Origin of the sequence: Paenibacillus soyae (assembly GCF_024623455.1) — a bacterium.
GTDB classification, from domain to species: domain Bacteria; phylum Bacillota; class Bacilli; order Paenibacillales; family Paenibacillaceae; genus Pristimantibacillus; species Pristimantibacillus soyae.
The window spans coordinates 55,931-111,032 of the sequence record NZ_JANIPJ010000002.1 but is presented as its reverse complement, the minus strand read 5'-3'; the positions used below and the strand labels follow the sequence as shown (position 1 = coordinate 111,032).

General features: G+C 53.3%; 68 protein-coding genes and 2 riboswitches (2 of these 70 cut by a window edge). Of the genes, 58 read left to right on the top strand and 10 right to left on the bottom strand.

Annotated features, from left to right (window positions below; genetic code table 11):
- Positions 1-68, top strand: the end of a protein-coding gene (locus NQZ67_RS02990; protein WP_257442633.1) for a cold-inducible protein YdjO-related protein. Its footprint begins 151 nt before the window's first position; 68 of the gene's 219 nt are visible here — the last part of the coding sequence; the start codon falls outside the window, past its left edge; the stop codon is at positions 66-68.
- Positions 69-144: 76 nt separating this feature from the next.
- Here NQZ67_RS02990 and NQZ67_RS02985 read toward each other — a convergent pair whose 3' ends face one another.
- Together NQZ67_RS02985 and NQZ67_RS02980 are read right to left on the bottom strand one after the other, a co-directional pair.
- Positions 145-459, bottom strand: coding sequence for a DMT family transporter (locus NQZ67_RS02985; protein WP_257442631.1), 315 nt, complete (start codon positions 457-459; stop codon positions 145-147).
- A complete protein-coding gene (locus tag NQZ67_RS02980; protein WP_257442628.1) occupies positions 456-830 on the bottom strand; it encodes a DMT family transporter in 375 nt (124 codons plus the stop codon). The genes NQZ67_RS02985 and NQZ67_RS02980 overlap by 4 nt, the downstream gene beginning before the upstream one ends.
- Before the next feature lie 70 nt (positions 831-900).
- Positions 901-1,001: riboswitch (guanidine-I (ykkC/yxkD leader) on the bottom strand.
- Positions 1,002-1,117: 116 nt separating this feature from the next.
- Between NQZ67_RS02980 and NQZ67_RS02975 the strand changes: the two genes are divergently transcribed.
- Both NQZ67_RS02975 and NQZ67_RS02970 read left to right on the top strand, forming a co-directional pair.
- A complete protein-coding gene (locus NQZ67_RS02975) occupies positions 1,118-1,558 on the top strand; it encodes a thiol-disulfide oxidoreductase DCC family protein (RefSeq protein ID WP_257442626.1) in 441 nt (146 codons plus the stop codon).
- A gap of 26 nt (positions 1,559-1,584) precedes the next feature.
- Positions 1,585-2,463 carry a radical SAM/SPASM domain-containing protein gene (locus NQZ67_RS02970; protein WP_257442623.1) on the top strand — a complete coding sequence of 293 codons (879 nt, stop codon included), beginning with the start codon at positions 1,585-1,587 and terminating at the stop codon, positions 2,461-2,463.
- Here NQZ67_RS02970 and NQZ67_RS02965 read toward each other — a convergent pair.
- The 3 genes from NQZ67_RS02965 to NQZ67_RS02955 all read right to left on the bottom strand — a co-directional run bounded on the left by NQZ67_RS02965 (position 2,445) and on the right by NQZ67_RS02955 (position 5,565).
- Positions 2,445-3,647 carry a chloride channel protein gene (locus NQZ67_RS02965; protein ID WP_257442621.1) on the bottom strand — a complete coding sequence of 401 codons (1,203 nt, stop codon included), beginning with the start codon at positions 3,645-3,647 and terminating at the stop codon, positions 2,445-2,447. The two genes, NQZ67_RS02970 and NQZ67_RS02965, sit on opposite strands and share 19 nt — an antisense overlap.
- Positions 3,647-4,447 (bottom strand): (2Fe-2S)-binding protein, encoded by an 801-nt coding sequence (locus NQZ67_RS02960; RefSeq protein ID WP_257442619.1) that lies wholly within the window; start codon positions 4,445-4,447, stop codon positions 3,647-3,649. Before NQZ67_RS02960 ends, NQZ67_RS02965 begins: the two co-directional genes overlap by 1 nt.
- 158 nt (positions 4,448-4,605) lie before the next feature.
- Complete coding sequence (locus NQZ67_RS02955; RefSeq protein WP_257443352.1) at positions 4,606-5,565, bottom strand: cation diffusion facilitator family transporter; 960 nt, start codon at positions 5,563-5,565, stop codon at positions 4,606-4,608.
- A 169-nt stretch (positions 5,566-5,734) separates the two neighbouring features.
- On the opposite strand from NQZ67_RS02955, the gene NQZ67_RS02950 reads away from it, so the two are divergent.
- The 4 genes from NQZ67_RS02950 to NQZ67_RS02935 are packed head-to-tail and all read left to right on the top strand — an operon-like array spanning position 5,735 to position 10,505.
- Positions 5,735-6,169, top strand: coding sequence for a GNAT family N-acetyltransferase (locus NQZ67_RS02950; RefSeq protein WP_257442617.1), 435 nt, complete (start codon positions 5,735-5,737; stop codon positions 6,167-6,169).
- A 46-nt stretch (positions 6,170-6,215) separates the two neighbouring features.
- Positions 6,216-7,646: an MBOAT family O-acyltransferase gene (locus NQZ67_RS02945; RefSeq protein ID WP_257442615.1), complete on the top strand. Its 1,431-nt coding sequence runs from the start codon at positions 6,216-6,218 to the stop codon at positions 7,644-7,646.
- A 9-nt stretch (positions 7,647-7,655) separates the two neighbouring features.
- Positions 7,656-9,494, top strand: a complete 1,839-nt coding sequence (locus tag NQZ67_RS02940; RefSeq protein WP_257442612.1) for a polysaccharide deacetylase family protein — start codon at positions 7,656-7,658, stop codon at positions 9,492-9,494.
- 21 nt (positions 9,495-9,515) lie between these two features.
- The gene (locus NQZ67_RS02935) at positions 9,516-10,505 is read left to right on the top strand and encodes a zinc-binding dehydrogenase (protein WP_257442611.1); all 990 of its coding nucleotides are present in this window, start codon (positions 9,516-9,518) and stop codon (positions 10,503-10,505) included.
- 63 nt (positions 10,506-10,568) lie between these two features.
- Here NQZ67_RS02935 and NQZ67_RS02930 read toward each other — a convergent pair whose 3' ends face one another.
- On the bottom strand, positions 10,569-10,715 hold the full coding sequence (locus tag NQZ67_RS02930) for a hypothetical protein (protein ID WP_257442610.1): 147 nt from the start codon (positions 10,713-10,715) through the stop codon (positions 10,569-10,571).
- Positions 10,716-10,892: 177 nt separating this feature from the next.
- Between NQZ67_RS02930 and NQZ67_RS02925 the strand changes: the two genes are divergently transcribed.
- Together NQZ67_RS02925 and NQZ67_RS02920 are read left to right on the top strand one after the other, a co-directional pair.
- Positions 10,893-11,171 (top strand): hypothetical protein, encoded by a 279-nt coding sequence (locus NQZ67_RS02925; protein ID WP_257442609.1) that lies wholly within the window; start codon positions 10,893-10,895, stop codon positions 11,169-11,171.
- A 107-nt stretch (positions 11,172-11,278) separates the two neighbouring features.
- A complete protein-coding gene (locus NQZ67_RS02920; protein WP_257442608.1) occupies positions 11,279-12,256 on the top strand; it encodes a 2-hydroxyacid dehydrogenase in 978 nt (325 codons plus the stop codon).
- Positions 12,257-12,325: 69 nt separating this feature from the next.
- Here the strand turns inward: NQZ67_RS02920 and NQZ67_RS02915 are convergent, their stop codons facing one another.
- Both NQZ67_RS02915 and NQZ67_RS02910 read right to left on the bottom strand, forming a co-directional pair.
- Positions 12,326-14,383: a molybdopterin-containing oxidoreductase family protein gene (locus tag NQZ67_RS02915; protein ID WP_257442606.1), complete on the bottom strand. Its 2,058-nt coding sequence runs from the start codon at positions 14,381-14,383 to the stop codon at positions 12,326-12,328.
- Between the two features lie 34 nt (positions 14,384-14,417).
- A complete protein-coding gene (locus NQZ67_RS02910; RefSeq protein WP_257442604.1) occupies positions 14,418-15,212 on the bottom strand; it encodes a helix-turn-helix domain-containing protein in 795 nt (264 codons plus the stop codon).
- 113 nt (positions 15,213-15,325) lie between these two features.
- Between NQZ67_RS02910 and pyk the strand changes: the two genes are divergently transcribed.
- From pyk to NQZ67_RS02895, 3 genes are all read left to right on the top strand, one after another.
- Entirely contained in the window at positions 15,326-16,744 is a 1,419-nt protein-coding gene (gene pyk, locus NQZ67_RS02905; protein ID WP_257442602.1) for a pyruvate kinase, read from the top strand.
- A gap of 77 nt (positions 16,745-16,821) precedes the next feature.
- Positions 16,822-16,931, top strand: a riboswitch (purine riboswitch).
- A gap of 83 nt (positions 16,932-17,014) precedes the next feature.
- Positions 17,015-17,962, top strand: a complete 948-nt coding sequence (locus tag NQZ67_RS02900) for an EamA family transporter (protein ID WP_257442600.1) — start codon at positions 17,015-17,017, stop codon at positions 17,960-17,962.
- A gap of 428 nt (positions 17,963-18,390) precedes the next feature.
- Positions 18,391-18,657: a CD3324 family protein gene (locus NQZ67_RS02895; RefSeq protein ID WP_257442590.1), complete on the top strand. Its 267-nt coding sequence runs from the start codon at positions 18,391-18,393 to the stop codon at positions 18,655-18,657.
- Between the two features lie 109 nt (positions 18,658-18,766).
- Here NQZ67_RS02895 and NQZ67_RS02890 read toward each other — a convergent pair whose 3' ends face one another.
- Together NQZ67_RS02890 and NQZ67_RS02885 are read right to left on the bottom strand one after the other, a co-directional pair.
- Positions 18,767-19,057 carry a hypothetical protein gene (locus NQZ67_RS02890; RefSeq protein ID WP_257442589.1) on the bottom strand — a complete coding sequence of 97 codons (291 nt, stop codon included), beginning with the start codon at positions 19,055-19,057 and terminating at the stop codon, positions 18,767-18,769.
- A gap of 98 nt (positions 19,058-19,155) precedes the next feature.
- A complete protein-coding gene (locus tag NQZ67_RS02885; RefSeq protein WP_257442586.1) occupies positions 19,156-20,070 on the bottom strand; it encodes an NAD(P)/FAD-dependent oxidoreductase in 915 nt (304 codons plus the stop codon).
- Positions 20,071-20,201: 131 nt separating this feature from the next.
- On the opposite strand from NQZ67_RS02885, the gene NQZ67_RS02880 reads away from it, so the two are divergent.
- The 46 genes from NQZ67_RS02880 to NQZ67_RS02660 all read left to right on the top strand — a co-directional run.
- Positions 20,202-24,701 (top strand): DEAD/DEAH box helicase, encoded by a 4,500-nt coding sequence (locus tag NQZ67_RS02880; protein ID WP_257442584.1) that lies wholly within the window; start codon positions 20,202-20,204, stop codon positions 24,699-24,701.
- Between the two features lie 381 nt (positions 24,702-25,082).
- Positions 25,083-25,985: an ectoine/hydroxyectoine ABC transporter substrate-binding protein EhuB gene (gene ehuB, locus NQZ67_RS02875; protein WP_257442582.1), complete on the top strand. Its 903-nt coding sequence runs from the start codon at positions 25,083-25,085 to the stop codon at positions 25,983-25,985.
- Between the two features lies 1 nt (position 25,986).
- On the top strand, positions 25,987-26,637 hold the full coding sequence (gene ehuC / locus NQZ67_RS02870) for an ectoine/hydroxyectoine ABC transporter permease subunit EhuC (protein WP_257442581.1): 651 nt from the start codon (positions 25,987-25,989) through the stop codon (positions 26,635-26,637).
- A gap of 7 nt (positions 26,638-26,644) precedes the next feature.
- Complete coding sequence (ehuD, locus tag NQZ67_RS02865; protein WP_257442579.1) at positions 26,645-27,307, top strand: ectoine/hydroxyectoine ABC transporter permease subunit EhuD; 663 nt, start codon at positions 26,645-26,647, stop codon at positions 27,305-27,307.
- 24 nt (positions 27,308-27,331) lie between these two features.
- Entirely contained in the window at positions 27,332-28,150 is an 819-nt protein-coding gene (gene ehuA, locus NQZ67_RS02860) for an ectoine/hydroxyectoine ABC transporter ATP-binding protein EhuA (RefSeq protein ID WP_257443349.1), read from the top strand.
- Between the two features lie 25 nt (positions 28,151-28,175).
- A complete protein-coding gene (gene ectA, locus NQZ67_RS02855; RefSeq protein WP_257442577.1) occupies positions 28,176-28,703 on the top strand; it encodes a diaminobutyrate acetyltransferase in 528 nt (175 codons plus the stop codon).
- Between the two features lie 71 nt (positions 28,704-28,774).
- A complete protein-coding gene (gene ectB, locus NQZ67_RS02850) occupies positions 28,775-30,097 on the top strand; it encodes a diaminobutyrate--2-oxoglutarate transaminase (protein WP_257442574.1) in 1,323 nt (440 codons plus the stop codon).
- A 37-nt stretch (positions 30,098-30,134) separates the two neighbouring features.
- Positions 30,135-30,527: an ectoine synthase gene (locus NQZ67_RS02845; protein WP_257442572.1), complete on the top strand. Its 393-nt coding sequence runs from the start codon at positions 30,135-30,137 to the stop codon at positions 30,525-30,527.
- 96 nt (positions 30,528-30,623) lie between these two features.
- Positions 30,624-31,517, top strand: coding sequence for an ectoine hydroxylase (gene thpD / locus NQZ67_RS02840; protein WP_257442570.1), 894 nt, complete (start codon positions 30,624-30,626; stop codon positions 31,515-31,517).
- On the top strand, positions 31,517-32,041 hold the full coding sequence (locus NQZ67_RS02835) for a DUF2179 domain-containing protein (protein WP_257442568.1): 525 nt from the start codon (positions 31,517-31,519) through the stop codon (positions 32,039-32,041). Before thpD ends, NQZ67_RS02835 begins: the two co-directional genes overlap by 1 nt.
- 220 nt (positions 32,042-32,261) lie before the next feature.
- A complete protein-coding gene (locus NQZ67_RS02830; protein WP_257442566.1) occupies positions 32,262-32,693 on the top strand; it encodes a MarR family winged helix-turn-helix transcriptional regulator in 432 nt (143 codons plus the stop codon).
- Between the two features lie 65 nt (positions 32,694-32,758).
- Positions 32,759-34,372, top strand: coding sequence for a DHA2 family efflux MFS transporter permease subunit (locus NQZ67_RS02825; RefSeq protein WP_257442555.1), 1,614 nt, complete (start codon positions 32,759-32,761; stop codon positions 34,370-34,372).
- A gap of 178 nt (positions 34,373-34,550) precedes the next feature.
- Positions 34,551-35,354: a helix-turn-helix transcriptional regulator gene (locus NQZ67_RS02820; protein ID WP_257443348.1), complete on the top strand. Its 804-nt coding sequence runs from the start codon at positions 34,551-34,553 to the stop codon at positions 35,352-35,354.
- Between the two features lie 76 nt (positions 35,355-35,430).
- The gene (locus NQZ67_RS02815) at positions 35,431-36,987 is read left to right on the top strand and encodes an ABC-F family ATP-binding cassette domain-containing protein (protein WP_257442553.1); all 1,557 of its coding nucleotides are present in this window, start codon (positions 35,431-35,433) and stop codon (positions 36,985-36,987) included.
- A gap of 99 nt (positions 36,988-37,086) precedes the next feature.
- Positions 37,087-37,350: a hypothetical protein gene (locus NQZ67_RS02810; RefSeq protein WP_257442543.1), complete on the top strand. Its 264-nt coding sequence runs from the start codon at positions 37,087-37,089 to the stop codon at positions 37,348-37,350.
- Between the two features lie 24 nt (positions 37,351-37,374).
- Positions 37,375-37,845, top strand: a complete 471-nt coding sequence (locus tag NQZ67_RS02805) for a hypothetical protein (RefSeq protein ID WP_257442541.1) — start codon at positions 37,375-37,377, stop codon at positions 37,843-37,845.
- 26 nt (positions 37,846-37,871) lie between these two features.
- Positions 37,872-38,270: a hypothetical protein gene (locus NQZ67_RS02800; protein ID WP_257442538.1), complete on the top strand. Its 399-nt coding sequence runs from the start codon at positions 37,872-37,874 to the stop codon at positions 38,268-38,270.
- 4 nt (positions 38,271-38,274) lie between these two features.
- On the top strand, positions 38,275-38,883 hold the full coding sequence (locus tag NQZ67_RS02795) for a transglutaminase-like domain-containing protein (RefSeq protein WP_257442537.1): 609 nt from the start codon (positions 38,275-38,277) through the stop codon (positions 38,881-38,883).
- Positions 38,884-38,918: 35 nt separating this feature from the next.
- Positions 38,919-39,368 carry a RidA family protein gene (locus tag NQZ67_RS02790; protein ID WP_257442536.1) on the top strand — a complete coding sequence of 150 codons (450 nt, stop codon included), beginning with the start codon at positions 38,919-38,921 and terminating at the stop codon, positions 39,366-39,368.
- Positions 39,369-39,428: 60 nt separating this feature from the next.
- Positions 39,429-39,956 (top strand): DinB family protein, encoded by a 528-nt coding sequence (locus NQZ67_RS02785; protein ID WP_257443346.1) that lies wholly within the window; start codon positions 39,429-39,431, stop codon positions 39,954-39,956.
- Positions 39,953-40,360 carry a cupin domain-containing protein gene (locus NQZ67_RS02780; protein WP_257442535.1) on the top strand — a complete coding sequence of 136 codons (408 nt, stop codon included), beginning with the start codon at positions 39,953-39,955 and terminating at the stop codon, positions 40,358-40,360. Before NQZ67_RS02785 ends, NQZ67_RS02780 begins: the two co-directional genes overlap by 4 nt.
- Before the next feature lie 11 nt (positions 40,361-40,371).
- Positions 40,372-41,016, top strand: coding sequence for a pyridoxamine 5'-phosphate oxidase family protein (locus tag NQZ67_RS02775; protein ID WP_257442534.1), 645 nt, complete (start codon positions 40,372-40,374; stop codon positions 41,014-41,016).
- Between the two features lie 725 nt (positions 41,017-41,741).
- Positions 41,742-42,446, top strand: coding sequence for a metallophosphoesterase family protein (locus NQZ67_RS02770; protein ID WP_257442532.1), 705 nt, complete (start codon positions 41,742-41,744; stop codon positions 42,444-42,446).
- Positions 42,439-42,729 (top strand): YjcN family protein, encoded by a 291-nt coding sequence (locus NQZ67_RS30905; RefSeq protein ID WP_503636295.1) that lies wholly within the window; start codon positions 42,439-42,441, stop codon positions 42,727-42,729. The genes NQZ67_RS02770 and NQZ67_RS30905 overlap by 8 nt, the downstream gene beginning before the upstream one ends.
- 73 nt (positions 42,730-42,802) lie before the next feature.
- Entirely contained in the window at positions 42,803-43,351 is a 549-nt protein-coding gene (locus NQZ67_RS02765) for a P-loop nucleotide/nucleoside kinase family protein (protein ID WP_257442529.1), read from the top strand.
- Complete coding sequence (locus NQZ67_RS02760) at positions 43,317-44,003, top strand: DJ-1/PfpI family protein (protein WP_306812676.1); 687 nt, start codon at positions 43,317-43,319, stop codon at positions 44,001-44,003. The genes NQZ67_RS02765 and NQZ67_RS02760 overlap by 35 nt, the downstream gene beginning before the upstream one ends.
- 18 nt (positions 44,004-44,021) lie before the next feature.
- Complete coding sequence (locus tag NQZ67_RS02755) at positions 44,022-44,588, top strand: pyridoxamine 5'-phosphate oxidase family protein (protein WP_257442525.1); 567 nt, start codon at positions 44,022-44,024, stop codon at positions 44,586-44,588.
- Positions 44,589-44,741: 153 nt separating this feature from the next.
- The gene (locus NQZ67_RS30575; protein ID WP_371825258.1) at positions 44,742-45,038 is read left to right on the top strand and encodes a hypothetical protein; all 297 of its coding nucleotides are present in this window, start codon (positions 44,742-44,744) and stop codon (positions 45,036-45,038) included.
- Positions 45,039-45,056: 18 nt separating this feature from the next.
- Positions 45,057-45,869 carry a class I SAM-dependent methyltransferase gene (locus NQZ67_RS02745; protein WP_257442523.1) on the top strand — a complete coding sequence of 271 codons (813 nt, stop codon included), beginning with the start codon at positions 45,057-45,059 and terminating at the stop codon, positions 45,867-45,869.
- Between the two features lie 6 nt (positions 45,870-45,875).
- Complete coding sequence (locus tag NQZ67_RS02740) at positions 45,876-46,538, top strand: HAD family hydrolase (RefSeq protein WP_371825257.1); 663 nt, start codon at positions 45,876-45,878, stop codon at positions 46,536-46,538.
- Positions 46,535-47,080, top strand: coding sequence for a hypothetical protein (locus NQZ67_RS02735; RefSeq protein WP_257442519.1), 546 nt, complete (start codon positions 46,535-46,537; stop codon positions 47,078-47,080). The genes NQZ67_RS02740 and NQZ67_RS02735 overlap by 4 nt, the downstream gene beginning before the upstream one ends.
- Positions 47,081-47,082: 2 nt before the next feature.
- Positions 47,083-47,946 (top strand): serine/threonine-protein kinase, encoded by an 864-nt coding sequence (locus tag NQZ67_RS02730; RefSeq protein ID WP_257442517.1) that lies wholly within the window; start codon positions 47,083-47,085, stop codon positions 47,944-47,946.
- Positions 47,943-48,371, top strand: coding sequence for a GNAT family N-acetyltransferase (locus NQZ67_RS02725; protein WP_257442516.1), 429 nt, complete (start codon positions 47,943-47,945; stop codon positions 48,369-48,371). Before NQZ67_RS02730 ends, NQZ67_RS02725 begins: the two co-directional genes overlap by 4 nt.
- A gap of 4 nt (positions 48,372-48,375) precedes the next feature.
- Positions 48,376-48,786: a GNAT family N-acetyltransferase gene (locus tag NQZ67_RS02720; RefSeq protein ID WP_371825256.1), complete on the top strand. Its 411-nt coding sequence runs from the start codon at positions 48,376-48,378 to the stop codon at positions 48,784-48,786.
- Positions 48,787-48,804: 18 nt separating this feature from the next.
- Positions 48,805-49,068, top strand: a complete 264-nt coding sequence (locus tag NQZ67_RS02715) for a DUF2164 domain-containing protein (protein ID WP_257442513.1) — start codon at positions 48,805-48,807, stop codon at positions 49,066-49,068.
- Positions 49,069-49,073: 5 nt separating this feature from the next.
- Complete coding sequence (locus NQZ67_RS02710; RefSeq protein ID WP_257442511.1) at positions 49,074-49,505, top strand: GNAT family N-acetyltransferase; 432 nt, start codon at positions 49,074-49,076, stop codon at positions 49,503-49,505.
- Between the two features lie 38 nt (positions 49,506-49,543).
- On the top strand, positions 49,544-50,092 hold the full coding sequence (locus tag NQZ67_RS02705; protein WP_257442509.1) for a GNAT family N-acetyltransferase: 549 nt from the start codon (positions 49,544-49,546) through the stop codon (positions 50,090-50,092).
- Positions 50,093-50,148: 56 nt separating this feature from the next.
- Positions 50,149-51,087, top strand: a complete 939-nt coding sequence (locus NQZ67_RS02700) for an ADP-ribosylglycohydrolase family protein (protein WP_257442507.1) — start codon at positions 50,149-50,151, stop codon at positions 51,085-51,087.
- 165 nt (positions 51,088-51,252) lie between these two features.
- On the top strand, positions 51,253-51,765 hold the full coding sequence (locus tag NQZ67_RS02695; RefSeq protein WP_257442505.1) for an NUDIX domain-containing protein: 513 nt from the start codon (positions 51,253-51,255) through the stop codon (positions 51,763-51,765).
- Positions 51,766-51,782: 17 nt separating this feature from the next.
- Entirely contained in the window at positions 51,783-52,352 is a 570-nt protein-coding gene (locus NQZ67_RS02690) for a histidine phosphatase family protein (RefSeq protein WP_257442504.1), read from the top strand.
- A gap of 12 nt (positions 52,353-52,364) precedes the next feature.
- Positions 52,365-52,739: a DUF2500 family protein gene (locus tag NQZ67_RS02685; RefSeq protein WP_257442503.1), complete on the top strand. Its 375-nt coding sequence runs from the start codon at positions 52,365-52,367 to the stop codon at positions 52,737-52,739.
- The gene (locus NQZ67_RS02680) at positions 52,729-53,439 is read left to right on the top strand and encodes an alpha/beta fold hydrolase (protein ID WP_257442502.1); all 711 of its coding nucleotides are present in this window, start codon (positions 52,729-52,731) and stop codon (positions 53,437-53,439) included. The genes NQZ67_RS02685 and NQZ67_RS02680 overlap by 11 nt, the downstream gene beginning before the upstream one ends.
- A gap of 15 nt (positions 53,440-53,454) precedes the next feature.
- On the top strand, positions 53,455-53,580 hold the full coding sequence (locus NQZ67_RS02675; protein WP_306812675.1) for a cupin domain-containing protein: 126 nt from the start codon (positions 53,455-53,457) through the stop codon (positions 53,578-53,580).
- A 32-nt stretch (positions 53,581-53,612) separates the two neighbouring features.
- On the top strand, positions 53,613-54,149 hold the full coding sequence (locus NQZ67_RS02670; protein ID WP_257442501.1) for a YfiT family bacillithiol transferase: 537 nt from the start codon (positions 53,613-53,615) through the stop codon (positions 54,147-54,149).
- Positions 54,150-54,173: 24 nt separating this feature from the next.
- Positions 54,174-54,323 (top strand): hypothetical protein, encoded by a 150-nt coding sequence (locus NQZ67_RS02665; protein WP_257442499.1) that lies wholly within the window; start codon positions 54,174-54,176, stop codon positions 54,321-54,323.
- A 57-nt stretch (positions 54,324-54,380) separates the two neighbouring features.
- Positions 54,381-55,102 carry the 5' portion of a VanW family protein gene (locus NQZ67_RS02660; RefSeq protein WP_257442495.1) on the top strand. The gene runs 112 nt beyond the window's last position, so the window shows 722 of its 834 coding nt (coding positions 1-722); it begins with the start codon at positions 54,381-54,383; the stop codon falls past the right edge of the window.

Here is a 55,102-nt window from a genome sequence, read left to right as displayed (position 1 = left end):
TGAGACATTTGCCGCCCGTTCAAAAGAAAGCGAAGTCTCAGCCGCGCAAGCCCAAATCGTTATTCTAATTCAACGCCAAAAGGCTGCTAACCGTAACGCGATTCGCGACGGTAAGCAGCCTTTTTCATGTCCCGAAGGACGGTTCTATTTAACTAGCTTAAGTCCGATCACGGCTCCGAGCACGAGCACGATAAAAAATAAACGGAGGAAGCTCTTCGACTCCTTGAAAAACACGATGCCGATAATCGCGCTGCCTACCGTGCCGATGCCGGTCCATACCGCGTATGCCGTTCCCATCGCCAGGTGCTCCATGCTCAGAGATAGGAGAATGAAGCTGGTGAGAAATCCGCCGCCCAGCATAAGAAAGTTAAGAAATGAGGCCTTCTCGTTAAAACGGGCCATCCCCGCGACGCCTACGACTTCGAATAAACCGGCCAAAACGACAAAAAACCAGCTCATTGCTTCTCACCGCCTTGTTGTTGTAAGTCCCTTTTCGACTCCGATTCTGACGTCACAAGCTTCAACCCTAGAATGCCGATCAACAGTATGGCGATCAGCAGCACTTTGGTCCAGCTGAAAGGCTCGCGGAATACGGTCATCTCCACAATGACGGTGCCTGCTGTACCCAGACCGACAAAGACGGCATACGCCGTGCTTGTCGGCAGCTTCTTGGCCGAATACAACAGCAACGCGAAGCTTATGATAATCGCCGCAATCGTAACCGACCAGAAGATGGGATTATCCGCATGCTTCAATCCGGAGACCCAGGTCACCTCGAAAGCGGCTGCCGCTAGGATCAGCAGCCAATATTTGTTCTGGCTGGATGTCAAATCTATACTCTCCTTCTCTGCACGGTTTGGAAGGACGCAAATAAAAAAGCCCTGGAAGCATCTGATGATGATCTCCCGGGCTTTTGTCCCTCCGTGTGTCCGCGGCTTCATGCCGCGTGCCTTCCCTCGGACCAGACCGGCAATCGCCGCGGAACCCTAGAAGACCGTTCTTATTCAATTCGTTTGATTATAGTACACATTCGAGATCAGGGTCAAGTGCAATGCGGGCCCGACTATGGTAGGATAGGATGGTAGAACATTGGAGGTATGAAAGGCTGGCGAGCGGAATGGTTAGGAATGAAGCGGAGAAACGAGAATCGATCCTTCTCATTGACGGCGTCTGTCATCTATGCCAGAATATCACCCGTTACGTTGTGAAGCATGACCAGAAACGGCGCTTCTCCTTCGCGGCCCTGCAGTCTGCCGCAGGCAAGAGGCTGTTATCCCAGGGCGGATTTAGCGAAGCCGACTGGGATTCGTTCATTCTTATAGAGAACGGCCGGTATTACACGAAGTCAGGGGCCGCCCTGCGCGTCATGAAAGGGCTTGGAGGCTGGAGAAGCGCCTTGTACGGCTTAATCGTCATCCCATCGCCAATCCGGGATGCGGCTTATCGCTTCATCGCGAAAAACCGATACCGGTGGTTCGGACGTTCCGACGTCTGCCTGATGCCCACCCCGGATATCATGTCCCGATTCCTGAAGGACGGGATGGGCAGTCATCCATGAATTCATCCTATTTGGAGCGTTGACCAATGAAAAGGTTTAAAAAGTTTTATATCGAAACCACGAGCATATGCAATTTATCCTGTTATTTTTGCCCTCCGACCCAGCGGGCCAAAGGTTTCGTGTCGATAGACGATTTCACCAAAACGCTGGATCAGATCAAGCCGTTCACCGACTATATCTATTTCCACGTCAAAGGCGAACCGCTGCTTCATCCGAAGATCGACCAGCTGCTCGATATCGCTCACGAGAAGGGCTTTAAGGTCAACATTACGACGAACGGAACCTTAATTACGAAAAACAGACGGAAGCTGCTCGGCAAGCCGGCGCTCCGGCAGATCAATTTCTCGCTGCACAGCTTTGACGGGCATCCCGGTTCGCAGGATAAGGCGGGATACTTGGCCGAAATTCTCGACTTCGTGAAGGAAGCGACGGCAAGCAGCGACGTGATCATTTCTTATCGTCTATGGAATCTGGAGATGGATAACGACGTCAATCAGAAGAAAGAAAAAAACCGCGAGTTGCTCGCGATGATCGAAGCGGCCTACGGCTTGGATTACAAGATCGAAGAGAAGTTCAAGCCGGGGACCGGCGTGAAAATCGCGGAGCGAATTTACTTGAATCAAGATCCGGAGTTTAAGTGGCCCGACCTGAAGGAGCCCGAGGATGACGGAAGAGGCTTCTGTCACGCGCTTCGCAATCAGGCGGGCGTTCTTATCGACGGCACGGTTATTCCTTGCTGTCTTGATGGGGAAGGGGTGCTGAACCTCGGTAATATCCACGAGAAGCCGTTCGCCGAAATCGTCGACGGAGAACGGGCGACCCGCATCTACGACGGCTTCTCCCGAAGGGAAGCCGTCGAGGAGCTTTGCCGCAAGTGCGGTTATCGTCAGCGCTTCGGCACATAGAGGCGGACATGGGATTCATAGATGCCCGAACGTCCCGATACGAGGCAGCTGATCAGACAAGCCGCCGCCAAATAAAGGAAGCCGTCGATGCCGAACAGCTCGAGACCGAGCGCCGCGCAGGCAATCGGCGTTTTGGAGGCGGCGCCAAAGACCGCGGCTAGCCCCAGAGCCGCAAGGAATGGCGCGGGCATGGACAGGAAGCCGGATAACGCGCTTCCGAGCGTCGAGCCGATGACGAATAGAGGCGTAACTTCCCCGCCGAGAAATCCGGATCCCAGCGTGACGGCAGTGAACAAAGTCTTGAGCAGGAATACGGACGGCGCCAGCGGCTCCTGGAAAGCTTGTTCGATCAATGGAAGGCTTAGTCCCAAATAATCGCGGCTTCCCGTGACCCATACGAGACCGATCACGATAAGTCCGCCCACAAAGCTGCGCAGAGCAGGGTGCTTCACTCTCTCGGCGAACAGCTTTTTGAGCATGCTTGTCGAACGAACGAACAGCATGGCGGCCAGACCGAACGCGACGGACGCGGCGCACACCTTCAAGAGTACAATCGCATCGAAGCCGGGAACGGGACCTATATCATAATGCGAATGCCGGGCCCCCCATGCCAGTGTGACGTAATGGCCGGCGTATCCGGCGACGAGACAGGGAAGCAAGGCCTCAAGGCGCGACTTGCGGTTGGCCCCGGCCTCGATAGCGAACAGCGCACCCGCCAGCGGGGTGCCGAAGACGGAGCCGAAGCCGGCGCTAATGCCGCAGAGCGCGAGGAAGCGGCGGTTGTCGGGAGCTGGCTTGAACAGAGTGCCGAGTCCGGAAGCTAAACTCCCGCCCATCTGGACCGCCGTCCCTTCGCGACCGGCCGAGCCGCCGAACAAATGGGTGACCAGCGTACCGAACAGGACGAGCGGAGCCATGCGAAGCGGGATCCTGCCGTCGCCGCTATGCGCTTGTTCCAGTACGAGGTTATTGCCGCGCGACGTTTCTTTCCCGTATTTGGCGTAAACTGCGCTCACAAGAGCGCCCCCGAAAGGAAGAAGCCATAATAGCCATAAATGCGAGGTCTGCAAGCGGGTTACATAGGCTAGGCTTATAAGAAAAAACGCCGATGCCGAGCCAGCGGCCGCGCCTGCTAGCAGCGCGGCCGCCGAACGGATCAGCATCAGCTTTATCTTCTCCCGCATTAGGATTGGCCTGCCAATATTTGCTGGCGGCGCGCATCGCGTTCCTCCGGCAGCATTTGCGGACAGTTATAGCATTTCTCGCCGTTCTCTCTGCGGTCATACATGCAGCAGGAGGATCGCAGGATGTAGGTACCGTTCGGCGGAGACCAAGGATTATCGATATAACGGGGTTTGTGGACGTATGGATTGCGTCTGCGGCCGAACAACTCGGCGGGAAGCGCTTCGATATATCGGAAATCGGCCTCTACTTGATCGGGTAATCCCGGGATATCGAGGTCTTGCCTGATATAGCCGAATACCGAATGAATCTGAGCCCCGAATTGGTTCCATATAAGATCCGGCTTGACCCCGCCGGCTTCGGCGATCGCCTCGATGCCGGGAATGGCGGTCTCTTGGATAAATTCCGTCCACAGCTCCTTAAGAGCCGCTTCCCGCAGCGCGGGCTGTTCGGGAACCGGGACCGCGTCCAGCTCGGCAATACGGTAGCCGATATGCACATGATCATGATGCCATTCGAGCTGCAGGGTCAGCTTGTCAAGCGGAAGGCGGAGAAAGACGTTGTTCTGCGCGGTGAACAGCATGTTCATCAGGCCGAGGTTAAAGAAGGTGACGCCGGTGAACGAAGAAGGCAATTCCATGCTAGTCGCTTTCCAGAGCCTGCCAACTTCCTTGAGCGTTTCGACCGCTTTGGGACGTTCGAGCAGCCGGGTTGCAGGCAGCTCGTATAAGGGTTCGTCCGCGCCTTCCGGAGAAATGTGGTAATACGTTTTGATCAACGTGAAATCAAGCTCCTGTGACATAGGAAGCCTCCTCCGATTATGTGAAAATGATTATCAATGAATGGCTAGAGTCATTATAGAGCCGGAGGGAGATTATTGTCAATTTGCAAAAACCCGCAGCTCTTGCCCAAGCGGCAGAAGCTGCGGGTGGTTATCCACCGCGAACCGTAGTGTTTATGTTATGCGCGCTGCCACGTGACCTCGCCGTTATCGTCCAGAATGCCTAAAGTGACGTCCGAAACATCGTAATCTTTGAGAAGCGCTTCGGTAATCCGGTCTTTAATTGCGGTCGCTTCGGCCAAGGTAAGGTTCTTCTTCAGCTCGATGTAGGCTTCGACATGATAACGGCGTCCTTCCTGAACGATCCGCATCTTCTGGATATCCGTCACTTCCGGGATGCCGAAAATGATTTGCCCGATCCTGTCCTCTACGTCCTTTGGAGCGGCAACGCCGATTAGTCCGACCATATTGTCGTAACCGACCTTATAAGCAACGCCGATCATTAGAAACGAGATGAGAATCGTGGCGATACCGTCCATTAGCTTGAAGCTTGTGAACTCGGCCAGAATAACGGCGACAAGCGCGAACACTTGACCGAGAGTCGCGACCACGTCCTCGTAGAACACGAGTCTCGTCGGAGGGGCTGCCCTTCCCGCATTTCGTATAGCCGAAGAGATGATGCCGATGCCCTTGGCGTCCGATCGCGTCTCCTTCACAATCTCCTTCATCGCTTTGATCAAGATGGATCCATCGATTACGATCGCGACGAGGAGAACGCCAAAGTTGAGCCAAAAGTTGCTGGCGTCCTCGGGATGCTTGAGAAGCTTGATTCCTTTATGGAACGTCTCGTATGCCATGATCGTGACGACGATAACCGCGATCATGCAGAAGAGATTGACGACTCGCCCGAAGCCGGTAGGGAACCGTTTCGTCGGCTGTCGCTCCGCTAGCACGCTTCCGACAAAGACGAACCCTTGATTAACGGCGTCCGCAACGGAATGCATGGCGGACGCGAACATGGTGCCGCTTCCGCTGACCGAAGCGGCGATCGCCTTAATGACGGCAAGGCCGGTATTGCCCAGAGCCGCGGTTGCCGAAGAGGTATTGCCTTTCTTGACTAGCGCCCAGAAGTTGCTCATCGCTTCTTCCATTCCTCCCTTGTAAAACCCTTTGTGTCATTATATTCCTCTAATTGGAGGACTTTCATGCAAAAAAGGTTAGGACGCCGGCGCCTCGAATGCCGCCGACTTTTGGCATTTTACGGCGAAGCCTTTATAATGAAAGAGGAATTCAAGAAGGGAGTGGCAGATGGCCATGCTAACTAGAGGAAGAGTGCAGAACAGAGAACAGCGGGAAGAGGCTTATCGCATCCGAACGGAAGTATTCGTGAACGAACAAGGCGTGTCGCCGGACATCGAGATCGACGAGCATGAGGAAGTTGCAACGCACGTCTTGGTGTATTATGATGGACAACCGGTTGGCGCCGGCAGGGTGCGGGAAGTGGAGGGGGTCGCCAAGCTCGAGCGTATCTGCGTGCTTGCGCCGTTCCGCAAGCATAAGGCGGGAGCCGCCATCATGGCCGAGCTGGAGGAGGTCGCCAAGGAATGGGGCCTGTCGAAAGCGAAGCTCCATGCCCAGACGCATGCGGCGGGCTTCTACGGCAAGCTGGGATACGCGGTCGATTCCGACGAATTCATGGAGGACGGCATTCCGCATGTCCGGATGATCAAGAAGCTGGGCTAGCGTCAAGCATCATCATCATGCAACGTAGCGAAAGAAGGTTGTACCGTTGATTTTTTCTACATATACGTTTATTTTTGTATTTTTGCCGATCGTATTTTTCGGATTCCGTCTGTTGACGTTTCTCCGTAATCCAATATACGCGAAGCTCTGGCTGGTCCTTGCTTCCTTCTATTTCTATGCGCAGGGCAGCGGGACTTTTTTTACGCTATTCATAATCGACGTTTTCTTCAACTTCGCCATTGGCTCGCTTATCGTGATCGCTGGGAGAAATGGACGCGTCTGGTCCAAACGGCTTCTGCTAACGGCGGGCTTGCTGTTTAATGTCGGGTTTCTCGGCTATTACAAATACGCGAACTTCGCGATCGAGAATATTAATCTAATCAGCGGACAGGGCTTTCCGCTGCTCGAGATCGCGCTGCCGCTCGGCATATCGTTCTACACGTTCCAGCTCATCGCGTACTTGGTGGATTGCTACCGGGGCCATACGAAGGAAACGCCGATCATCGACTTTCTGCTGTTCATCACGTTTTTCCCGCAGCTGATCGTCGGTCCGATCGTGCATCACGGCGATGTCATTCCGCAGTTCCAGGATCGCTCGCTGCGCCTGTTCAACCGGGCGAACCTGATGCTGGGGATGTTCCTGTTCTCCATCGGCTGCGCCAAAAAAATCATGCTCGCCGATCCTCTGACGGATTACGCCGCCGCCTTCTACGCCAATACCGGCGCCGGGGATACGCTGACCGCCTGGCTCGCCTCGGTCGGCTATACGATCTCGTATTACTTCGATCTGTCGGGCTATGCCGACATGGCGCTCGGGCTCGCTCTGCTGTTCAATATCAGGCTCCCGCATAACTTCAACTCTCCGTATAAGGCGAGAAACTTCCGGGAGTATTGGCAGCGCTGGCATATGACGTTGTCGAAGTTCCTGTCGGACTACATCTTCCGAAGCTTCTACAAGAAAGGAAGCGGCAGCTTTAACTTCTATTTCTCCGTCATGATGACGTTTTTCGTATCCGGGTTCTGGCACGGCGCCGGCTGGCAGTTCATTGTCTGGGGCCTCATCAACGGTATATTCGTATGCATGTCCCACTACATGTACCGGAACAAGCTGAAGCTGCCGTTCATTCTGGCGTGGGCGCTCACGTTCGCGGGCGTCATCGGCACGCGCATCCTGTTCGTGTCCGATTCGATGAGCGAAGCTTGGCAGGTCATGGGCAAGATGGTTAGCGGGGCGGATTTCGCGGGCATGGACGTGTCTGCCGTCGTGGACAAGCTGGTTACGTTCGCCGCGTACAACGCGTATACGATCGCGCTGCTTCTCGTCGGTATGGCCATCGCTTTCTTCGGCCGCAATTCTTCCCAGATGACGCAGGACTTCCAGCCCGGCATTCGACACGCGGTCGCGGCGGCGTTCCTGCTCGGCGTTTCGCTGACGCAGATGACGTCCGTGTCCAAATTTTTATACTTCCAATTCTGAGGTGACGTTATGACTTTTCGCAAATGGCTGATCGCGTTCATCGCATCGCTCGGACTGGCTGCGGCTGTCGTAGCGGGACTGAACGTTGTCGTCGATCCGTTCGGGGTGTTCGGCGACAAAGTGCTGAAGTGGCATTCGTATAATATGGTGAACAATCCGCGCGTGGCGAAGATCGGTTACTTGGACCAATATCATGAACGCTATAATTCCTACATTATCGGCGGGTCCAAGTCGGGCTCGATTTCGCCCGAGCTGCTGAACGACTATTACGGCAATGGAGCCAGCTTCTACAGCATGCTGATGTACGGCGGCGACTTTCACGATTACGAGAAGACGCTCTATTATCTGATCGACGAGTACGGGGCCCAAAACATCGTGCTCCATATGAGTCTTCAGGAAATCAGCCACTTCAACGAAACGCCGACCGACTTCAAGCAATCGCTTCACGCGAAGGTGTCGGGGGATTCCAAGCTTGAATTTTACCTCGATTACCTGAAGCTGAATCCTTCGTACAGCTACCGGAAGCTGGAGGGCTACGCCAAACGGGCGATCGATTCCTTCGAATATTCGCAGTTCATACCGGAGAGCGGCGTGTACAACAAAGTGCGCCGGGACGCGGAGAAGGTCGATGATCTGGAAGCGTACATGAAAGCGAATCAAGCGGCATTCGCGCCGTTCGGCAAGCTGGAAGCAACCGCGATGGATAATAACGTGGAGGCGCTGAAGCGAATGAAAGCTTATGCCGAGTCGCACGGCGCCACGTTCCGTCTGATCACGGGGGCCACCTCTGAGCAGGAGCTTCTGAGCTACGACATGGATGACCTGAAGTCGTATTGGGCGAAGATAGCCGAAGTGACGGACTTCTGGGATTTCACTGGATATACGAACGTCAGCGGGGATCCGCGTTATTTCTATGACACGATGCATTACCGGAACACGGTCGGCCGGATGATGCTCGGCTATATGTTCGAGGACAAGGACGTGTATGTTCCGAGCGGCTTCGGCCATCTGACGACCAAAGAGAACGTGAGGGAGCACGCGGAACGCGTCTTCACGCGGCCGGCGGGAGCCGCTGCCAAGGAAGGCGTGCGCATTCCGATTCTCGTCTATCATCATATCGACGACGACCCGTACGAACCGAACTCCTTGATCACGCCGCCCGCCAAATTCGAGCAGGACATGGAAGCCGTCCGAGCGGCGGGATTCAACACCGTCTTCATTACCGATCTGATCGATTACGTGGACGGCAAGAAGGAATTGCCCGACAATCCGCTCGCGATCACGTTCGACGACGGCTACTACAGCAACTACGAATATGCTTATCCCGTGCTGAAGGAGCTCGGAATGAACGCTACCATCTCGATAATCGGCTGGTCGGTCGGCCGGGAAGAGCACCGGATACCAGGCAAGCAGTTCTATCCGCATTTCACGTGGGAGCAAGCCGACGAGATGGATGATTCCGGCGTCATCGACATTCAGAACCATAGCTACGACATGCACGAATCGGACCCGGAGAATACGACCGTTCGCAGCGGCGTGCTGCAGATGAAGGATGAAACGAACGGGGCCTACGCGGAGGCGTTCCGGACGGATATCGGCGGAATGGAAGCGATGATCGAACATAAGCTGGGGAACGAAGTGAATGTCTTCACGTATCCGTTCGGCTATTATTCCCATCTGTCGGAGCAGCTGCTCAAGGATATGGGCTACCGCGCGACGCTGACGACGACTTCCGGGATCAGCGAGATCGTGAAGGGAGATCCGCGCACGTTGTTCGCGCTCAAGCGCATCAACGGCGGCCCCGAGGTGCCAAGCGACCAGCTGGTACGCTTGCTGCAAGGCCAATAACGACTGGAGGGATGATATAGGATGAAGGCTATAGCCCAGAGCGGTCCGGGCGGACCGGATAACCTGTCCATGATGACGTTGGCGACGCCGGAGCCCGGCTTTGGCGAAATTCGTGTGGAGGTTCATGCCGCGTCGCTGAATCCCGTCGATTACAAAGTGATGGCCGGCGGACATCCCGCATGGACCTACCCGCATGTTCCAGGCGTTGATGCGTCGGGAATCGTACATGCCGTCGGGGAGGGGGCCCAAGGCTGGAGCATCGGCGACCGGGTCGTATTCCATGCGGACTTCACTAAGCAAGGGGTATGCGCCGAATACGCGCTGACGACGGCCCATACGGCTGCGAAGCTGCCGGAGTCCGTCTCGTTCGAGGAAGCCGCAGCGTTCCCGTGCGCAGGGTTAACGGCTTACCAAGCCATCGTCCGCAAGATGCGGGCTCAGGCGGGGCAGTCGATTCTGATTCACGGCGGAGCAGGGGGCGTAGGAGGATACGCCATTCAGATTGCGAAAGCATTAGGACTTGGTCCGATCTACACGACCGCTTCTTCGGAGAATGCGGATTACGTCATGGCGATCGGCGCCGATGTCGTCATCGATTACCAGGCGGAACATGTGCTGTCCCGGATTCTCGAGTTAACCGACGGGAGGGGCGTCGATCTCATCCTGAATACGGTGAATCGGTTGACATCGCAGGACGATCTGTCGGTATTATCTTTCGGAGGGCAGCTTGCCTGCATCGCCGGAGCGCCGGAGACCGTTGCGGATTTCCAGCCCTCGAGCAAAACGTTCACTCTGCATAAGCTTATGCTTGGCGGAGCGCACGGTTCGGGCAACCGTCAGGCGGAAGAGGATATCGCCCGCATGACCGAGGAGTTCCTCGCATGGATCACAGATGGACAAATTCGTCCTCTTCAGCAAAAGCTGATCAAGCTGGAGGAAGTTCCGGATGAGCTGCGGAGGCTGTCCGGGCGTCATGTTCGAGGGAAGATCGTCGTTCAAGTACGAGGGTAATTTCGAAACTGCCGGCAGGCTCATGATGGAGCTTTGCCGGCAGTTTTTGCTTTGTTGGGCGAGCTAGCCCGTGGAAGGCTTGTTCGGGATTTGTCCTTTTTGGTTTTTGTTATGCTCCGTAGTAGCGGCTATTTCGTTCTCAGCCAGCGCCGATTTCGTGTAAAACGCTTCGTTTTTGGCAGCTTCGGATTTCGGTTTGTGACGGCCCATTGCGATAACCTCCTTTCCTGCTTGCATGTAGGCGAACGATTATAGATTCTCCAATATCTTCATCGGTTATATAAGGAAATGCGAGCCAAACGCGAGGTACTATGCGGATTTGGTACTTTGCGGTCGGCAAGCGATTATTTATGATGGGGAAACAAAGAAAAAAGCGGAGGGTTTATTGTGGGAACAGGGGAGTTTTGGGCCAGACTGCTGCTGGCTTTGGTGTTCGTGCCCGTCATTGGCGTCGGAGTGTGGATGGCGATGATGTTTATGGCTTTGTACGGCTTCGACTCGTTTTATATCATTCTGAACGTCTGGATTGGAGGAGCGCTTAGCCTGGCGCTGATCGTGAGGCTTGGCGGCTGGCTGAAGAGGAGGGCGTATTGGACGTCGGTTGGGGTAGTCGTCATCCTGTTCGGGTGCGTCGTGGGCGGTTACGAAATCTTACGCGTGTACTGAATATCGGCAATAGGAGCTGCCGGCGATTGACGGCGTGATGCCGACAAGGGATAATATCGGGAATGGAACGTATTTGTCTGTCAATCGATATTCGTTAGGAGGAGCTTATGACGGTTAAACCGCATGTATTCGTGGACCGCAAACTACCGGAGCCGGTGAGGGCCTATTTGGCGGAACACTGCGAATTGGATATTTGGGAGGAAGAAGACACGGTTCCGCGCGATGAGCTGAACAGAAGGCTTGCGGATGCGGAAGGCTATATGACGTCGGGAAGACGGATCGACGACGGTCTTCTCGAGTCGGCGCCCAGGCTCAGAGCGGTCAGTACGGTCAGCGTAGGCTACAATCACTTCGACGTGGACGCGATGAAGCGGCGAGGCGTCGTCGGAACCCATACGCCGGAGGTGCTGGACGAGACGGTGGCGGATCTGGTCTTCGCCCTCATGCTCGGAACGGCACGTCGCGTCGCGGAGCTGGATGCATACGTTCGTTCGGGCAATTGGAAGCGTGGCGACGGAGAAGGCTTGTTCGGCATAGACGTCCATCACGCGACGCTTGGCATTATCGGCATGGGCCGGATTGGCGAAGCCGTGGCGAGACGAGCGGCTCTGGGCTTCGGGATGAAGGTCCAGTATTACAACCGCAGCTGCAAGGCGGAAGCGGAGCAGGCATACGGCGCCGAATATAAGGCAATGGACGAGCTGCTGGCCACTTCGGATTTCGTCGTGCTGATGACGCCGCTCACGCCGGCAACCAAAGGGCTGATCGGAGCCCGGGAATTCGGCTTGATGAAGCGCAGCGCGATCTTCGTTAATGCTTCGCGGGGCGCGACGGTCGACGAGCCGGCGCTTGTCAACGCGCTTCGAAGCGGCGCGATTCGGGCTGCGGGTCTCGACGTGTTCGACAAAGAGCCGCTGCCTGGCGATCATCCGCTCGCTTCGCTGCCGAATACGCTGCTTCTGCCTCACATTGGCTCGGCGACGGCCAAGACGCGCGACGACATGGCCATGCTGGCCGCCAAGAATCTGGTGGCCGCGCTGCGAGGCGAGGCGTCGCCGTATCTGGTGCCGGAATTTAAGAGTTAGCTTCATAAAAAAGGTTCACAGCCGTCTGACGGCTGCGAACCTTTTTTCGTGAACGCCCGGGCGGTGCTCTTACAGCTTAACCACCTCGACGCGATTGGAGAAGAACGTCGCGCCGCCGCCCATGTCGGACAGACGCTGAGGCGTCAGCGCGTTGACGGGGCTTCGTCCCGTTCCCTCGTCGTCCCACCAAAGGCCCTGCGTGACCAGGACGCCGGGAAGCACGTCCATGCCGAGCTTCAGCGTGAGGCGAGCTTCGCCGCGGTCGTTGCGCACGAGAACCAGCTCCCCGTCGGACAAGCCAAGCTTCTCCGCATCCTCCTCGTGCATGTGCAGCGTCGGCGTTTTCTCCAGCTTCTGCAGCTTGGCCTGATTGGCGAAGGTGGAATTGATATAGCTATGGTTCGGGCCCGTCGTCAGCAGGAACGGGTACGTCTCCGGTTCGGCGAGCGGAGTGAAGGTCGGAACGGGGGATAAGCCCGCGCGCTGCATCGATTTCGAATACAGCTCGATCTTGCCGCTTGGCGTAGGAAGCTCTCCTTGGATCGGGTGCCTGCGTCCGTCCCCCGCCTTCATCCAGTGACGCTCGGATAGCGCTTCGAACGTAATGCCCTCGAGCAAGGGGTTCAGCTTGCTGTCGAGCGCCTCCCGAATCATCTGCTCCTCCGTTATATCGAATAGCTCCGGCTCGAAGCCCATCCGAAGCGCAAGCTCCTTGAACAGAGTGAAATTCGACTTGCTCTCGCCGGCGGGCGGCAGAATCGGCTTGCCGAGCTGCAGATAGAGATGCCAGTAGGAGCCATACAAATCCAGGTTCTCGAGATGCGATGTAGCGGGCAGCACCAGATCCGCAAATTTGCAGGTGTCGGTCAGGAACAAATCATGCGTAACCGTGTAGAGATCGTCGCGCAGCAGCCCTTCGCGGACCTTCGTCTGATCCGGCGCGACAACGGCTGGATTGCTGTTATAGACGAACAGCATGCGAACCGGCTTCTCCAGCTCCGTAAGCGCCTCGCCAAGCTGATTCATGTTGATGGTGCGAACCGAGCGGTCGGGAAGCAGATCCGGACGTTCGAGCGCCCTATGATTGATGCGGGAATACCAGCTGTTGCCCTTCATCGCGCCGCCTCCGACAACCGCCCATTGGCCGGTCAGAGCCGGCAGGCAGGAGATCGCGCGGATGACCATGCCGCCGTTGTCGTGATGCTGCAGGCCGTTGCCGATTCGAATGAACGACGGCGTTGTCCGGCCGTATAGCGAGGCAAGCTCCTCGATCTTCGATTCGGGTACGCCGGTCAGCTCCGATACGACGGACGGAGGATAGACGGACGGAGGATAGACGGACGCTTCCGCCGCAAGCTCCTCGTACCCTACGGTGTGTTCCTTGACGAAAGCTTCGTCCACCAGCCCGTCCCGGATCAGGATATGCATGATGCCAAGGGCGAGGGCGGCATCGCTGCCGGGCCGCACCAGAATGAAATCATCCGCCCAGGAGGAGGTGCGGTTGCGATGGACGTCGATATGAACGATGCGGGCGCCGTTCTTGCGGGCTTCCGTCGCCAGCATCGTCTGATGCATGTTCGTCGAGACCAGGTTGCAGCCCCATATGAGGAACAGCTTCGTATGAACGGTCTCCTCCGGATCGATGCCGATGGAGCCGCCCATCGTGTAGCTGTAGCCCTTCGAGCCCGCCGCATTGCAGATCGTTCTCGCGAGACGGCTGGCGCCGAGACGGTGGAAGAAACGGCGGTCCATGCCTTCCGCGTTCAGAATGCCCATGTTGCCGTAGAAGCTGTATGGCAAGATCGCGTCCGCGCCGTGTTCGCGAATGATCGTTTTCATGTTGCCGATTATTTCGTTATAAGCCTCGTCCCAGCCAATAGGCTCGAAACGAAGCGTTCCTTTCGGTCCGACTCTGCGCATCGGAGTGAGCAGACGCTCCGGATGATGAACGCGGTCAGGCAGCTGCCGCACTTTATTGCAGATCGCGCCTCTCGTGACCGGATGGTCGGGATCGCCCGTTACGGCCGTAACTTTGCCATTCTCAAGCGTAACATGAAGACCGCAGGTGTCGGGACAGTCGAAAGGGCAGACGGAGCGGACGACGCCGGTTGCGGGAAATGAGTTCATAAGCAGGCTCCTTTTACAGTGGATAACTCTACTATTATACCGTGAACGATCTTTCTTTTAAATAATAGGAAGGCGAGACCCCCGTCGTGCGCTTGAATACGCGCTGGAAGTAGGACGTGTCCGAGTAGCCCAAATAATCGGCGATCTCGGCCACGGTGAGAAGCGATTCCTTCAGCATATAGACGGCGGTCCGCATGCGGACGTTATGCGCGAATTCGCTGATGGTCTGGCCGGTTATCCGGCGGAACAGGCTCGCGGCGTGGTTGGGACTCCGTCCGATAAAATCGCCTAGCTGCTCCTTCGTTATTTTCGTACGGTAATGCTCCTGTATGTAGGCCTTCATCCGTTCCGCATGCTGAACCGACACGTCCGCCGGACCGCCCCTTTCCAGCTCTCGCCCCCATAACACAAGCGCGTCGAGAACGGCCGACAAAACGCGGAGGGAGGAGAAGGGCAGCTTCTCCTGCCATTCGTTCCATAACGCGCGAAGCCGCTCCAGCACAAGCTCGTAGCAGCCGGCCTTGGACTTCGAATAGCCCGGCCTCCCGAACATGGGAAGCCTGAGCTCGCCGGCGTCCGCAAGAGGATCAACCCGCAGGTCCATCACGTATTGCTCGTGAAACACGGTTGGCACGCTCTTGCCGTAGAAGGCCGAGCCTTCGGGAATAAACAGAAAATCGCCTTTCTCCGCCAATACCTTCTCCCCGTTGATCCAATACAGGCATTTGCCGTAGGAGACGATGACGAACCGGCTCACATTCGACAGCGCGTCGCTTTCCTCGTACCAGCTCATGCCTTGAATTCGCTGCAGGTTTACAATCGACAGCATCTGACAGCCTCCATCTTACTATAGTACAGTCATCATACTATAGTTCATGTACGTTGTCTGCATTTCCCGATACAATGAGGCAGAATAGTACAGAGGCGGAGGGGTTAACGTACATGAGTTTGACGAAAATTGTGTGCACCATGGGACCATCCAGCAATTCGATCTCGATCTTGAAGGAAATGATGAACGCCGGCATGAACGTCGCCCGGCTTAATATGGCGCATGGCGAGCTTAGCGATCACAGCGGACGCATCGCGCTTATCCGGGAAGCAGCAGGGGAGGCGGGCAAGGTCGTGTCCATCATGATGGACATCAAGGGACCCGAGATTCGGATCGGCACGCTTGAAGAGAGCAGCTACGAGCTCAAAGCCGGCGACGTCTTGACGCTTACGACCCGCGCGGTAACGGGCAATGGAAGCTGCGTAGCGGTGAACTACGAGGATATGCCGAAGGTGCTGACCATCGGAACCAAGGTGCTGATCGATGACGGCTTGATCGAGCTGAGCGTAGAGCAAATAGAGGGAACGGAAATGCACTGCCGCGTGCTTAACGGCGGGCCGCTCAAGCCGCGCAAAGGGGTCAATCTCCCGGGCATCCGCACGACGCTTCCGGGCGTCACGGATCGGGACGTGAAGCATATCGCGTTCGGCGTGGAGGAAGGCGTCGATATGATCGCGGTATCGTTCGTGCGGAAAGCGGAGGATATTCTGCAGGTGAGGCAGATTCTGGAGGATGCGGGCGCGGGGCATATTCAGATTATTTCGAAGATCGAAAACGAAGAAGGCGTCGAAAACCTCGATGCGATCATCGAAGTTTCCGACGGCATCATGGTCGCGCGCGGCGACCTGGGCGTCGAGATTCCCGCGGAAGACGTGCCGATGATTCAGAAGGAAATGATTCAAAAATGCAACCTTGCCGGCAAGCCGGTCATCGTGGCGACGCAGATGCTCGATTCCATGCAAGTGAACCCTCGTCCGACTAGAGCGGAAGTCAGCGACGTCGCGAACGCCGTGCTGCAAGGCGCGGATTGCGTCATGTTATCCGGAGAGACGGCCGCGGGCAAGTATCCGCTCGAATCCGTGCGCATGATGGCCATGATCGCGGAGCGCGCGGAATCGACGATCGATCACGCGGAGCAATTCCAGTCGAAGCTGACGGTTCCTACCTCCTCCGTAACGGAGGTCATCAGCCAAGCGGTCGTGAGCTCGTCGCTGCAGCTGGACGCCAAGGCGATCCTGACGCCGACCGAAAGCGGATTTACCGCCCGTATGGTGTCCAAATATCGTCCAAGCGCTCCTATTATCGCCATCACGGCGCATGACTATGTGCTGAAGCGCCTGACGCTGGTGCGCGGCGTTATCCCGATCAAAGGCGAATCGACCGAATCGACCGACGCTATGATCGAAGCGGCCATCCGCGGCGCAAGGCGTACGCAGCTGCTTGCCAAAGGCGATTTCGTCATCATCTCCGCCGGCATTCCGAGCGGAAGGGCCGGCGCGACGAACCTGATTCAAATCCAGCAAATGGAGTAGGCGGGATTCCCGTCTTTTTCATCTGGTCTATTGACAGATTCGCTCCAAGGTGACAAAATAAGTGAGGTTCTCACGCAACAATCGAACGGTTCCATATTCGTATAACCTCGTATAACGGCTTAGGGCACAGGGCGAGGGTTTCTACGGGAAGCCTTACTTCCACGCTACGAATGACCTGTCTTATTTCTACAATAAGACAGGTTGTCCGTAGCTTTTTTGCGTTCGGAGCCAGAGATCATTATTGGATATGAAGAAGGAGTGGAATCATACATGAAGTATATGTTGTCCGTATTTTTGGGAGCCGCCAGCTATGGCGTCCTATCCACGTTCGTCGTGCTCGCGTATGGCGAAGGCTACACGCTCGGCGAAGTCGTCGGCAGCCAGCTGATGGTCGGTTTCTTGTTGTCTTGGCTGTTCGCGGCTTTTATGGAGAGGAAAGCGGCAAGGAAGTCCGCAAGCTCCGCCGGGCAGGCAGCCGCAAGCCGTCCTGCAGCCGTACGTCTGACAGCGGGAAAACGGCTCATGCTGATGGCGGCGGGCCTGCCGACGGCGATTACAGGCTTGCTGTATTACGAATCGCTCCGCTATATTCCGGCTTCGCTGGCTATCCTGCTGCTGTTCCAATTCTCGTGGATCGGCGTGTTGATGCAGGCGATCCGGCAGAGGAAGCGGCCAGACCGCATCATTTATTTGACGCTCGCGATTCTGTTCGGCGGCACGGTGCTTGCGGCCGGCATCATCGAGCAAGGCGGCGGCAAGTTTAACCTATGGGGCGTTGTGCTCGGCTTGCTCTCCGCGGTCAGCTACTCGCTGTTCATTCTCTTCAGCGGCAAAGCGGTGCCGGAAGCGCCGCCCGCTACGCGCAGCAAGTGGATGATGCTCGGCGGGATGCTGATGGTGTTCCTGCTGTTCACGCCGAAGTTTCTATGGAACGGCGATTTGTTCAGCCCGCTGCTGTTGTTCGGGGCGCTGCTCGGCTTGTTCGGCGCGTTTATCCCGCCGCTCCTGTTCGCCTATGGCGTGCCGCATATCGGGGAAGGGATGGCCGGCATTCTCGGCGCGGCGGAGCTGCCGGTCGCGGTCCTGCTGTCGTCCATCGTCCTGCAGGAGCACGTCTCCGCCATGCAATGGGGCGGAGTTATTCTGGTGCTTGTCGGCATCGCCTATCCGGAGCTGCTGAAGCTCTTACGACGACACGCGGTCGCAGCGCAACGGTAATGATTGGTTAGCCGCAAGCCGATCGGGCAACGGATTGGTAAAGTTTGTTTTATACCTGTTCTGTTCCTTTCGTCTTTCCATGGAATGGCATTATACTAAGGATGTCGGGCCGACGCACTACGTGAAGGAAAGGAGCTGATCAGATTGATTCACAACCTAGAGGTGGTCTCCGAGTAATCGGAGACGCCGTAACGGAAGAGGCCTTCGGGCCTCTTCTTATATTTGGACCGAAGAAAACATTCATCCAAATTAAAGATTGTTAACAAAAAAAGTTTTCATTATAATGGAAAGTGACGCTTCATAAGAAGCACGGGGACCACCCCAACTACTACTCTAAGAAAGGGAGGCGGCAAGCATGCAAAATGCAGTATTTAATGACCAAACGACGCAAGCCACAAGATTGAACATATTCGAGGAGGACCTATACCGTGAACTACAAAAATGGAAGAGACGTGCTTCCCCCTAGTCTCCTGTCGGAGCTGCAGAAATATATCCAAGGCGATTTGATCTACATCCCTAAACCGTCCAACCAGCGCGCAAGCTGGGGCGAAGTCAGCGGAACTCGGAAGCTGCTGGCGGAGCGCAACAAGGAGATCTTCCAGCATTACAGCAACGGCGCGACCGTCGCGGAGCTGGAACGCAAGTATCACCTGTCGAGCGAGAGCATTCGCAAGATCATCGTGAAGACTCGCTAGTCATGAGAACGACGGAACGGATCCCATACAAAGAACCTCCGGAATACCGCAATGCGAGCGGTAGGACGGAGGTTCTTTTTTTTATGCTTAGCTTCTATTCGGCATGAGGTTAATGAACGGCGGTGGTAGGGAGCGGAACATTCGTGCGCGGATATTTATAATCGTCCCGGTAACAGCGGGTTTCGTGATCGTAAGCGGATTGGGAGAGGCGGTGCGAAACCTCGAAGACCGGAAGATCGGGATCGACGTGCAGCGTAGAGCCGTAGAAGGAGCAGCCCTCGAAATGGAATTGAAGCGTCGTAATAATGATGACGCAGTTGGTGAAGGTGCAGTTTTTGAAGCTGAATCCGTCAAATGCTATCGTTTCATTGTCAAAGCTTTCGTTCATAATTAATTTCATTCCATAACTCTCCTCTGTTAGATATAGGCGACATGCCTATAACTCTATCAGAGGAGGGACGAAATGTTTGTCAGAACGTGGATCAAGAACCCGTATACTTATCGACAACGCTCCCAATCCTCCTCCGCAAGCTCTTGCACGATGATCGTGCCCGCCTCATAGCCTTCGCCGGCCGCTCCGACAAGCCCGGTGAACGCGTTTTTGGCATCTCCGATAATGTATAAGCCGTCGACTGACGTCTTGCCGTGCGCCTGCGTATCGAATTTTCCCGTTTTATCGCGCGCCACGAGCAGCCCGTCCGGAATGTCGGACGCTTCGCTCGCGCCCGTGTCCGCGATGAAGCCGCTAGTCCGGGGAATAACGGCGCCGCCGCGCAGGATGACGGAATGAAGCATGCCATCTCTCGAGGCCAGCTCTTCGATCGGTTCTTCGAACAGCCGAATGCCTCGCTGAATCAGTTCTTCTCGTTCGCCTTGGTCAAGCTCCGACGGGCCGTCGGAGAAGACGGCGAGGTCCTTGCTCCAATTGAAAAGCTTCTTCGTAAAACGGTACACCTTATGCCCTCGTCCGAATACGGCCGTCGATTCATTCCGCCGTTCATAGCCGTCGCAGAACGGGCAGGGGAAGACGGAGCTGCCATAAGTCTCCCGCAGTCCCCGAATGGGCGGGAGATGGTCGGCGAAGCCCGTCGCGATAACGAGCTTGCGGCTTGCGAATTGCCGGCCATCCGATAGAGCGATGACGAAGCCGCCCTGCACCGAGCAGGCTTCCTTGGCCGTCCCCTGCTGAAGACGCACGGTGGGATACTGCCGCAGCTCCTCTCTGGCAAGCCGTCTCAGCTCGCCCGGAGCGACGCCGTCCCGGGTCATATAACCGTGCGAAGCTTTGGCGGCCGAATTCCGGGCGCGGTCATTGTCGATCAGGACGACGGTCCGCAGCGACCGCCCAAGCAGCAAAGCCGCGCTTAATCCGGCCGGCCCGCCTCCGATAATGGCGACATCGCACTCCTCCATTCCTGCGCCTCCTCCCGTTTTGTCTGTACTGCATCATGGTTTCCGCTAGATTGCCCTGACTGTTATAATGGATCTAACTTGGAAAAGACATGCAATCCTCTATTTTATTATGACGGTTGGAGCTGGTCGTTATGCTTACTTCTATTTTGGATGCGTTCCATCCCGTGCTATCCTCTTGGTTCCGCGGCGCTTTCGGCGAGCCGACGGACGTGCAGCGGCAGGCATGGGCAGCGATTCTCGAGGGCCATCACACGCTAATCGCGGCCCCGACGGGCTCAGGGAAAACTTTGGCCGGACTGCTGCCCTGCATCCACGGCGTCGTCACGGAGGAGAAGAAGGGCGACCGCGGCGTCCGGGTTCTGTACATTACTCCTCTCAAAGCGTTAAATAACGATATCCAGCATCATGTGGTTTCGTTCGCGGAGCAGCTGGAGGCGGAAGCGGGACGGACCGGACAGCCGTGGCCGGGCCTTACCAGCGGCGTTCGGACGGGCGATACGCCGTCGTCGAAACGCGCGGCCATGGTCAAGCGTCCGCCGGAGCTGCTCATTACGACGCCGGAATCGCTGTTCATCCTGTTGACCTCGGAGCAAGGCAGAGGGATGCTTCGCACGGTTCGATTCGTCATTGTCGACGAAATTCACGATCTGGCCGGCGATAAGCGGGGGGCTCATCTATCCTTGTCGCTGGAGAGGCTCGAGCGGCTGACGGACAGGCCTCTTCAGCGGATCGGCGTGTCCGCGACACAAAATCCGCTGTGGCGCGTGGCTCAGTTTCTCGGGGGCTGGACGAACCGGCCGGAACGACGTAACCTTGCCGAAGGCGAAGATGCGCGGCATCCGCTCGGCTACGAACGCCGCCCCGTGCATATCGTCGAGAGCCGAATGCGGAAGCGGATGGACGTGCTCGTCACGATGCCAGACACGAGCGCGCCGGCGAATACGCGAGATGCCGTCTGGCTGCCGATCCTTAAGCGGATTTTTGCGTTGATGGAAAATTGCCGTTCGGTGCTGCTGTTCACGAACAGCCGGAGGCTGTGCGAGCGGCTGGTGCTGCGCATGAACGACCATGCGGGCTACGAGCTCGCGAGAGCCCATCACGGCAGCATGTCGAAGGAGAAGCGGCTGGAGGTCGAGGCCATGCTGAAGAACGGAGAGCTGACGTGTCTCGTCGCGACCTCCTCGCTTGAGCTCGGCATCGACGTCGGGCATATCGATCTGGTCATCCAGATCGATTCGCCGCTCGACGCCGCATCGGGTATACAGCGGATTGGACGGGCCGGGCATGCGGTCGGCGACGTATCGCGCGGCGTCGTCATCATCCGGCAGCGGGGAGCATTGCCGGAAGCGGCCGTGCTTGGAGGGATGATTGCATCCCGCGAGATTGAACCGATCCGGATTCCGGAGTCGCCGCTCGATGTCATGACCCAGCAGATTGTCGCCATCGTCGCTTCCCAAGATATTACGGTAGACGAGCTGTATCGCCTGCTGCTCGGATGCGACAGCTACAGAACGCTAACCATCGGCCAAATCGAAAGCGTGCTTGCGGTGCTTGCGGGATTATATCCATTCGCAAGGCCGATTCTCGATTGGGACAGGGAAGCCGGCTTGCTCACGAAGCGAGGGAATACGGCGATCGCCGCGATGACCGGCGCCGGGACGATCCCGCAATCGTCCCAATATCCGGTCCATCACCTGGACAGCCGGGCGCATCTCGGCGAGCTGGACGAAGAATTCGTGCATGAGAGCCGGGTCGGCGATGTGTTCCTGCTTGGCACCGCTTCTTGGATGATTCGCAAAATCGACAAGGACCGGGTCTACGTCTCCGAGGCGTCGAACAGCTTCAGCGAAATTCCGTTCTGGCGAAACGAAGGGCCCGGACGAACCATGGAGCTCGGCCGCAAGGTAGGAGCCTTGCTGGAGGAGCTTGCGGATAAGCTCGGACTCGATGGTTCGCCCGACCGGAAGCGGAGCAAGCAGTGGAGCGAATGGAGCAGCGCGTCGGCAGGCTCTATAACGGAAGCCGGCAGTGAAGGGGCGATCGCGTGGCTGCATAGCGAATACGGCATGGACCGGTACGCGGCGGACGAGCTGATCGGCTATGCCGCTTCCCAGCATGCGTTCAGCGAGCTGCCCACGGCGAAGCGCATTGTCATTGAACAATACCGCGATATGATGAACCAGACGCATGTCATCCTGCTTAACCCGTTCGGGAGAAGGGTGAACCGCACCTGGCTGCTGGCGATCCAGCGCCAATTCGAGAAGGCGCTCCCTTATCAGCTGTACGGGAATGCCAAGGACAACGGCATCGAATTCGTGCTGCCGGAATGGGATTCGTCGTGGCTGCGGATGATCGGCGAAGTGACGCCGAACAATTTGGAGCCGCTGCTGACGGAAGCGGTGACCGGATCGCCGCTGCTCGCGATCGCGTTCCGGCGAATCGCGGAGACGTCGCTTCTGCTTGCCCGAAGCTTCACGCGCGTGCCGATGTGGCAGAAGCGGCTGCGCAGCGAGGAGCTGCTGCGGGAGGCGCTGCCTTACGCGGAGTCGTTCCCGTTCCTGGTCGAAGCGATGAGGGAGTGCATGCATGATTATTTGGACCTGCAAGGACTCCGGACGATTCTGGAGCAAATTCGAAGCGGCGACATTCAAATCACGGTGCGGGAAACGGAATTCCCTTCGCCGATGGCGACGCAATTTTTGGCCGATTATGTGAATATGCGCCTCTATGAAGGGGACGGGCTGGATACCGCGACGAAAGCCGGACTGCTCCACATGAGCAAAGGACTCGCCAAAGAGCTGTTCGGCGGAACGGGCGGGAGCGGCGGCATTGCGGAGGAAGCTCTGAAGCAGATGGAGCAAAGGCTTGAGCAGCGTCGTCCGGAGCTGGATACTCCCGAAGGTCTGTACGCGTATTTGAAGCAAAAGGGAGACGCGGGTCAGGATGAGCTGGCGAAAGAAGGCGGCGCGGCGGCGCTTGAGAGCTTGCGGAAGCTGTCCGAAGCCGGCAAGGCTCGAGAGATTGACTTGGCCGTGGAGGGAGAGGGATGGCCGGTCCTCCGGTGGATCTGCGCGGATGAAGCGGATGTCTACGCCGGGTTTCCCGGCAGAAGCGAATCGGCTTTCTTCGTAATCAGCCGTTACGCCGAGGGGCGCATGTCGTTCACGGAGCCCGAGCTTTGCGAGCGTTATCCTTCGCTAACGATGAGCGAAGCGCGCAGGCTGGTCGACGAGATGGTTCGTCTCGGCATTATCCGGCAGGCTCCGTTCGCGGCGGATGAGCACGAACGGCTGTGGTGCAGCAGCAAGGTCGCCTCGCAAATCGTCAGGCTCTCGATCGGGGAAGGCCGCAAAAACGCGAAGGCGATGGAGCCGCAGCGCTGGTGCGGTTATCTGGCGCAGCGCCAGCATGCGCTGAACGGCACCCAGCTGAAGGGCCCGGAAGGGCTGCTTGCCGTCATCGGCCGCATGCAGGGGCTGTTCCTTCCGGCCGCCCATTGGGAGAGCTTTCTCTTCCCGTCCCGCATCGCGAATTACCGCAAGGAAGATCTCGACGGACTGTGCGCGACGGGCGAGGTCATATGGCTGGGGAGCCGCGCGGAAGGCTCGAAGGAAGGCAAAATCGCCTTCTTCTTGGCCTCCAACTCGGATCTGATCGAGCCCTATATCGAAAACGCGGCGAAAAAGGAGACGCGCTATCCGGAGCTTCTGCGCCTGCTGCAGACGGGCGGAGCGAGCTTCCTCACGCAGCTTAGCCGGAGCTATGGCAAGTCGCCAAGCGAGACGCTGTCGGAGCTGCTGGAGCTCGTCTGGGAAGGTCACGCCTCCAACGACCAGTTCGCCCCGCTTCGGCTGAGCTTGATCAAGAAGGGCAAGGATCACGGCAAAGCGGGCTCCGGCTTCGGGCGATGGTATCCGACCGGGACGCTGCTCGGAGGAGAAATAGGGCAGCCGGACGAGACGGCCCGCCAAGCCGGGAATGACCGGATGCCTCCTGCTTTCTACTGGATCGGACAGCTGATCGATTGCTACGGCATCGTGACCAAGGAGCTGGTGTCCGCCTACACGCCGTTCCGCTGGGACGAGGTTCTTCCCGTGCTGAACCGCTTGGAAGAGTGGGGCAACGTCACAAGAGGCGTATTCGTGGAAGGCGCGGCCGCGATCCAGTTTACGACGCCGGATATCGCCGGCAGTCTTCGAGCCTCGTTGCCGGATAAGGAACGTTCGGAGATGACGGTTCTGTCCGCGATGGATCCGGCGAACCCGTACGGATTATTTATCGACTGGCCGGCTAAGGCGCATGCGGGTCAATCTTTCGCGAGAAAGGCGGGCAGCTATGTCGCGCTTAGCGGAGCGGAGTGGAGATTCTGGGTCGAAGGCAACGGTAAGCGGGTGTTCAGCATGACCGGCAGCAAGACGCGGGATGAAGCGGAGAAGGAGTCGCTCAAGGCGACGCTGCGAGCTATGTTCGCCGTTATTCTCCGGCAGCAAGGATTAACGAAGGTCGTGATCGACGAATGGGACGGAGCGCCCGTGGCGGAATCGCAGGGGGGCGCGCTGTTGCAGGAGCTGGGAGCGGAACGGGACCGCCAGTCGTACGTCTTATGGATGAGCCGGCTGGAGAAGGCGTGAGGAAGGCAATTGAGAGGGACAAGCGACGATGCTTGTCTCTTTTTTTGTACGGCGAATGAAGCTTTGGTTTGACGATTATAATTGTCGAAATTGTCGACAAATTTTTTATAAGCTTTATTTATGAACTGTAAGTTCGATCTTGAAGGGTTTTATTTATAAGTTTGTCTTATATAACATAGTTCAGATGTTATGTAAACCGCCTTTTCCGCTACCATGAGGCAGGATATGGCAGGAAAAAGGAGGAGAGGGCAGGTCAGCTCCCCTCTGCCGCAGAGAGCACATTATACGGTGGATTATCCCAAATTACTGGAAATGACCTCCAGCGCTATTCATGTTAGCCTTTTAAGTGTTCAAAAAAACAAAGAAAGGTTGGGGTACAACGTGCAAAGGAAATGGCTGGCCATTCTGCTACTGCTGCCCGCTCTACTATTGAGCGCATGCGGCGGGAACGGAGGCAACACCGCCTCCGGCGGCAATGGCGGTAACGCGGGGGAAAGCAAGACCACCCTGGAGAAAGCGGTGGAGCAAGGGTACGTGACGATCGGCTTCGCGGGCGAAAATCCGTACGCGTACAAAGACGAGAACGGGGAGCTGACTGGCGAAGCGGTCGAAATCGCGCGAGTCATCCTGGAGCGCTTAGGCATTAAAGAAATGCGCGGTGAAATTTCTGAATTTTCTGCCTTAATTGCGGGGCTGAACGCCGAGCGGTTCGATATGATTACGGCGGGAATGTTCATTAATCCGGACCGCTGTCAAGCGGTGCTGTTCGCGGATCCGGAATACAGCATCGGTGAAGGCTTGGCCGTGAAAGCGGGCAATCCGCTAGCGCTGAACAGCTACAAGGCGATTGCCGAAAATAAAGACGCCAAAGTCGCCGTCATGGCGGGCGCGGTGGAGATCGGATATCTCGAAGCGTCAGGCGTCGCCGAAAGCCAGATGGTCATCGTGCAGAACCAAGACGACGCGATCAGCGCGCTGCAGACGGGCCGGGCGGACGCGATGACGATGACGGGTCCTGCGCTGCAATCCCGGCTTGACGAAGCGGCGGACTCCAGCATCGAGCGCGTCATGGATTTCGAGCAGCCGGTCGTTGACGGCAAAAGCGTAAGGGGCTATGGCGCCACGGCGTTCCGAATGGAAGACACGTCGTTCCGCGACGCGTTCAACGCCGAGCTGGCCAAGATGAAGGAAAGCGGCGAGCTTCTGGAAATATTGCAGCCATTCGGATTCACGGAGCAGGAGCTTCCGGGCGATATGACGGCCCAGCAGCTTTGCGAAGCGTAACGTGCTGGAGACGGTACTGAAGTGGCTGCCGTTCCTTGGACAGGGCGCGCTAGTCACGGTCAAGATTACGCTGCTGTCCGGCGTGCTGGCGATGGCGCTCGCCATGCTGTCGGGTCTTGGCAGAACGTCAACGTTCGCTCTGGTGCGCTTGATCGCGGCCGGGTATATCGAATTGTTCCGCGCGGCTTCTCTTCTCGTGCTGCTGTTCTGGGTATATTTCGCTTTGCCGATCGCGGGGGTCGAGTTGTCGAAAACTTGGTCAGCCGTGCTGGCAATCGGCCTAAATATCGGTGCGTATGGCGGGGAGATCGTGCGGAGCTCCATCCAAGCGATCCCGAGCGGACAGTACGAGGCCTCGATCGCGCTAAATTTGTCCCCGTTCAGGCGGCTCGTTCAGATCGTACTGCCTCAGGCGATCGTCCGCATGCTGCCCCCGATGGGCAATCTGTGGATCGAGATGCTGAAGTCGACCTCGCTCGTCTATTTCATCACGATGTCGGATTTGACGTACGAGGCGATGATCCTGAGGAACAATTATTACAATGACACTCCGGTGATCTTCGGACTGCTGCTTCTCATCTATTATGCGCTCTCCTCCTGCATTTCGCTGCCCATCAATTGGCTGGAACGCAGAATGACGGCATGGAGGTGACGTTAACATGTGGGATTGGGATTACGCGGCGGAAGTAACCGGGATTCTGCTCAAAGCTATTCCGAACGTGCTGCTCGCCACCTTAGGCGGCTTCGTCCTGGCGGCCGTGCTCGGCTTGGCGTTCGCGGCGCTGATCAGGTCGAGATTGACCATCGTCCGGAACGCGACGAAGGCATTCGTTCATTTTATCCGCAGCACGCCGCTGCTCGTGCAATTGTTTTTTCTCTACTACAGCCTGCCCATGATTACGCCGTTCTCGATGACGGCGTTCCTGACCGGCGTTCTCGGACTTGGGCTGCACTACTCGACCTATATGTCCGAGGTCTACCGCTCCGGTATCGACGGCGTGGCGAAAGGACAGTGGGAGGCTTCCACGGCGCTAAACTTCTCGAAAAGAAGAACGTGGTTCTCGGTCATCCTGCCTCAGGCGATACCGCCGGTCGTGCCGATCATGGGCAATTACTTAATCGTCATCTTCAAGGAGACGCCGACCTTGTCGGCTATCACTTACATTGAACTGCTGCTTCGCGCCAAAAACGAAATTTCGGTCTCTTATCGCGTTTTCGAGCCCTACACGATCACGGGCGTGATCTTCATCGTGGGCAGCTTGCTCATGTCGCTTGCGATATCGAGGCTGCAGAAGCGCTGGATGCGGAAGCGGGCCGCGTAAAAGGAGGTTCACGCCATGATAGTGATGCAAGAAAAGGAAGAGGGGCGGCAGAGCGAGGTACAATCAGAGCCTGCTGCTGCGCCCCTCGTCGAATATCGCAAGGTAACGAAATCATTCGGCGAGCTGGAAGTAATCAAGGGCATCGATCTTACGCTTCATGCGGGGGAGAAGCTTGCCCTGATCGGTCCGAGCGGCTCGGGGAAAACGACGCTGGGCCGGATGCTGATGACGCTTGATCAGCCGACGAGCGGGATGATTACGATCGACGGCGAGCCGCTCTGGCATCGCGAGGACAAGAAGGGACGTCTCGTCCCCGCGAACGAAAAGCATCTTCGTCGCATGAGGGAGAAGGTGGGCATGGTCTTCCAGCATTTCAACCTGTTCCCTCATCTGACGGTTCGGCGCAACGTGACGCTGGCCCTGACGTCCGTGCTGAAGCTGGGCGCCGACGAAGCGAACGCCCGCGCCGAGGAAATGCTGGATAAGGTAGGCCTGTCCGCCAAGCTGGACAATTATCCGTCGCAGCTGTCGGGCGGACAGAAGCAGCGGGTCGCCATCGCGAGGGCGCTCGTCATGAGGCCGAAGGTCGTCGTCTTCGACGAGGTGACCTCGGCGCTCGATCCCGAGCTGGTCGGCGAAGTGCTGGAGGTCATCAAGGAGGTTGCGCTCCAGGGCGATACCGCGATGATGCTTATAACGCACGAGATGGACTTCGCCCGGGAAGTCGCGGACCGCGTCATATTCGGCGCGGATGGTCTCATTGTCGAGCAGGGCAAGCCGGCAGACATCTTCGACCGGCCCCAAAGCGAGCGGCTGCAATCGTTCTTGAGCCGTTTCCTGTAAAACGAGAAGTTTGGAGGAGTTAACGTTGATCGACAAAAACGAGGCACAACTATCCTGCCGCAAGCCGGATGCATCCGACGGGCAGTCCGTGTGGAAGCTCGTGAAACGGTCGGGCGGCCTGGACGTCAATTCGGCTTACAGCTACATCATGTTATGCGATATGTTCCGGGACACTTGCTGCGTCGTTAAGGAGGATGAGCGGACGCTCGGATTCGTCTCCGCGTTCCGCAAGCCGTCCGAGCCGCAGACGCTGTTCGTCTGGCAAATCGCGGTCGATCCGATCCTTCGCGGTAACGGTATCGGCAGCAAGCTTCTGAACGAGCTGCTGAGCCGCGAAGAGAATCAGGATATCCGCTACGTCGAGGCCACGGTCGGTCCGGACAATATCGCATCCCGCCAGCTGTTCATAAGATTGGCGAAGACGCTCGGCGCGGAATGCGGCATATCCGAGCAATACGGAACGGATCTGTTCCCGGAGTCTCACGAAGCCGAGCTTCTGCTGCGCATCGGGCCGATTCAGCTGCCGGCGGGTCGGCGCCCGAGGCGCGATTGAAGTTTTGTTTCGCAAAAAAGAACCGGATGCTATCGAAGCATGTTTTGCTTCGCAAAAGGAGGACAACAAACATGAACGCTATTAAACAAGAGGGCAAGAAATCCAAGCTGCAAGTATTCGATCAGCTGGAATCCGAGGTGAGAACCTATTGCAGAAGCTTCAAAACGGTATTCGCCAAAGGGAGCAACGCGAAGCTGGTGGACCGGGACAACCGGGAGTACATCGATTTTTTCGCCGGCGCGGGCGCGCTTAATTACGGTCACAACAATAAGCGGATCCGCTCCAAGCTGGTTGAATATTTGCTGCAAGACGGCATCACGCACAGCTTGGACATGGCGACCGAGGCCAAGGAGAAATTCCTGTTGACGTTCCAGAATACGATCCTGGAGCCGCGCGGAATGAAGTACAAGGTCATGTTCCCGGGACCGACCGGCACCAACTCCGTGGAAAGCGCGCTGAAGATCGCTCGCAAGGTAACGGGGCGCACGAATGTCGTCTGCTTCACGAACGCGTTCCACGGCATGTCGCTCGGTTCGCTCGCGGCGACGGGCAATGCCTACAAGCGAGGCGGCTCGGGCGTGCCGCTCACGGGTACGACCTTCATGCCGTATGACGGCTATCTGGGGCCGCTTGTCGATACGACTTCCTTGCTTGAGAAGATGATTCTCGATTCCGGAAGCGGTCTTGATCTTCCGGCGGCCGTCATTCTCGAGACGCTTCAGGGAGAAGGGGGCTTGAACGGCGCGAGCGACAAGTGGCTGCGCAATCTGGAACGCATCTGCCGCGAGCACGGCATTCTGCTCATCGTCGACGACGTACAGATGGGCTGCGGCCGTACCGGCACGTTCTTCAGCTTCGAGAAGTCGGGCATTCGGCCGGATATCGTCTGTCTGTCCAAATCGATCGGCGGCTATGGCTTGCCTATGGCGATCACGCTGCTTCGACCCGAGCATGACATCTGGAATCCGGGGGAGCACAACGGCACCTTCCGAGGCAATAATCTGGGATTCGTCGCGGCGACGGAGGCGCTTCACTACTGGAGCAACGATGAACTGGAGAAGCAGATCGACGCGCACGCGAAAACGATCTCCGCGTTTTTGAACCGAATGGCGTCGCGATATAGCGGCAAGATCTCGGAAATTCGAGGCAAAGGGCTGATTCAAGGGCTCGTGTTCAAGAATCCGGAGGAAGCCTCCAAGCTATGCGGAGTTTGCTTCGATAAGGGATTGATTATGGAAACCTCGGGACCGAGCGACGAGGTCGCGAAGCTGATGCCGCCGCTGACGATCGAAGCTTCAGTGCTGAAGGAAGGCCTCAATAAGCTTGAAGCCGCCCTGCAGCAATTATTTGCGCCGGCGAAGCCGGGCGAGCTGCTTCAGACAAAATCTTCATAATAGCACCAATCATTTCTGCGAAAGGATGGGGTTTACATTGATCGTTAAACATTTGGAGGATGTCCTTCATACGAAGGACGATATTGACACGCTGACATGGAATTCGCGACGCCTGCTGCTGAAGAAGGACAACATGGGCTTCTCGATGCACGACACGATTATTAAGGCCGGCACGGAAACGCTTATCTGGTATCGGAATCATGTCGAAGCCGTCTATTGCATCGAAGGCGAAGGCGAAATCGAAGTGATTGGAGGGGAGACGTACCCTATCAAGCCGGGAACGCTCTATGCGCTCGACGGACACGAGAAGCATTATCTCCGCGCCCGGTCCCAGCTGCGGATGGTATGCGTGTTCAACCCGCCGCTGACCGGTACGGAGGTCCACGATAAGGACGGCGTGTACCCGTTGCCGGAGGAGACGAAGGCTTGATAAAAGCAAAACAAAGCAATTGCTTACGAAGCAGTTTTATTCCCCAACACGAAGTATTCCGATTTATGATCATAAAACTTTAGGAGGTACATATCTATGAGCCAAAAATTGACGAAAGAGCAGACGATCGATCGTTATCCATCAAGGTTAGCCGACAAGCCGGGGCGCTCGGAGCGCAAGGATCCCGTGGTGTACAGCACCTGGACGGCTGACAGTCCGCTAACGAAGGAACAGTCCGATTTCTACGAGCAGAACGGTTACCTGTTCCTCGAGGATTTCTTCAACGAAACGGAGCTTAACGTATGGCGCGAAGAATTGAGCCGTCTGCAAGAGGCGTACCGCGACCAGGAGGCGTCCCATGTCATCCGCGAGCCTCAGAGCAAGGAGGTGCGCTCGATCTTCGCGGTGCACGAGAACAATGACATTTTCCAAAGCCTGTCGAAGCACCCTCGACTCGTCTCGATCATGAACTATCTGCTTGGTTCGGATACTTATATTCACCAATCGCGCATTAACTACAAGCCGGGCTTCACGGGCAAGGAATTTTATTGGCATTCCGACTTCGAGACGTGGCATGTGGAGGACGGCATGCCGAATATGCGGGCGCTTAGCTGCTCCATCGCGCTCACGGATAACCATCCTTACAACGGACCGCTAATGATTATCCCGGGCTCGCACAAAACGTTCATTTCCTGCGTCGGCCAAACGCCGGACAATCACTTCAAGGAATCGCTTCGCAAGCAGGAATACGGCGTCCCGGACCAGGACAGCCTGAAGGCGCTGGCAGATGAGAACGGCATTCAAATGCCGATCGGTGAAGCCGGTTCCGTGCTGCTCTTCGATTGTAATGTGATGCACGGCTCCAGCAGCAATATTTCGCCGTACTCGCGCAGCAATGTGTTTATGGTCTACAACAGCGTGGAAAATAAACTGCGCGAGCCCTTCTCCGGACAACAACCGAGACCCGGCTATATCGCGACTCGTTCCTAGTGACGAATCCCGCACTCATTATCGCCCTTATCTTGGGAATAAACATTACCTATGTTTCGATCTTTACCCTGCGGCTTATTCTTGTCATCAAAGCCAAGCGGCTTGCCGCCTCATTACTCTCGATGGTCGAAGTGTTCATCTATTTGATCGGGCTTCAGATCGTGCTGGACAATTTGTCCAGCCCGATCTACATCGCCGCGTATTGCATTGGATTCGGACTAGGCGTATTCCTGGGAAGCCGCATTGAGGAAGCGCTGGCTCTCGGTTACTCTGTTGTGCAAGTCATTGCCGACACGGTCAATACCAATCTCCCGGATCAGCTTAGAGCGAGCGGTTACGGCGTCACGGTATGGCAGGGGGAAGGACGCAACGGCCCGCGACTCATCATGCAGGTGCTCGTGAAGCGAAGCGCGGAGAAGCGATTGCTTGACGCCATCTCGGCAACGGCGCCCAAGGCTTTTGTTATTTCGCATGAACCGAGGCACTTCCGCGGCGGTTTCTGGGCCAAGCTGCTGGAGAAATAAAATAGGATGCGCATAGCTGTCTTCCGTTTTTTTACGGGAGGCAGTTTTTTTGAGTTACCGGCTGCTTATTATGGCGAATATTACGCAAGCTAAACCTAACTGCCAGAAGATTGCAATCGGATACTCTTGACAGAGCTTCGAATCGGGCCTATTATTTAAATAGTTTAAATATATACAACTAAAGTATATAGTACTTAAGGAATTAGGGGGGGGGAGTCGGATGACATCGCTCGCCAGCCGTTTCCAACGTTCGGTAACGCAGCTGAATCGTTTATTCGCATCGATGATCATGGATCGTTTGAACTCGCAAGTGACGGGAACGCAGATGTATATGCTGCACTATATCCGGGAAAGCGGAAAATGCCGGTTGACGGAGCTTGCCGACAAGCTGGAAGTGAAGCCCAGCGCGGTAACCGTCATGATCGATCGTCTCGAGAAGGCGGAATTCGTGAAGCGAACGAACGATCCAGCGGATCGCAGAGTCATTCTCGTCGAGCTAACCGGAGAAGGAGAACGAATCCTGAACCAAGCACACGAGATGAGAGAGCAGATTATCGGCTCGTATTTGAACAAGCTGGATGCGGATGAGGCCGCAATCGCAACCGATGTATTGGAGAAGATGGTTAGTTACGCGCAGCAGGCCGATGATTAACCCAACGAATGGGATGGATGGATCGGCGGAGATTTCAGGCATACAAGAGATAAAGGAGCAGAATCATGGAACACTTATCGCATAAACGAAAAATCACGATTATGATGGCAATTATTATGGCCATGTTTTTTTCGGCAATTAACCAAACGATTGTCAGCACCGCCATGCCTCGCATCATCGCGGTACTGAGCGGGATGGAATATTACAGCTGGGTTATTACCATCTACATGCTGACGTCCACTCTGGCTACCGTCTTGGTTGGAAAGCTGTCCGATATATATGGAAGGAAGCCGTTTATATTGACGGGTATCGTCATCTTTATGATCGGCGCATTCTTGACCGGATTCTCGAAGGATATTTATCAGCTCATCATTTACCGCGGTGTTCAAGGCGTAGGCGCCGGCATTATTATGGCCTCCGTCTTCACGGCCGTCGGCGATCTGTTCTCTCCGCGGGAGCGGGGCAAATGGACCGGCGTCATGATGGCGGTGTTCGGCTTCTCCAGCGTTATCGGGCCGACGCTTGGAGGCTGGCTAGTCGACAACTTCGCGTGGAAGTGGCTGTTCTGGATTTTCCTGCCGCTTGGCGTGGTCGCTTTCTTCATGATTCTGTTCCTCTTCCCGAAGGTGGAACGCAACAAAACGGAGAAAATCGACTATCTGGGCTCCTTCTTCCTCAGCTTGACGATTATCGCGCTGCTGCTTGGTTTCTCATGGGCAGGGACGAAATACGATTGGGGCTCGTTCGAAATTCTCGGCTTATTCGCCGCGGCTGTCCTCTGTCTCGTCATCTTTATTTTCGTAGAGCGCCAAGCATCCAGTCCCGTATTACCGTTGTCTTTGTTTAAAAACGATATCGTTACGATCTCCAATGCGGTGGGCTTCATTATGAATGCGGGCATGATGGGCGCCTTGATCTACCTGCCGTTCTTCGTGCAAGGCGTTGAAGGCATCTCGCCGACCTATTCCGGTTATGTTACGATGCCGATGTCGATCGCAATGGTCATTATGAGTACGGTAATTGGCCGAATCATTACGAAGACGGGCAAGTACAAACGGTTCGCGCTGTTCGGTCTGCCGATAATGATCGCGGGCATGCTCATTATGGCGTTCATGAACAGCGTATGGCTGGCCGTCGTGGCGATGATCGTCTTCGGCCTCGGTCTCGGTCTCGGCATGCCGATCTTCTCCTTGACCGTCCAAAATGCGGTGAAGCCGACGGAGCTTGGCGTTGCCACGGCATCCTCGCAGCTATTCCGGAACTTAGGGGGAACGATCGGGATCGCGGTGATGGGGACGATCATGACTTCAAGCCTAGCTCGAAATATGGAGAAAGCCGCATCCTCCGGAACGGGCTTCGACTTCGACAAGATCGATCCGGCATTAGCTGAGCAGCTGGCGGCCTTCCACAATCCGGAGATGCTGCTGGATCAACCGAAGCTGGCCGAGCTGCAGTCCCAGCTGCCGGCGGACGTTCAGCCGATCATCACGCAGCTGATCGACACGCTGCGAGACGCGCTTAGCTCTTCGTTGACCACGGTATTCCTGGCCGGCACGGCGCTTGTCGTCATCGCGCTCATTCTTACGGTGTTTTTGAGAGAGATTCCGCTTCGCACTTCCAATAAGATGCCGGAATCGGAGCAGCCGCAGGCGACGGAGCTTGGAGCTGAACGGGTTTAAGAGAAAGCAAGTTCTATAATGAAAGCTTCGGCGTTAAGCCGGAGCTTTTTTTATTTGTACTTGTCGAAAAATTTATAGAATAAGAACACTTGATCGCACTGGATAGCGATGGTAAACTTATGGAGGTTAGCAATCCGTTCGCTGGAAGGCGGTGTAGGGCGTGACGACAAGCACCGAGATGGAGCAGATTATCGCATATATCCAACAGAATATAGACGAAGAGTTGCCGCTGGGGAAGCTGGCGGGCCAGGCGGCTTACAGTCCGTATCACTTCACCCGCTTGTTCAAGGAGATGATGGGGATTTCTCCGTTGTATTATGTCTCTTCGCTGCGTCTTCAGAAGGCGAAGGATTTGCTCTTGAACACCAATCTCAGCATCCGGGATATCGGAATGGAGATCGGTCAGCAGAGCCTAGGAACCTTCACGACTAGATTCACGCAGAGGGTGGGCATGACGCCGGCTCAATTCCGGAATACGGCGAATGAAGCCGACCGTTATTTGGAGATGCTTCGGAAGTTGGAGAGTTGGGGAACCCCTGTAATATCCCAGCCTCATCACGTTACGGTGCGAGGGACGGTTCGCAGCGAGCATCCGTTCGAGGGCGTCGTTCTGATCGGATTATTCCCGAAGCCCATCCCGGAAGGATTCCCGCTTTACGGAACGCTTATTGGTACATTAGGTCATTTTGAGATGCCTGATGTGAAACCCGGGATTTATTATTTGATGGGGACTACCATCTCTTGGGGGACGGATGCGAAGAATATGCTGCTTCCTCAGACGACGCTGCGTACTCGATTTAAGACGGCTATCCGCGTGCAGTCGGGAGCGGAGCTCCCTCATCTGGACGTGACGCTGCATCCTCCAAGCCTGGACGATCCGCCGATTCTTATTTCGCTGCCGGTTTTAATGAATCATTTCCTTGGACGCGTCCAGAACCAAGAGAGCTATCCGTATCTGGGGAAGGGCAAGGCAAGAGGGTAATTTCCTTATTGAGTTGAACGCCTTCTAACGCTTATAATATAGCGAGTATGAAGTCTAACAGAAAAGGTGTTTATTCATGAGCATATTAAATGTAGAACGTCTTAGCCACGGCTTTGGAGACCGCGCCATCTTCAACGACGTGTCCTTCCGCTTGTTGAAGGGCGAGCATATTGGTCTAATCGGCGCAAACGGCGAAGGCAAATCGACCTTCATGAACATCATTACAGGCAAGCTTCAGCCAGACGACGGCAAGGTGGAATGGTCCAAGCGCATGCGCGTCGGCTACCTGGATCAGCATGCCGTGCTGACCAAAGGCATGACGATAAGAGACGTGCTGAAGGGCGCGTTCCAATACCTGTTCGATATGGAGCAGGAGATGAATGACATGTACGCGAAGATGGGCGAAGTATCTCCGGAAGAGCTCGAGCGTCTGCTGGAGGATGTCGGCACCATCCAAGATACGCTGACGAATCAGGATTTCTATATGATCGACGCGAAGATCGAAGAGACGGCTCGAGGTCTTGGTCTCACGGATATCGGTTTGGAGAAGGATGTCCACGATCTGAGCGGCGGCCAGCGCACGAAGGTACTTCTGGCGAAGCTGTTGCTCGAGAAGCCGGATATTCTGCTTCTTGACGAGCCGACGAACTACTTGGACGAGGTTCATATCGAATGGCTGAAGCGTTATCTGCAGGAATACGAGAATGCTTTCATCCTGATCTCCCATGATATCCCGTTCCTTAACAGCGTCATCAACCTGATCTATCATATGGAGAATCAGGAACTCAACCGTTACGTGGGCGACTACGACCACTTCCTGCAGGTACACGAGATGAAGAAGCAGCAGCTGGAATCGGCTTACAAGCGGCAGCAGCAGGAGATCGCGGATCTCAAGGATTTCGTGGCCCGTAACAAAGCGAGCGTCGCGACGCGCAACATGGCAATGTCCAGGCAGAAGAAGCTAGACAAGATGGATGTTATTGAACTGGCGAAGGAGAAACCGAAGCCGCAGTTCAATTTCAGGGAAGGCCGTACGGCGGGACGAGTCATCTTCGAGGCCAAGGATTTGGTCATCGGATATACTGATCCTCTTTCTCGTCCGCTTAGTTTGCGAATGGAGCGCGGCCAGAAGATTGCGCTCGTCGGAGCCAACGGTATCGGTAAGACGACGCTGCTTCGCAGCATTTTGGGAGAAATTCCGGCCGTTTCCGGTTCGGTTGAGCTAGGCGATAATCTGGAGATTGGCTACTTCGAGCAAGAGTCCAAGGAAGCGAACTACAATACGTGTATTGAAGAGATCTGGAATGAGTTCCCTTCGTTCACGCAATTCGAAGTTCGCGCCGCGCTTGCGAAATGCGGTCTGACGACGAAGCATATCGAGAGCAAGATCACCGTATTAAGCGGCGGCGAGAAGGCAAAGGTTCGCTTGTGTAAGCTGATCAACCGCGATACGAATCTCCTGGTGCTCGACGAGCCGACGAACCACTTGGACGTTGACGCGAAGGATGAACTGAAACGGGCATTGAAAGCATACAAAGGAAGTATTCTTCTGATCTCCCACGAACCGGAGTTTTACCGGGATGTTGTAACGGAAACGTGGAACTGCGAGAATTGGACGACAAAAGTATTTTAATTGAAGAAAGCTCTGCGCGCGAGAAGCACTCGCGCTGCCGGGCTTTCTTTTTTTATCTTCCAGTATTTGATCATTGCGTTATAATGGAGGTAGTAGGAAATGGAAATTTTGGTTCTTAAGCTGAATGAAAAAGTACTGACGGTGAAATTTGATCGGTTCTCCCACGAGGACGTTACGAGATTAAAGGCTATAGAAGGAAGTAAGTGGAGCCCTGGAGATGGCTGGTGGACGTTGCCGTATACGTTAAGCGCAGTCGACCGATTAATGAAGACGTTTCCTCATGCGGCCTTTCGACCGGATTCCGCTCTGCTGGAGGAATGTTATCTATTTATAGAAAATGAAATGTGGGTGCGAGGTGAATAACATAAAATGAGATGGAGATATTCCATGTATTTATTCATTCTATCTTTATTTTTTTTATCTGCCTGTTCCATGGAGCAAGATAAACCTAAATCATATGAAGCAAAAGGGCAGTATTGGCAAGCCCACATTAACCCTGAGGTCGAGCTCATAAATGGGAAGAGAAAGTTTACCATTACATTTCATTATCTTGGGTCTATTGTAGATATCAATCAAACGAAGAAGATCGTATTTGCTCAAGGGACCCGTTTGGGAACGGAGGTCGTAAATGTCTTCGACTCTACACATAAAGAGGAGTCAATAAAAGCTGAAGAGCTGTATGGAATAATAACGGAGGATTTACAGAACAAAAAAACGACAGAATTCAAAGTTGATTATTATTTCATGGAAGATGCAGATACGGATACGTTTGAAGCTATAGAGGAAGATCGGATGAATATACAAATACTGTGGGAAAGAAATAATAGCGAGTTTAATGACGTGATTAATATTCAATGAGGACTTAGTGTGAATATGGAGGTTAAATGAATAATATACGCAAAGCTTTAATTACCCTTTCAATCATTCTAGTTGTTTGTCTTGTGATATCTGGATTCTTAATCTATGAAAGTAAATCTTATTATCCTGATTTGCCGTTTGAAGGTTCAACAAAAGAGGAAGTTATTCAAAAAGTATATCGGAATCATAATTCAATAATCAAAATAACTAGCGACGATTTATATAGCTGGTATATTTATCAGGGGAATCAGCTTGACGGTCGAAATGAATTAATTAAAAGATTAAACACTAACGGGTGGGAATATAAGGAACAGATGGGTTCAGGATCTATATTTATGAAGAACAATGAAGAATCTATTATAACTTCGCAGCAATGGACAAGGAAGTATGTGATCTATCAAGTACCTCATGCAATGGAGTTTTGAGAAGATGAGAGGTGTAACATTGATTCAATTATCGACGTTAGATGCTTATCTTCAGGCATCAGATTATATTGATTTCTATGATGACCAAATCCAAAAAGTGATTGCGTCTTTTAAACAGGATAATGAGCTTGACCGAATAAAGGCTGCTTTTGAATTTGTGAGAGATAAGATAAGTCATTCTTATGACATTCAAAGCAACGCGGTGACTAGAAGAGCGTCTGAAGTGTTAAGGGAACAGCATGGCATATGTTATGCGAAGTCGCATTTGCTTGCTGCTATTTTAAGAGGAATGGAGATTCCATCGGGCATTTGTTACCAACGACTGACTCTGTACGATAAACCCGAAGATGGGTATTGTATTCATGCTCTAAATACGGTGTATATAAGGGACATGAACAAATGGATAAGACTAGATGCAAGAGGAAACAAAGAAGGCATAAATGCTCAATTTTCTGTGGAAACGGAGAAATTAGCATTTCCGGTTAGAGCGGAATACGGGGAGCTTGACTACTTCGTTAATTATTACGAACCCCACCCTGTTGTTATCCACACATTAGAAGCTTATTCGAGTGGAATAGAAATGTATCGGGAAGGTTTACCTGAAAGCCTGTAAATTTTGGCAATCGGCCGAGAAAGAAGGGAACCGAAATGAATGCAATCGAAAGACGTCTAGAAGAACTAGGTATTAGGCTTCCAGAAGCAAGTAATCCAGCAGCTAGCTATTCTAATTTTGTAATCGTGAACGGGCTGATGTTTGTATCGGGTAAAGGTCCTAGCGGGAATCCGAAAGGAAAGCTGGGTAGTCAGTACGCTACGGAAGACGGATATCATTTCGCCAGACAGGCGGGAATCGAAGTCCTAGCCGTTCTTAAAGAGGGGCTTGGGTCATTGGACAAGGTAAAAAGAGTAGTTAAAGTACAGGGCTTCGTAAATGCTGAACCTCACTTCGAAGAGCATCATAAGGTTCTTAACGGCTTCTCGGAATTGATGTATGAAGTGTTCGAGAGTAAAGGAGTACATGCGCGATCCGTCTTCGGAGCAGTCTCCGTGCGAGATAACTTGCCAATTATTGTCGATTCTATTTTTGAAGTGGAATGAAACAATCCATGGCAAGGCGGTATACGAGTTGAATCGATGGCGGGAGAGAGGGAAACAGAAATGCTGTTTGATTTGCGAGGCGGAGCAGAGATGTCTCCTATTGTAGGTATGCTATATTCCGCTGTAAGAGAGAATAGTATGCGGCTGCAAACCATTACGTCGGGCATGTCGCAAGAGGAATTGGATTATAAGGGATCCTTGAACCAATACAATAGTACGGCCCAATTAATCAAGCACATTATGTACGTTGACTTAAATTGGGTTTTTCGTATATCGGGGGCTCCACTTCCTCAATCACTAAAAGATGAATATGGCCCCGTGATCGATGGGAATCAGAAGCTGCCGATGATTGAAGGGGTATCTTTGGGTACTCTTCTGGCTAAGTATGAAGGAGTTATAGAAAGGCTTAAGAATGTATGTTCTCAAATAAAAGACTCGGATCTCGATAGGGTTGTCACCTTCGGCCATGAAAATGAAAAGCAAGCTACGATCCGTTGGGGTTTATGGCATATGGCTGACCATAGCCGATACCATCAGGCTCATATTAATCAGCTAAGAAGATGGTTTAAACAGGAGGAAATGAGATGATGGAATATATAGTATCCTTACAAAACGGACTCCCGATAAGTCTTCGCGGTACAAATCTTGTAATGGCCGAATGGACAGCCGAAGGGACTCCAGATGGTGAGGAGCCTGTACCTATTGCGCCTTTACACCGGCATAATCTCGATGATGAGGCTTGGTATATTCTTCATGGTACTTTAGGTTTTCAAATCGGTGACGCAATAATGGAGGCTATCTCCGGTGAGGCTGTAATCGTCCCGAAGGGAACCCCGCATACCTATTGGAATCCCAATCCCGCTGAAGCAAGGTATCTAATTTTTATGACACCAGCCATAAATGCACTTATCGAAAAAATTCACCAGACTCCGCAACGTGATTTTGAATTTATGAAGCGATTGTTTTTAGAGTTTGACTCAGAGCTGCTGTAAGGGGGAAACAAATGAATTCCGTGTTTGGTGAACAATTAAACTCCGTTGAGGATTTGGAGAAGCTCCGGCCGGAAATAGGTTTTCCGGGCAAGCTTGCTGCAAGTAAAGTAATCCATACTCTGGACCCGCTCAGCATGGATTTTATTCGGAAGTGTCCATTCATCGTATTAGCGACCTCGGACAAGGAAGGGCGATGCGACGCTTCTCCTCGCGGTGATGAACCTGGCTTTGTTTACATTGTAGATGAGAAGCATTTGTTCATTCCGGAACGGCCGGGAAATAAGCGGATGGACTCCATTCACAATATTTTGGTTAACCCTCAGATCGGCATTATCTTTATGATCCCTGGCTTGGAGGAAACCTTCCGGATTAATGGCAAAGCATGTGTCAGCCGAGATCCCATCCTTCTTGAGCGAACGGCAGTCAACGGGAAGCTGCCATTGCTCGGAATAGGCGTTGAGCTCGAAGAGTGTTATATGCACTGCGCAAAAGCCTTTAAACGTTCCGGACTGTGGACGCCAGCTCAATGGTTGCCAAAAGAAGAACTGCCATCAGCGCCGAAAATAATTGCGGCGCATGTTCGTGAAAAGGTTGAAGTGTCGGAAGAGCAGGTCAGAGCTTCATTAGATGAGAGTTATACTTTGCGGTTGTACTAACGGCTTAGCATGAAAGGGATGAAGATGGTGCAGTCCTACAATCTCATTTCCGCAGACAATGGTGTCCAACCTAATTATGATGTGAGTGGCAAGGACATCTATCTCACGATATACGTGAGCCCCATAGAAGAGGTGTGTATTCTAGCAAACGTAGATTCAAACTACTGCTGCTGGTGTTCGTTGACGAGCGTAACGGACAAAGAAACGAACGCAAGGATCTTCGACTATATTTTAAATCTAGGAGAGAATCGATCTTATTCTAGCGAGCCTAAAGCGCTCGGGCACCGATACCAAGAGGTCAAAAATTGGCATAGCTTTACCGTTAGGAAAGAGTGGTTCAAAGACCATTATCGGTACCGTTCGACTGTAAGCAATTGCTTTATTGGAGCGCCTTCATCCACCTCGGCCAACGGGCGGTTCCTGGCAAGCGAGATTCAAACGTTTCTCCATAGGGAGCTGGAAAAGTGCAAGTTTCGATTACTGGATGATGGTTATCCGTCGGTACTTCTCCGCTACAAAACCATTCTATTAAAAGAAAATAGTCCGGACTATTATCATCTAATGCTCCCGCTTATTGATATATTAAGAAATGAAAGCTATTTGAAATTAAGTTCGAATGAAGAAGTCAGACAAATATATTTGGAATGTTTAGCGCGAAGCTCGGCTTTGTACAACATATATATGAATGCTGCTCGATAGCATGAACAACAAGGAGGCGTCCAGGGGTGAGAAAAATTATGGTCAGCGATATCCATGGATGTGTCGATCAACTGAATCAGCTGCTTGAGGCGGTCGAATTCGATTCGCGAACGGATCAACTGATTTTGCTTGGCGACTATGTGGATCGAGGTCCGAACAGCAAAGCCGCTGTGGAGAAGGTGATGGAGCTCGTTCAGCAGGATCGGGCAATCGCCCTGCGAGGGAATCATGATCAGCGTCTCGTAGATTTGATTCGGAAGGCGAGCCCTGACGTGAAAGCCAAGTTTTTGGAGCATGGAGGAGCACAAACCATTCAAAGCTATTGCCATTCTGGGGATGAAGTTACGGAGGAGCAGTTAGACAAGGCAATCGAATGGATTCGCACACAGTACGGTCATCATATCGCGTTTTTGGACTCGTTACCGCTGTATTTCGAAGACAGCGAGCACATCTATGTTCATGCCGGATTAAATCCCGATTATCCGGATTGGAGAGAGCAGCCCGAGCATGATTTTATGTACATCAAGAACGCTTTTATTCAATCCAGCCTCAAGCACGATCGTCATGTCATATTCGGTCATACGAAAACGATCGATATTCACGGGACTCCGGACATATGGTTTGGCGAAAACAAGATCGGTATCGACGGCGGATGCGCGTATGGCATGCAGTTGAATGGATTGATTTATGAAGATGGTGAATATCGGGTAGTGAAAGTCAAAAATGAATAAACGCTTGATGGCTGCGATTATCGGCGCTGCGCTAGTCGCGGCATGGATGATCTCGTTTCTGTCGCCGGAGCTTGCAATTCGTCGTTACGTTTTTTTTCATTTGAGGCCGATTCAGAGCATACAAATAGACATCCATGACATGAAAAGAATCGACCAGGAATACGGACATCTTTATAATGTGGACGGATATTTTAGTCATCAAACAAAAGATGAGATAAATGTATTCTATTTGAACAAGAATGGCTTCATATGGACGGTAAATAGCGTAGGCACGGGACCCTAGACGCGTAAACGGACATTTGGTATGATCGCGTTGGATAAGGAATCCAGTTTAGTAGAATCTGGAGATGATCAGAATGAGCAGAACGGTATATATCATTTCCGGGCCGGCCGGAGCGGGGAAATCCACGACCTCCAAGATCATCGCTCGAAGCTTAAGCCGAAGCGCGTATATCGAGGGGGATCTCGTCGATCGAATGGTAGTAGGCGGCTACGAAATGCCTTGGCTAAGCCAATATCATACGGATCTTATTTGGAAAAATATTTTGGCGCTTACTCAAAACTACTTGGAGCATGATCATGACGTGGTCATTGACTACGTCGGATTTCCTCAGAATGCTGCACGGATTAGGAACGAAATCAAGGATTCGTCAGTCCTGGTCAAATTCGTTGTGCTCATGGTGGACGAACACGAGTTACTGCGCAGGGATGCGGAACGGAAACCCGAGTTTCAAATGGGACACCGCTGTCTTGCCGGACTGGAGGAGATTAAACACTCCAATCCTCCAGCTAATCATAGGATCTATACAACGAATCTAGTCGTTGAAGAGGTTGTCAAAGAGATCATGGAGAATCCAAGATTTTTGGTCAATGACTCTAGGGGAATCAATGAGAAAATCGTATAAGGTTGGAATATGGATTTACGATGGTATGGATATTTTAGATTATGCGGGTCCGGCGGAAGTGTTGGCTTTAACGGCCTACTCGAGATTGCAGCAAACGGTATTGTTGTACCGAAGAGTACTGCCTAAGAGGACACCGTTCCAAGTCAAAACGATTTCCGAGGATGGCGGAATGATCAAATCCCATGCGGGAACGCTTGTTCAAGCCGATTATAGTGTAAGCACGGCACCGGCTTTTGATATCTTGATTGTGCCTGGGGGGCCTCTTCGAGCGGTTCAGAAGCTGATCAAGAGCAGAGCCGCGATGGAGTACATCCTCTCGAGCTCCAAGCAGGCCGAAGTGATTTGCTCCGTATGCTCAGGCGCTCTTATTTTGGCGGAAGCGGGACTATTGGATGGCAAAAAAGCAACGACGCATCATCTTGTTTTTTCGTATTTGAGTAACAAGAAGAGGGGAATAGAAGTCATCAAGGATAAAGTTGCGGTAAAAGACGGGCGGATTATGACTTCGGGCGGCGTCTCGTCAGGAATCCATATGTCGCTATTTCTGGTTGAGACGCTATTCGGCAAAGAGACGGCGCTTCGAACCGCAAAAACGATCGAATATAACAGCTATCATGAGAATGGAAATTTGGAGGTAGCGGAGGAAGAATAAACAAGCGAGGTGAGAGATATGGGAACAAGTTATGAAGCGATGAGGCCCGAGCATGAGGCTTTTATTCAAGAGCAGAAGATGTTTTTTGTCGGGACGGCTGGGGCAGAAGGTCATGTGAATATTTCGCCCAAGGGGCACGACGTCTTCCGAATTCTCTCTCCCAATCGGGTTGCGTATCTCGATCTAACGGGAAGCGGGAACGAGACTAGCGCGCATTTGACGGAGACGAATCGGATAACCTTTATGTTTGTGGCTTTCCAAGGAAAACCTCTCATCTTGAGGTTATACGGCACGGCTCAAGTTGTGCTTCCGGGAACAGAGGAGTGGGAACAATTGGCGCCTCTATTCGAGTTATTGCCAGGCTACCGGCAAATTATTGTCTCGGACGTTGATATCGTTAAAACGTCCTGCGGCTTCAGCGTGCCTCTGTATTCATTCGAGGGAGAAAGAGATCTTCTGTTGAAGTGGGCGAATAATAAATCGGATGACGAGCTTGTTCAATACCGGAAAAATAAAAACGCGGTTAGCATGGATGGGATCCTAACGCCATTAGGCAGGACGTTCGAGGTTGGAATTGGAGATTAGGAGGAGTCGCTCCCCATTCACTCAAATTAGTGTTCCCTTTGTTTGGAAGATGATGGTACAATATAGGAAGACAAATGAAGAAGAACTCACCTTAGGTTCCTTGCCAAAGGTGGGTTCTTCTCTTATCACATCAAATATAGGAGATTCAAAGGGATGAAGCTTAACAAAAGATGGATTTGGGAGTCATTAGCGGTTGCTCTATTGGTTGTGTTAGGCTGGGTGGGCTGGAATGTCTATCAGGGATATGTGCTCACGTATAATTATGTGCCCGACATCATTAATCAATATGAATCAGTAGATAACCTGCAGCATCAGGTGTCATTCGGAACGATTCCGCGGTTCGACTTCTTGTCATGGATAACAGTTGCGGCGGCGTTCTTGCTCCTTGCAGCTGTGTATTACTTTGGCAGGTTCGCCATTTCGACGATTTGGCATCGACGGAAGCGGTAAAGAAGGGGCGGGAAGTCCATGAATCCAATCATTTCTTATTATCATACATTCGACGAGTGGGGGCGTCTCGATCGGGAGCCGCTCGAATTTCAGGTGAATCTCCACCATATTGTACGCAATCTTCCGTCCGAGGGCAGCGTTCTGGATAATGGCGCCGGTCCTGGGAAATATGCGTTAGAGCTTGCGAGAAGAGGGTATCGAATAACGTTAACCGATTTGACTCCAAGGATGGTAGAAATTGCGGAGCAAAAAGCGCAAGAGCATGGATTGACCGATCGGTTCGACGGCTTCTATACGGCTGACGCGCGGGATCTTGGTTCATTCGCGGACAAAACGTTCGATGCCGCTCTCATGTTAGGACCGCTGTATCATTTGCAGCAGGAGGCAGATCGAGCGAAAGCTGTGGAAGAGCTGTATCGCGTGACGAAGCCGGGAGGGGTTGTGTTCGTCGCCATGATGTCCCGGACTCGGTTTCTGACTACATCGCTTATGTATCCCGAGCATTGGAAGCCAAACCATACGATAGACGGTATTTGCGGATTCATGGAAACCGGAATCTTCAACCACAGTGATCCGGGTCGGTTCACGGGGGCTTATTATTTTCATATCGACGAGATTATTCCTTTCATGGAGAAGCATGGTTTCAAGACAGAGAAGCTGATTGGCTCCGGAAGCATCGCAGGCGCTATGATTCAAGAGCAATGGGACTATTGGAAGCGAAGAGGGGATGAAGAATTCCGCCAAATGATGCAGCTCGTCTTGAAGGAGTCGGAGAATCCTTATATACTGGGCACGTCTTCGCATCTGCTGTATATTGGAAGGAAAGGATGATGCCATATGCAGGTGCAACACAGGAGCAACCGGGTTAAAGGGATCATCTTCGATATGGACAATACGATCTTGAAATCAAGTATCGACTTTCAAGGGATGAAGGAGGAAACGTACCGCCTCCTCGTCAAGCGCGGAATATTGCCTAATCACTTGCCTCTTGCGGTGCATACAACAGCAACCATCATCAAAACGGCGATCGAGACGAAGCTCATGAACCAGCAATTGATCGATGAAATGTGGGAGATACCGAAGCGATTCGAAACGGCGGGAATGGAATTCGCGGAGTTAGAAGCGGGTGTGACAGAGCTGCTGTCCGAATTACAGGGTCAGTACTATTTGGCTATTGTCACCAACAACTCGATTGCTGCCGCAGTTGCCGCATTACGAGGTCACCATATATTCGACTACTTCAATATCGTTATTGGTCGGGAATATATGAATGGGATGAAGCCTTCCCCTGACGGGTTCCACGCCGTGTTAGATAGCTATGAGCATGTCCCTGCCAGGGAATGGCTGTCCGTTGGCGATGCATGGATTGACGGTGCGGCCTCAGAAGCAGCGGGCATCCCATTCGTCGCCTACAATGCGGATACAGAAAAAATGGCCCAAATGGGGGTCCGTCCGATTGCGCATATTCATGATATTAGAGAGCTTCGGCAGCTGTTATGATGAAACGTTTTAGAATTGGAAAAGGTCTCTGGTTTTCTGTTATTCTATTCGTTGTACTTGCATGCTCGATTGTATATTATTCGTCACGCTCCACGATGCAGAACGAAATCATGCGGGAACTAAATGATATACATAGCGGCTCTAATGAAATCATCGTTACGCAGATCAAAGAGGATCAAGTGTTTACTTTGTATGAGGTCGATAGTCATTCCATTCGATATGCGTATTTTAAAGATAAACAGTTTGGCCTTGAGCTTCTTCATTCCGGCGGAAATGCAGCTTTGCAATCCGATGATGGCATTTCGTGGCACGTATCGGAACGAGCCAATGGAGAAGAAGCCTTCTATTACGGGGCAGTTCTCGATCCTGCAATTGCTCAAATCGTCATTATAAATTCAGGTGTGAAATCCGCCCAAATAATTGAATATGAAGACAAACGTGCATGGTTTTTGGCAGATGAGTCTCGAATAAAGCTTCCCGTTCATATACGGGCGATTGATCTTGAAGGTAATGTCGTATACGAATCTTACAATGGAGAATAACTATGGAGATGATCAAGCTCAACGAAATCACATTCCAATTAAAGGAGCCCCACAGCTTGGAATGGGTAACGGAGCTGGGGGAAGTGTTCGCGGTGTTCGACCAACAGGATTCCGGCAATATTTCGTTCGGTATCGAGACGCCGGCTGGGAAGAAATTTGTGAAATATGCCGGTGCAAAAACGATTCATTATAATGGCGAACCGCAAGAGGCTATAGAACGGCTGCAGGCTGCCATTCCTCTGTACCAACGTTTAGCGCATCCCTCCCTTGTTAAGCTTGTTGATCATTTCCATGCGGGAGAAGGCTTCGCTGCGGTATTCGAATGGTTCGATGGCGAGAATCTTCATCCGCATTGGACGTTTCCGCCCCCGGCCAAATACGAGGACCCCGCGTCGCCTTATTATCGCTATAAGCAGCTTCCGCTCGATGCTCGTTTGACATCGCTGGAGCAGCTTTTTGTTTTTCATCTTCATGTGGCGGATCAAGGCTTCGTTGCCGTTGATTTTTATGACGGAAGCATTCTTTATGATTTTGCGACCCATTCTACTAAAATTTGCGATATTGATGTCTATCAGAAGAAACCATTTATCAATACAATGGGCAGGCTCTGGGGTTCAAAAAGATTTATGTCGCCCGAAGAGTTTCAACTGGGGGCAGAGATCGACGAAATTACGAACGTATTTAATATGGGGGCGATGGCCTTCTCGCTTCTAGGCGGAGAGTTGGATCGTTCGATCGAGAAGTGGGAGGCGAGTAAGGGTCTTTATGAAGTTGCGCTTCGCGCTGCGAGCGCTGATCGTGAAAGAAGATACCAGTCCCTGGTCGAGTTTTATTGGGCTTGGACAAACGCTAAGGAGACCATATGAACAACGAATATCAATTAACTAATCGAGTACCGACGATTGAAGAATACGTACAGCTTTGCACGGAAGTAGGCTGGAAGGATTACATGAATTTTGAAGCGGCTGAACATTCATTGCCCAAATCATTGTTCGGAGTCGTCGCTCAGCATGGCGATCGCGTAGTAGGGATGGGCCGCGTTGTCGGCGATGGACATATCTACTTCTATATTCAAGATATAGCCGTGTCGCCAGATCATCAAAATAAAGGCATAGGCCAGATGATCATGGAAGCAATCACGAGCCATCTGAAAGAACATGCGCCGGAGAAGGCATTTGTCGGATTGTTCGCGGCGCAAGGGAAGGAGCCCTTTTACCAGCGTTACGGGTTCCAGCGCCACGATGGAATGACGGGGATGTTCGGCGTCGTGCATGGCAATCAAATTTTGTGAGAGGATGGAAGCCATGATTAGGATTACGTATTCCGATGTGAGAAAGCCGATGGCAAACGACGTGGCTCGAGTGTTCCAAAGCTCTGGGATTAAGAGGCCTTCCGACGATCTTGCGCGCATTCAGAAAATGATCGATTCCGCCACGCTTATCGTCTCCGCGTGGGACGGAGAGAAGTTGGTCGGCCTTGCGAGAGCTTTGACGGATTATTCCTACTGCTGCTATCTGTCCGATCTGGCGGTTGACGGAAGCTATCAGAAGCACGGGATCGGCAATGAGCTTGTGAGCCGGATCCAGAATCAAATCGGCGAACAATGTTCGCTTGTACTGCTCTCCGCGCCAGGTGCGCTCGACTATTATCCGAAGCTGGGATTTGAGAAAGCCGATAATGCTTTTGTCATTAAGCGTAAAAGATAATAGGAGGAGGTGCGCGGCATGCTAGCGATGAAGCTCCCAAGAGAGCGGAAAGAAGAGATGATTGCGAGTCTGATCAGCTACTATGAACGCGAGAGATCGGAATCTCTCGGAAATCTGGAGGCTGAGCTTCTGGTAGATTTTATGCTGAGCGAATTCGGTCCGTTCCTATATAATCAAGCCCTTAGCGATGTGAGGGCTTTCATGAGCAAAAAGGCGGAACAGCTGGAAGACGAACTATACGCCATGGAAGTATCGACGCGATCGGCCAAGAGGAGGAACTAGAGACGATGCGTGTAGAATTTGATGGATATGTGATCAGTTCGGATAAGTCGCTGCTGCAGCTGGAGCGGATTTATTCATGGTTAGGTCAATCTTATTGGGCGAGTCATCGTCCCGCGGAGACGATTAAGCGCTCCATTGAATCAGAAGCCTCCATTTGCTTCGGTGTGTATGGCGGCGGGAATCAAATCGGGTTTGCCCGAGCCGTGACGGATCAAGCGACAATGTATTGGTTATGCGATGTTTGGATCGACGAGGCGTATAGAGGCAGGGGAGTGGGAAAAAGATTCGTGGATAGCATCATTCAGTCCGATGAGCTGATCCATCTCTCCGGATTTTTGGGAACGGCCGACGCGCATCGATTATATGAACAGCATGGTTTCGTCAAAGATTCGGAACGGTTCATGGTTCGGAGACCGAAGCATTACAAATCGCCTTAATCAGGTTGTTCCAACACATCTCAAAAAGAGGGATCAAGATGCCGCTAAACTATTGGAAGTCCGACATCATCACGTTAAGGGCTTTGAAATCCACGGATGCGAAGCTGTTTCAGCAATTCGATGACGAGGTATCGCGCAACGTCGATCAGATCTATCCGCCCCAGTCCGACGAGAGGCAGTCCCAGTGGCTCGAATCCGAGCAGAAGTCGAGAATCGGCGATCAATTCCGATGGGTTGCGGAGAATGCGGCAGGCGAGGCGATCGGCACGATTAACACGTTCTCCTGCGATCGAAGGAATGGGACGTTCAAATACGGTATAACGCTTCTGCCAGCCTTCCGCGGTCAAGGCAACGCCCGAGAAATGATACGGATGGTGCTGCGCTATTACTTTTTTGAACTAAACTACCAGAAGGTAACGCCCCATGTCTATTCTTTCAACCAGTCTTCTATCGCTTTGCATGAGAAGATGGGCTTTGTTCGAGAAGGCCAGCTGCGCAGCATGATCTATTCGAACGGCGAATATTTTGATGAAATTCATTATGGGATAACGAGATCGGAGTTCGAGCGGTTGTATGGGAAAGAGTAATCGGGACTCCGCTTCCGAATTAGGAACGAAGATTTATAGAAATGAGGGGGTGCGCGATGAGTCAGGTAAGAGCAGGCATTCTGGGATTATGCGTAGGCGACGCCTTGGGCGTGCCGGTCGAATTCAGAGCGAGAGAGGCATTAGTTCAAGCTCCGGTAACCGATATGAGAGAGTATGGCTCGCATCATCAGCCCGCGGGGACTTGGTCTGACGATAGCTCTATGGTGTTCTGCCAAATGGAAAGCATGATCGGAAGCAACGGAATCGACATGTACGATACGGCGCATCAATTCACGAGATGGTACGATGCCGCGTTCTGGACGCCGCATGGCAAAGTGTTCGATATCGGCATTGCCACTCGGAGAGCCATTGATAGGCTGATGGATGAGTTTATCCGTCCGGATCTCGCCGGCGGCTCCGATGAGTACAGCAACGGCAATGGATCGCTTATGCGGATCCTTCCGTTAGCCTACGAGCTTCAGCGCCATCCGGTTGAAGCAAGAATACAAGCGGTCAAGCAGATTTCGTCCATCACGCACCGGCACTCCACTTCCGTCATCGGCTGCGTCATTTATGTGGAGCTCGCCTTATCGTTGCTGCAAGGACTTCGATTGGAGGAAGGCCTCCTTCAAATTAAGGATACGATTCCAAAGCTATTTGCGGGAGACGAAAGTCTGAAGCATTATGACCGCATTCTGAAGGAGGATCTCGGGAGCTTGCCGGAATCCGCGATCCAATCAACGGGATATGTGGTGCATACGCTTGAAGCCAGTCTCTGGTGTTTGCTGACTACCAATGATTATTCGGCCGCTGTACTGAAAGCCGTCAATCTCGGAGAGGACACCGACACGACTGGCGCGGTTGCCGGCGGCTTAGCCGGGCTTATGTACGGAGAGGATTCGATTCCTGAGAATTGGATACAGCAGCTGGCAAGGAAGGCTGACGTGTTGGATCTTTGCGAGAGATTCGAGCAATGGATATCGAGGGTTGAATAGGTGAATATGAGATGAATATAAATAAGAGACACGCTCTGAAGGCCGCATCGGCCGGAAGGGCGGTTTTTTTTGTCTATTCATTCGTTCATCTGCCTACTCTACCTTCCACTATATGTAAGTTGATGATACAATAATAGAATACGCAAATAGAGGGGCAGATCGAAGATGCGCACTATACATATTCAAGAAGAAATAGAATGGCTGCCAAAGCCGAACCGAATGACAACCATCATTACGGACCAGGTGCCGGAACGTGAAGCCGTTTCATGCGCGTTCGTGCTGGCCTTCCAAGAGGACGCGATCGTGCTTACCGAGCTCCATGATCGGGGATGGGATATTCCCGGCGGGCACGTCGAGCCTGGCGAATCCGTAGAGGATGCGGCTAGGCGGGAGCTCTACGAAGAAACGGGTGCCCATGTCGGCGCACTGGAGCAGCTCGGCTACATGAAGATCGAATTATTCGGCGAACGGCCGAGTGGTTATTCCTATCCTTTCCCGAATAGCTACATGGTCTTCTATTGGGGGAAGGTAACGAAAGTAGACGAGGTTCAGGTGAATAAAGAGGTTCGGGGAAGGGGCATGTTCCGACCGGAGCAAGCGATACAGGTGCCTTGGGTCCGCGAAAATGAAGGGCTGTACCGGGAAGCTTTGGTCCAGGCCGGTTACCTGCAAGGCTAAGGAGAGGAGAGGCCGACGTGCATACGACTATATATATGGTCAGACATGCCGAATCGCCTTACGCGTTAGGCGAAGAAAAAACGAGAGGACTCTCGCGCGAAGGCGCGCAGGAAGCGAAGAAAGCAGCGGATTTGCTGGAAGGCGTTGAGATCCATGCTGTCTGCTCCAGCTCATATGCCCGGGCAAGGGAAACGGTGCAAGAGCTGGCCGAGCGCAGAGAGCTGCCGATCATGGAATATGACGAGCTGGTCGAAAGATCCATTTTAGGTTTGGAAGTGCAGGCTCCGTGGGAGGACATCGTGGCCGCGATCAAACGCTCCTTCGAGGATGAGGAATACGCTTTGCCAGGCGGGGAGTCGACTCGGGCCGCCCAGCAGCGGGCCATTCCCCTCTTCGAGCGGTTGCTTGAACAATATGCGGGCCGAAGCATCGCTATAGGGACACATGGCAATATCATGACCATTATAATGAACTATTACGACAGCCGCTTCGGGTACGACTTCTGGCAGAGCACCTCCAAGCCGGATATCTACCGAATGGTCTTCGATAATCGCCGATTAACCAGCGTGGAGCGGATCTGGAAGTAGGACGTGATCGACATGACAATTGAACGCATCGCAGCGCTATGTATGATCATTATCATTTCGTCATTATTTGGTCTGATGATCTATCGAGATCGGCAGATCAGGCGCCGGGAAGAAAAACTAGCGATCGAAATCGCGCGCGCCAAAGTCATACGCAAGCGGGAAGAGACAATCGAGCCGGATCGCCGCATTCCTAAGGTGACCCTCTATTTTGTTACATTCGAAGTCCGAGGCGAAGCGGTCGAGTTTCCGATCAAATCGGATGTCAGATACGAGGAGCTGCGGGTCGGACAGGAAGGTATTCTGCATTTCAAACGAAAAAATTGGTCCACGACGTTTCTAGCTTTTCATGAAGACGGACACGGAAGGAGCAGGGCATATGGTCATTGAATCCCGGTTTGCTTTGAACGGCGACTTGCGCATTCACTATCTGGAAACGGTTTCTGCGTCGCCTCTGACGCCCGTCCTGCTCTGTCCCGGACTATCTGAAACCGCCGAGGAATATGAGGAGCTAATAGCTTACTTGTGGCCTCGACGATGCGCAGTACTGTCGTTTCGCGGACGGGGCTTAAGCGACACTCCGGCTGCAGGCTATGATTTGAAAGAACATGTATCGGATATTGAGAGCGTCGTAAAGGACGCAGCGCTTCATCGATTCCATCTTTTCGCATACTCGCGAGGAGTGTCGTACGCGCTTGGGTTCGCGCGAGCGAATATGGCCTCTGTCGAATCGATTATGGTTCAAGACTATCCCGCGCAGCACAAGATGATGCCGCCGGAGTGGGCGGAGGAATACATTAACGACTACCTAATTCCATACGGCAGAACCGGGAATATCCGCCCCGAGGCGGTTAGAGGAATCCAAAGGGAGTCGAGGCAAGCGGATTTGCGTTTTTCTTTCCCTCGCCGGCTCCTCATCTTAAGAGGCATGCTCGAGGGCAGCCTTATAAGCGAGCAAGACATGGACGTCTACCGGGAGATGAACCCGGGCCTGGACGAGCATTGCTTTTATGAATCTGCCCATAGCATCCGCAGCACGGAGAAGGCTTTGCTCTTCCAGACAATCAAACAATTTTTGGGCAACGCATAGAGAAGGAGAACAGCGATGCATGAAGGGATCGAAGTGAAGCCCCTGTTGCTTCACCAAGTATTCAATCGGTCGGAGCAGGACTTGGAATTTCTCGTCATATCCCAGCCGAACACCAAAAATGACCGCGTGAGCCGCGAGTAACGATAACAGCGTGACTAATGGAGGAGGCGAATATGTTGGATGAGGTTCGATATCCGATAGGAAGATTCGAAGGTTCGCCGTACCTTACGATTCAGGAGCGTCAAGAGTATATTCGGATGATTCCGGAATTAGTCGGAGCGCTGCGTTCCGTTTTGAACCATTTAGACAGTACCCGGCTAAGCAGTCCTTACCGTCCGGAAGGATGGACGCCGACTCAAATCGTACATCATCTAGCCGACAATGATATGAACGCCTATTTGCGATTCAAGAGAGCGTTAACGGAACATAACCCGTCTGCAAGCAGCTATCGGGAAGATCTGTGGGGAGCTCTTCATGACTATCAGACGCTTCCGATCGAGCATTCTTTGGTCCTCCTAGAAGCTCTCCACTATCGTTTTCATGTGCTTCTGACGGGGATGATGCCTGAAGAGTTCACACGAACGCTCGTGACGGAAGCGCTGGGTCAAGTTACGCTGGATATGGCGCTGCAGCGGTTTGTGTGGCATCATCGGCATCACCGCGCGCATATCCATTCGATAATAGGAGAACGCTCGAGTGATCCGTTATAAAGCGGCGCAGTAAGGAGGACAAATATGTTCTATATTATCATTCTGCTGGTGGTTATTACGATAGAGCTGATTTCCATAGAAATTAGACAGAAAAAGCAGACTCAAAATCAACAACTCATGCTGGAGAAGATGGACGCCATATTAAATGAGTTGAGAGCCAGGCAGGAGCGCTGAAGAAGGATAAGATGCGGATACTCGCTGTGGCGATGATCCCGACGGGAGGTGGACGGATTGAAGCCGATTAAACGTTCAAAGCTTAGGATCTGGGCGGGGACTCGCGTGTTCCGCGCGCAGAGATATTGGCAATGGTGGTTCGGCGGAACGGCCATAGCCAAGCGGAAGCAGACGGAGCGTCTCAGCGTGCTTGTAAGCGAACACCAAACTCCGTTATTCAGAGTGTTGAAAGACGTGGACATGAGCCTGCAGCACGATAAGGTCCACAACCTTAGGCTAGCCATAGAACGCCTGAATGGACTCGTCATTCAACCAGGCGAGACATTCTCCTATTGGAGAACGATCGGGAAACCGACGAAACGGAAAGGCTATGTCGAAGGAATGGTGTTATTCTACGGCAGCTTCAAGAAAGGAATCGGCGGGGGACTCTGTCAGCTATCTAATCTCATCTATTGGATTACGCTGCATACGCCGCTTCAAGTCGTCGAACGTCACCGCCACAGCTACGACGTGTTTCCGGATGCGAACCGAACGCAGCCCTTCGGCAGCGGGGCAACCTGCGCGTACAATTACCTGGATTTGCAAATCTATAATCCGACGGATCGTCCCTATCAGCTCTTGCTACATTTGACAGACGAGCATCTGGTAGGACAATGGAGATCGAATCAACCCCATCTTTATCGTTACGAGGTTTATGAGAAGGAGCATCGCTTCGAGCTGCAGTATTGGGGCGGATATGTAAGGCATAACCAAATCTATCGGATCGTACGGAATGCCGG

Bases quoted from the DNA above. Each gene is read 5' to 3' on its own strand.
- NQZ67_RS02985 (WP_257442631.1), bottom strand. From the start codon at position 459: ATGAGCTGGTTTTTTGTCGTTTTGGCCGGTTTATTCGAAGTCGTAGGC.
- NQZ67_RS02975 (WP_257442626.1), top strand. From the start codon at position 1,118: ATGGTTAGGAATGAAGCGGAGAAACGAGAATCGATCCTTCTCATTGAC.
- NQZ67_RS02970 (WP_257442623.1), top strand. From the start codon at position 1,585: ATGAAAAGGTTTAAAAAGTTTTATATCGAAACCACGAGCATATGCAAT.
- NQZ67_RS02965 (WP_257442621.1), bottom strand. From the start codon at position 3,647: ATGCGGGAGAAGATAAAGCTGATGCTGATCCGTTCGGCGGCCGCGCTG.
- NQZ67_RS02960 (WP_257442619.1), bottom strand. From the start codon at position 4,447: ATGTCACAGGAGCTTGATTTCACGTTGATCAAAACGTATTACCACATT.
- NQZ67_RS02955 (WP_257443352.1), bottom strand. From the start codon at position 5,565: ATGAGCAACTTCTGGGCGCTAGTCAAGAAAGGCAATACCTCTTCGGCA.
- NQZ67_RS02950 (WP_257442617.1), top strand. From the start codon at position 5,735: ATGGCCATGCTAACTAGAGGAAGAGTGCAGAACAGAGAACAGCGGGAA.
- NQZ67_RS02940 (WP_257442612.1), top strand. From the start codon at position 7,656: ATGACTTTTCGCAAATGGCTGATCGCGTTCATCGCATCGCTCGGACTG.
- NQZ67_RS02935 (WP_257442611.1), top strand. From the start codon at position 9,516: ATGAAGGCTATAGCCCAGAGCGGTCCGGGCGGACCGGATAACCTGTCC.
- NQZ67_RS02930 (WP_257442610.1), bottom strand. From the start codon at position 10,715: ATGGGCCGTCACAAACCGAAATCCGAAGCTGCCAAAAACGAAGCGTTT.
- NQZ67_RS02920 (WP_257442608.1), top strand. From the start codon at position 11,279: ATGACGGTTAAACCGCATGTATTCGTGGACCGCAAACTACCGGAGCCG.
- NQZ67_RS02915 (WP_257442606.1), bottom strand. From the start codon at position 14,383: ATGAACTCATTTCCCGCAACCGGCGTCGTCCGCTCCGTCTGCCCTTTC.
- NQZ67_RS02910 (WP_257442604.1), bottom strand. From the start codon at position 15,212: ATGCTGTCGATTGTAAACCTGCAGCGAATTCAAGGCATGAGCTGGTAC.
- pyk (WP_257442602.1), top strand. From the start codon at position 15,326: ATGAGTTTGACGAAAATTGTGTGCACCATGGGACCATCCAGCAATTCG.
- NQZ67_RS02900 (WP_257442600.1), top strand. From the start codon at position 17,015: ATGAAGTATATGTTGTCCGTATTTTTGGGAGCCGCCAGCTATGGCGTC.
- NQZ67_RS02890 (WP_257442589.1), bottom strand. From the start codon at position 19,057: ATGAAATTAATTATGAACGAAAGCTTTGACAATGAAACGATAGCATTT.
- NQZ67_RS02885 (WP_257442586.1), bottom strand. From the start codon at position 20,070: ATGGAGGAGTGCGATGTCGCCATTATCGGAGGCGGGCCGGCCGGATTA.
- NQZ67_RS02880 (WP_257442584.1), top strand. From the start codon at position 20,202: ATGCTTACTTCTATTTTGGATGCGTTCCATCCCGTGCTATCCTCTTGG.
- ehuD (WP_257442579.1), top strand. From the start codon at position 26,645: ATGTGGGATTGGGATTACGCGGCGGAAGTAACCGGGATTCTGCTCAAA.
- ehuA (WP_257443349.1), top strand. From the start codon at position 27,332: ATGCAAGAAAAGGAAGAGGGGCGGCAGAGCGAGGTACAATCAGAGCCT.
- ectB (WP_257442574.1), top strand. From the start codon at position 28,775: ATGAACGCTATTAAACAAGAGGGCAAGAAATCCAAGCTGCAAGTATTC.
- thpD (WP_257442570.1), top strand. From the start codon at position 30,624: ATGAGCCAAAAATTGACGAAAGAGCAGACGATCGATCGTTATCCATCA.
- NQZ67_RS02830 (WP_257442566.1), top strand. From the start codon at position 32,262: ATGACATCGCTCGCCAGCCGTTTCCAACGTTCGGTAACGCAGCTGAAT.
- NQZ67_RS02825 (WP_257442555.1), top strand. From the start codon at position 32,759: ATGGAACACTTATCGCATAAACGAAAAATCACGATTATGATGGCAATT.
- NQZ67_RS02820 (WP_257443348.1), top strand. From the start codon at position 34,551: ATGGAGCAGATTATCGCATATATCCAACAGAATATAGACGAAGAGTTG.
- NQZ67_RS02815 (WP_257442553.1), top strand. From the start codon at position 35,431: ATGAGCATATTAAATGTAGAACGTCTTAGCCACGGCTTTGGAGACCGC.
- NQZ67_RS02810 (WP_257442543.1), top strand. From the start codon at position 37,087: ATGGAAATTTTGGTTCTTAAGCTGAATGAAAAAGTACTGACGGTGAAA.
- NQZ67_RS02805 (WP_257442541.1), top strand. From the start codon at position 37,375: ATGTATTTATTCATTCTATCTTTATTTTTTTTATCTGCCTGTTCCATG.
- NQZ67_RS02800 (WP_257442538.1), top strand. From the start codon at position 37,872: ATGAATAATATACGCAAAGCTTTAATTACCCTTTCAATCATTCTAGTT.
- NQZ67_RS02795 (WP_257442537.1), top strand. From the start codon at position 38,275: ATGAGAGGTGTAACATTGATTCAATTATCGACGTTAGATGCTTATCTT.
- NQZ67_RS02790 (WP_257442536.1), top strand. From the start codon at position 38,919: ATGAATGCAATCGAAAGACGTCTAGAAGAACTAGGTATTAGGCTTCCA.
- NQZ67_RS02785 (WP_257443346.1), top strand. From the start codon at position 39,429: ATGCTGTTTGATTTGCGAGGCGGAGCAGAGATGTCTCCTATTGTAGGT.
- NQZ67_RS02780 (WP_257442535.1), top strand. From the start codon at position 39,953: ATGATGGAATATATAGTATCCTTACAAAACGGACTCCCGATAAGTCTT.
- NQZ67_RS02775 (WP_257442534.1), top strand. From the start codon at position 40,372: ATGAATTCCGTGTTTGGTGAACAATTAAACTCCGTTGAGGATTTGGAG.
- NQZ67_RS30905 (WP_503636295.1), top strand. From the start codon at position 42,439: ATGAATAAACGCTTGATGGCTGCGATTATCGGCGCTGCGCTAGTCGCG.
- NQZ67_RS02765 (WP_257442529.1), top strand. From the start codon at position 42,803: ATGAGCAGAACGGTATATATCATTTCCGGGCCGGCCGGAGCGGGGAAA.
- NQZ67_RS02760 (WP_306812676.1), top strand. From the start codon at position 43,317: ATGACTCTAGGGGAATCAATGAGAAAATCGTATAAGGTTGGAATATGG.
- NQZ67_RS02755 (WP_257442525.1), top strand. From the start codon at position 44,022: ATGGGAACAAGTTATGAAGCGATGAGGCCCGAGCATGAGGCTTTTATT.
- NQZ67_RS30575 (WP_371825258.1), top strand. From the start codon at position 44,742: ATGAAGCTTAACAAAAGATGGATTTGGGAGTCATTAGCGGTTGCTCTA.
- NQZ67_RS02745 (WP_257442523.1), top strand. From the start codon at position 45,057: ATGAATCCAATCATTTCTTATTATCATACATTCGACGAGTGGGGGCGT.
- NQZ67_RS02740 (WP_371825257.1), top strand. From the start codon at position 45,876: ATGCAGGTGCAACACAGGAGCAACCGGGTTAAAGGGATCATCTTCGAT.
- NQZ67_RS02735 (WP_257442519.1), top strand. From the start codon at position 46,535: ATGATGAAACGTTTTAGAATTGGAAAAGGTCTCTGGTTTTCTGTTATT.
- NQZ67_RS02730 (WP_257442517.1), top strand. From the start codon at position 47,083: ATGGAGATGATCAAGCTCAACGAAATCACATTCCAATTAAAGGAGCCC.
- NQZ67_RS02725 (WP_257442516.1), top strand. From the start codon at position 47,943: ATGAACAACGAATATCAATTAACTAATCGAGTACCGACGATTGAAGAA.
- NQZ67_RS02720 (WP_371825256.1), top strand. From the start codon at position 48,376: ATGGAAGCCATGATTAGGATTACGTATTCCGATGTGAGAAAGCCGATG.
- NQZ67_RS02715 (WP_257442513.1), top strand. From the start codon at position 48,805: ATGCTAGCGATGAAGCTCCCAAGAGAGCGGAAAGAAGAGATGATTGCG.
- NQZ67_RS02710 (WP_257442511.1), top strand. From the start codon at position 49,074: ATGCGTGTAGAATTTGATGGATATGTGATCAGTTCGGATAAGTCGCTG.
- NQZ67_RS02705 (WP_257442509.1), top strand. From the start codon at position 49,544: ATGCCGCTAAACTATTGGAAGTCCGACATCATCACGTTAAGGGCTTTG.
- NQZ67_RS02700 (WP_257442507.1), top strand. From the start codon at position 50,149: ATGAGTCAGGTAAGAGCAGGCATTCTGGGATTATGCGTAGGCGACGCC.
- NQZ67_RS02695 (WP_257442505.1), top strand. From the start codon at position 51,253: ATGCGCACTATACATATTCAAGAAGAAATAGAATGGCTGCCAAAGCCG.
- NQZ67_RS02685 (WP_257442503.1), top strand. From the start codon at position 52,365: ATGACAATTGAACGCATCGCAGCGCTATGTATGATCATTATCATTTCG.
- NQZ67_RS02680 (WP_257442502.1), top strand. From the start codon at position 52,729: ATGGTCATTGAATCCCGGTTTGCTTTGAACGGCGACTTGCGCATTCAC.
- NQZ67_RS02675 (WP_306812675.1), top strand. From the start codon at position 53,455: ATGCATGAAGGGATCGAAGTGAAGCCCCTGTTGCTTCACCAAGTATTC.
- NQZ67_RS02670 (WP_257442501.1), top strand. From the start codon at position 53,613: ATGTTGGATGAGGTTCGATATCCGATAGGAAGATTCGAAGGTTCGCCG.
- NQZ67_RS02665 (WP_257442499.1), top strand. From the start codon at position 54,174: ATGTTCTATATTATCATTCTGCTGGTGGTTATTACGATAGAGCTGATT.